At 64.1% G+C, this 40,521-nt stretch carries 38 protein-coding genes and 1 tRNA gene (1 of these 39 running past the window's edge); 22 read left to right on the top strand and 17 right to left on the bottom strand.

Features of this window, described 5'->3' with window-relative positions; translation table 11 throughout:
* The 3 genes from JQ573_RS28970 to JQ573_RS28960 form a co-directional block, all read left to right on the top strand.
* The coding region (locus JQ573_RS28970; RefSeq protein ID WP_212408764.1) for a response regulator at positions 1-3,989 on the top strand (3,989 nt) is incomplete at its 5' end.
* Between the two features lie 16 nt (positions 3,990-4,005).
* Entirely contained in the window at positions 4,006-5,499 is a 1,494-nt protein-coding gene (locus JQ573_RS28965) for a sensor histidine kinase (protein ID WP_212315433.1), read from the top strand.
* Positions 5,500-5,637: 138 nt separating this feature from the next.
* Positions 5,638-6,981 (top strand): sorbosone dehydrogenase family protein, encoded by a 1,344-nt coding sequence (locus JQ573_RS28960; protein ID WP_212314453.1) that lies wholly within the window; start codon positions 5,638-5,640, stop codon positions 6,979-6,981.
* Positions 6,982-6,999: 18 nt separating this feature from the next.
* On the opposite strand, the gene JQ573_RS28955 is transcribed toward JQ573_RS28960, so the two are convergent.
* Entirely contained in the window at positions 7,000-7,257 is a 258-nt protein-coding gene (locus tag JQ573_RS28955) for a hypothetical protein (protein WP_092114459.1), read from the bottom strand.
* A 191-nt stretch (positions 7,258-7,448) separates the two neighbouring features.
* On the opposite strand from JQ573_RS28955, the gene JQ573_RS28950 reads away from it, so the two are divergent.
* Positions 7,449-8,267: an aminoglycoside phosphotransferase family protein gene (locus JQ573_RS28950; protein ID WP_212314457.1), complete on the top strand. Its 819-nt coding sequence runs from the start codon at positions 7,449-7,451 to the stop codon at positions 8,265-8,267.
* Positions 8,268-8,279: 12 nt separating this feature from the next.
* On the opposite strand, the gene JQ573_RS28945 is transcribed toward JQ573_RS28950, so the two are convergent.
* A complete protein-coding gene (locus JQ573_RS28945) occupies positions 8,280-8,447 on the bottom strand; it encodes a hypothetical protein (RefSeq protein WP_176531327.1) in 168 nt (55 codons plus the stop codon).
* 85 nt (positions 8,448-8,532) lie between these two features.
* A complete protein-coding gene (locus JQ573_RS28940) occupies positions 8,533-9,003 on the bottom strand; it encodes a helix-turn-helix domain-containing protein (protein WP_249132424.1) in 471 nt (156 codons plus the stop codon).
* A 148-nt stretch (positions 9,004-9,151) separates the two neighbouring features.
* Between JQ573_RS28940 and JQ573_RS28935 the strand changes: the two genes are divergently transcribed.
* Positions 9,152-10,072 carry an alpha/beta fold hydrolase gene (locus JQ573_RS28935; RefSeq protein WP_212314458.1) on the top strand — a complete coding sequence of 307 codons (921 nt, stop codon included), beginning with the start codon at positions 9,152-9,154 and terminating at the stop codon, positions 10,070-10,072.
* A 141-nt stretch (positions 10,073-10,213) separates the two neighbouring features.
* On the opposite strand, the gene JQ573_RS28930 is transcribed toward JQ573_RS28935, so the two are convergent.
* Together JQ573_RS28930 and JQ573_RS28925 are read right to left on the bottom strand one after the other, a co-directional pair.
* Entirely contained in the window at positions 10,214-10,501 is a 288-nt protein-coding gene (locus JQ573_RS28930) for a DUF5658 family protein (protein WP_249132423.1), read from the bottom strand.
* Between the two features lie 526 nt (positions 10,502-11,027).
* Positions 11,028-11,117 (bottom strand) — tRNA-Ser (locus JQ573_RS28925).
* A gap of 247 nt (positions 11,118-11,364) precedes the next feature.
* Between JQ573_RS28925 and JQ573_RS28920 the strand changes: the two genes are divergently transcribed.
* The gene (locus tag JQ573_RS28920) at positions 11,365-11,796 is read left to right on the top strand and encodes a low molecular weight phosphatase family protein (protein WP_249132420.1); all 432 of its coding nucleotides are present in this window, start codon (positions 11,365-11,367) and stop codon (positions 11,794-11,796) included.
* Here JQ573_RS28920 and JQ573_RS28915 read toward each other — a convergent pair.
* Entirely contained in the window at positions 11,789-12,223 is a 435-nt protein-coding gene (locus JQ573_RS28915) for an NUDIX domain-containing protein (protein ID WP_212314461.1), read from the bottom strand. The genes JQ573_RS28920 and JQ573_RS28915 overlap by 8 nt on opposite strands.
* 846 nt (positions 12,224-13,069) lie before the next feature.
* Here JQ573_RS28915 and JQ573_RS28910 point away from each other — a divergent pair.
* On the top strand, positions 13,070-14,002 hold the full coding sequence (locus JQ573_RS28910; protein ID WP_212314464.1) for a septal ring lytic transglycosylase RlpA family protein: 933 nt from the start codon (positions 13,070-13,072) through the stop codon (positions 14,000-14,002).
* 50 nt (positions 14,003-14,052) lie between these two features.
* Here JQ573_RS28910 and JQ573_RS28905 read toward each other — a convergent pair whose 3' ends face one another.
* Entirely contained in the window at positions 14,053-14,988 is a 936-nt protein-coding gene (locus JQ573_RS28905; protein ID WP_212314465.1) for an alpha/beta fold hydrolase, read from the bottom strand.
* Positions 14,989-15,255: 267 nt separating this feature from the next.
* On the opposite strand from JQ573_RS28905, the gene JQ573_RS28900 reads away from it, so the two are divergent.
* The 9 genes from JQ573_RS28900 (at position 15,256) to JQ573_RS28860 (ending at position 24,232) form a co-directional block, all read left to right on the top strand.
* On the top strand, positions 15,256-16,410 hold the full coding sequence (locus tag JQ573_RS28900) for a D-alanyl-D-alanine carboxypeptidase family protein (protein ID WP_409334705.1): 1,155 nt from the start codon (positions 15,256-15,258) through the stop codon (positions 16,408-16,410).
* 1 nt (position 16,411) lies between these two features.
* Entirely contained in the window at positions 16,412-17,098 is a 687-nt protein-coding gene (gene tmk / locus JQ573_RS28895; RefSeq protein WP_212314467.1) for a dTMP kinase, read from the top strand.
* Positions 17,095-18,135 (top strand): DNA polymerase III subunit delta', encoded by a 1,041-nt coding sequence (locus JQ573_RS28890; protein ID WP_212314468.1) that lies wholly within the window; start codon positions 17,095-17,097, stop codon positions 18,133-18,135. The genes tmk and JQ573_RS28890 overlap by 4 nt, the downstream gene beginning before the upstream one ends.
* An 89-nt stretch (positions 18,136-18,224) precedes the next feature.
* A complete protein-coding gene (gene metG / locus JQ573_RS28885; RefSeq protein WP_212314469.1) occupies positions 18,225-20,198 on the top strand; it encodes a methionine--tRNA ligase in 1,974 nt (657 codons plus the stop codon).
* Between the two features lie 14 nt (positions 20,199-20,212).
* Positions 20,213-21,004: a TatD family hydrolase gene (locus JQ573_RS28880; protein WP_212315440.1), complete on the top strand. Its 792-nt coding sequence runs from the start codon at positions 20,213-20,215 to the stop codon at positions 21,002-21,004.
* The gene (locus JQ573_RS28875; protein ID WP_212314470.1) at positions 21,001-21,807 is read left to right on the top strand and encodes an MBL fold metallo-hydrolase; all 807 of its coding nucleotides are present in this window, start codon (positions 21,001-21,003) and stop codon (positions 21,805-21,807) included. Before JQ573_RS28880 ends, JQ573_RS28875 begins: the two co-directional genes overlap by 4 nt.
* Positions 21,808-21,936: 129 nt before the next feature.
* A complete protein-coding gene (gene lpxA, locus JQ573_RS28870; RefSeq protein ID WP_212314471.1) occupies positions 21,937-22,773 on the top strand; it encodes an acyl-ACP--UDP-N-acetylglucosamine O-acyltransferase in 837 nt (278 codons plus the stop codon).
* A 252-nt stretch (positions 22,774-23,025) separates the two neighbouring features.
* Positions 23,026-23,784, top strand: a complete 759-nt coding sequence (locus JQ573_RS28865) for a nitroreductase family protein (protein ID WP_212314473.1) — start codon at positions 23,026-23,028, stop codon at positions 23,782-23,784.
* Positions 23,765-24,232 (top strand): MarR family winged helix-turn-helix transcriptional regulator, encoded by a 468-nt coding sequence (locus JQ573_RS28860; RefSeq protein ID WP_212314474.1) that lies wholly within the window; start codon positions 23,765-23,767, stop codon positions 24,230-24,232. The genes JQ573_RS28865 and JQ573_RS28860 overlap by 20 nt, the downstream gene beginning before the upstream one ends.
* Before the next feature lie 180 nt (positions 24,233-24,412).
* Here the strand turns inward: JQ573_RS28860 and JQ573_RS28855 are convergent, their stop codons facing one another.
* The 5 genes from JQ573_RS28855 to JQ573_RS28835 all read right to left on the bottom strand — a co-directional run bounded on the left by JQ573_RS28855 (position 24,413) and on the right by JQ573_RS28835 (position 30,306).
* Positions 24,413-26,062, bottom strand: coding sequence for an acyl-CoA synthetase (locus tag JQ573_RS28855; protein ID WP_212314475.1), 1,650 nt, complete (start codon positions 26,060-26,062; stop codon positions 24,413-24,415).
* Positions 26,063-26,087: 25 nt separating this feature from the next.
* Positions 26,088-27,974, bottom strand: coding sequence for a TRAP transporter large permease subunit (locus JQ573_RS28850; RefSeq protein WP_212314476.1), 1,887 nt, complete (start codon positions 27,972-27,974; stop codon positions 26,088-26,090).
* A gap of 34 nt (positions 27,975-28,008) precedes the next feature.
* Positions 28,009-29,028: a TRAP transporter substrate-binding protein gene (locus JQ573_RS28845; RefSeq protein WP_097671909.1), complete on the bottom strand. Its 1,020-nt coding sequence runs from the start codon at positions 29,026-29,028 to the stop codon at positions 28,009-28,011.
* Between the two features lie 398 nt (positions 29,029-29,426).
* Positions 29,427-29,987, bottom strand: coding sequence for a phosphatase PAP2 family protein (locus JQ573_RS28840; protein WP_212314477.1), 561 nt, complete (start codon positions 29,985-29,987; stop codon positions 29,427-29,429).
* A gap of 115 nt (positions 29,988-30,102) precedes the next feature.
* Positions 30,103-30,306, bottom strand: coding sequence for a CsbD family protein (locus JQ573_RS28835; RefSeq protein WP_212314479.1), 204 nt, complete (start codon positions 30,304-30,306; stop codon positions 30,103-30,105).
* A 174-nt stretch (positions 30,307-30,480) separates the two neighbouring features.
* On the opposite strand from JQ573_RS28835, the gene JQ573_RS28830 reads away from it, so the two are divergent.
* Complete coding sequence (locus tag JQ573_RS28830) at positions 30,481-30,969, top strand: ferritin-like domain-containing protein (RefSeq protein WP_050404515.1); 489 nt, start codon at positions 30,481-30,483, stop codon at positions 30,967-30,969.
* A gap of 87 nt (positions 30,970-31,056) precedes the next feature.
* On the opposite strand, the gene JQ573_RS28825 is transcribed toward JQ573_RS28830, so the two are convergent.
* Positions 31,057-31,758 carry a L,D-transpeptidase gene (locus tag JQ573_RS28825; protein ID WP_212315442.1) on the bottom strand — a complete coding sequence of 234 codons (702 nt, stop codon included), beginning with the start codon at positions 31,756-31,758 and terminating at the stop codon, positions 31,057-31,059.
* 235 nt (positions 31,759-31,993) lie between these two features.
* On the opposite strand from JQ573_RS28825, the gene JQ573_RS28820 reads away from it, so the two are divergent.
* Positions 31,994-33,241 (top strand): DUF763 domain-containing protein, encoded by a 1,248-nt coding sequence (locus JQ573_RS28820; protein ID WP_212314480.1) that lies wholly within the window; start codon positions 31,994-31,996, stop codon positions 33,239-33,241.
* A gap of 14 nt (positions 33,242-33,255) precedes the next feature.
* Here the strand turns inward: JQ573_RS28820 and JQ573_RS28815 are convergent, their stop codons facing one another.
* Positions 33,256-34,062, bottom strand: coding sequence for an enoyl-CoA hydratase/isomerase family protein (locus tag JQ573_RS28815; protein WP_212314482.1), 807 nt, complete (start codon positions 34,060-34,062; stop codon positions 33,256-33,258).
* Positions 34,063-34,136: 74 nt separating this feature from the next.
* On the opposite strand from JQ573_RS28815, the gene nthA reads away from it, so the two are divergent.
* The 3 genes from nthA to JQ573_RS28800 are packed head-to-tail and all read left to right on the top strand — an operon-like array spanning position 34,137 to position 35,799.
* A complete protein-coding gene (gene nthA / locus JQ573_RS28810; RefSeq protein ID WP_050626492.1) occupies positions 34,137-34,766 on the top strand; it encodes a nitrile hydratase subunit alpha in 630 nt (209 codons plus the stop codon).
* Complete coding sequence (gene nthB, locus JQ573_RS28805; RefSeq protein ID WP_212314484.1) at positions 34,763-35,422, top strand: nitrile hydratase subunit beta; 660 nt, start codon at positions 34,763-34,765, stop codon at positions 35,420-35,422. The genes nthA and nthB overlap by 4 nt, the downstream gene beginning before the upstream one ends.
* Positions 35,422-35,799: a nitrile hydratase accessory protein gene (locus JQ573_RS28800; RefSeq protein WP_212314486.1), complete on the top strand. Its 378-nt coding sequence runs from the start codon at positions 35,422-35,424 to the stop codon at positions 35,797-35,799. The genes nthB and JQ573_RS28800 overlap by 1 nt, the downstream gene beginning before the upstream one ends.
* Before the next feature lie 342 nt (positions 35,800-36,141).
* Here JQ573_RS28800 and queC read toward each other — a convergent pair whose 3' ends face one another.
* Positions 36,142-36,861: a 7-cyano-7-deazaguanine synthase QueC gene (queC, locus tag JQ573_RS28795; protein ID WP_212314491.1), complete on the bottom strand. Its 720-nt coding sequence runs from the start codon at positions 36,859-36,861 to the stop codon at positions 36,142-36,144.
* A gap of 186 nt (positions 36,862-37,047) precedes the next feature.
* On the opposite strand from queC, the gene mazG reads away from it, so the two are divergent.
* Entirely contained in the window at positions 37,048-37,863 is an 816-nt protein-coding gene (mazG, locus tag JQ573_RS28790; protein ID WP_212314492.1) for a nucleoside triphosphate pyrophosphohydrolase, read from the top strand.
* 32 nt (positions 37,864-37,895) lie between these two features.
* Here mazG and JQ573_RS28785 read toward each other — a convergent pair whose 3' ends face one another.
* Positions 37,896-38,933 carry an MBL fold metallo-hydrolase gene (locus tag JQ573_RS28785; RefSeq protein WP_212314493.1) on the bottom strand — a complete coding sequence of 346 codons (1,038 nt, stop codon included), beginning with the start codon at positions 38,931-38,933 and terminating at the stop codon, positions 37,896-37,898.
* Positions 38,934-39,267: 334 nt separating this feature from the next.
* Positions 39,268-40,521, bottom strand: partial view of a magnesium transporter gene (gene mgtE, locus JQ573_RS28780; RefSeq protein WP_212314494.1) — the 3' portion only. It continues 117 nt past the right edge of the window; 1,254 of the gene's 1,371 nt are visible here — the last part of the coding sequence; its start codon lies beyond the right edge, outside the window; the stop codon is at positions 39,268-39,270.

Here is a 40,521-nt window from a genome sequence, read left to right as displayed (position 1 = left end):
CGCAGGTCCGCAACATCGCCGAAGTGACGACCGCCGTGGCGCGCGGCGACCTGTCGCGCAAGATCACGGTCGACGTGAAGGGCGAAATCCTCGAGCTGAAGAACACCATCAACACGATGGTGGACCAGCTCAACGGCTTCGCCGGCGAAGTCACGCGCGTGGCGCGCGAGGTTGGTACCGAAGGCAAGCTCGGCGGCCAGGCCGAAGTGCCCGGCGTCGCCGGCACGTGGAAGGACCTCACCGACAACGTCAACTTCATGGCGTCGAACCTGACTGCGCAGGTCCGCAACATCGCCGAAGTCGCGACCGCGATCGCCGGCGGCGATTTGTCGAAGAAGATCACGGTGGACGTGCGCGGCGAGATCCTGCTGCTCAAGGACACCCTGAACACGATGGTCGAGCAGCTGCGCTCGTTCGCCGCCGAAGTGACGCGCGTGGCGCGCGAGGTCGGCACCGAGGGACGGCTGGGCGGCCAGGCCGTGGTGCCCGGCGTCGGCGGCACCTGGAAGGACCTCACCGACAACGTCAACCTCCTGGCCGCGAACCTGACCACGCAGGTCCGCAACATCGCCGAAGTGACGACCGCCGTGGCGCGCGGCGACCTGTCGCGCAAGATCACGGTCGACGTGAAGGGCGAAATCCTCGAGCTGAAGAACACCATCAACACGATGGTCGACCAGCTCAACGCCTTCGCGGGCGAGGTGACGCGCGTCGCGCGCGAGGTCGGCACCGAGGGCAAGCTGGGCGGTCAGGCTGAGGTGCGCGGCGTCGCCGGTACCTGGAAGGACCTGACCGACACCGTCAACGTCATGGCGGCGAACCTGACCGAGCAGGTGCGCGGCATCGTCAAGGTGGTGACCGCGGTCGCCAATGGCGACCTGAAGCAGAACCTGACGGTGAAGTCGAAGGGCGAGGTGGCCGCGCTCGCCGACACCATCAACAACATGACCGAGACGCTTGCGACCTTCGCCGAACAGGTGACCAGCGTGGCGCGCGAAGTCGGCGTCGAGGGCCGGCTCGGCGGTCAGGCCAACGTGCCCGGCACCGAAGGCACCTGGAAGGACTTGACCGGCAACGTCAACCTGCTCGCAGCCAACCTGACCTCCCAGGTGCGCGCGATCGCGGAAGTGGCGACCGCCGTGACCAAGGGCGACCTGACGCGCTCGATCCAGGTCGACGTGCGCGGCGAAGTCGCGGAGCTCAAGGACAACATCAACACGATGATCGGCAACCTCCGTCTCACCACGGAGCGCAACACCGAGCAGGACTGGCTGAAGACCAATCTGGCGCGCTTCACCAACATGCTGCAGGGCCAGCGCGATCTTGCGACCGTTGGCCGCCTGCTGCTGACTGAGCTGGCGCCGCTGATCAACGCGCATATGGGCGTGATCTACCAGGTCGACAATCCCGAGAATGCGCAGCTGCGCTTGCTGTCGGCCTATGCCAGCGACAGCAGCAATCCGCATCCGCAAATCGTCCAGTTCGGCGAGGGACTGATCGGCCAGTGCGCACTCGACAAGCGCCAGCGCCTCGTCTCGGATATCCCCGGCGACGCGGTGCCGATCAATTCGGCGCTGATGCGGATCATGCCGAAGAACCTCGTTGTGTTCCCGGTGCAGTTCGAAAACCAGGTCAAGGCGGTGATCGAGCTATCGTCGATCTCGTCATTCACGACATCGCAGATCACCTTCCTCGAACAGCTGACCGACAGCATCGGCATCGTGCTCAACAGCATCGAGGCGACGATGCAGACCGAGGCGCTGCTCAAGCAGTCGCAGCAGCTCGCCGGCGAATTGCAGACCCAGCAGAAGGAATTGCAGCAGACCAACGACCAGCTCGAACAGAAGGCCCAGCAGCTTGCCGAACGCAACGTCGACGTCGAGCGCAAGAACCAGGAAATCGAGCAGGCCCGCCGCGCGCTGGAAGAGAAGGCGACCGAGCTGTCGCTGACCTCGAAGTACAAGTCCGAATTCCTCGCCAACATGTCGCACGAGCTGCGTACGCCGCTGAACTCGATCCTGATCCTGGGCCAGCAGCTCACCGAGAACCCGGACGGCAATCTGACCGGCAAGCAGGTCGAGTTCGCCCGCACCATTCATGGCGCCGGCACCGACCTGCTGAACCTGATCAGCGACATTCTCGATCTGTCCAAGATCGAGTCCGGCACGGTGACGGTCGATGCCGAGGAAATCCTCACCTCGAGCCTGCTCGAGACCGTCGGGCGGCCGTTCCGGCACGAGGCGGAGAACCGGCATCTCTCCTTCAGCATCGATGTCGACGCCAATCTTGCGCGCAGCATGGTGACCGACTCCAAGCGGCTGCAGCAGGTGCTGAAGAATCTGTTGTCGAATGCGTTCAAGTTCACCGCGGACGGCGGCGTCAGCCTGACCGTGTCGGCCGCACTCGGCGGCTGGAGCGCCGAGCATCCGATCCTGAACGCGGCACCGGCCGTCGTCGCATTCGAAGTGTCGGATACCGGCATCGGCATTCCCCAGGACAAGCAGAAGCTGATCTTCGAGGCGTTCCAGCAGGCCGATGCCGGCACCAGCCGCAAATATGGCGGTACGGGCCTTGGCCTTGCCATCAGCCGCGAGCTGGCCGGCCTGCTCGGAGGCGAGATTCATCTGCGAAGCGCGCCGGGTAAAGGCTCGACCTTTGTGCTCTATCTGCCGCTGAAATATGCCGGACCGTCGGTGGCCTTGCGCCCGCAGGCGCTGGCAATGCCGCACACGGCCGCGCCGGCGCTGCAGTCGTCCGGCACACAGGAGCGTGTGATCGAGCAGCTGCCGGACGACCGGCTCGATCTCGAGCCCGGCGACACGATCCTCTTGATCGTCGAGGACGACCCGCATTACGCGCGGGTGCTGATCGATCTGGCGCGCGACAAGGGCTTCAAGGTGCTGGTCGCAAGCCGCGGCGCCGAGGCGCTGGATCTCGCCAAGCAGTTCCAGCCGAGCGCGGTTTCGCTCGACGTCTTCCTGCCCGACATGCTGGGCTGGACGGTGCTGAGCCAGCTCAAGCACAATCCGCTGACCCGTCACATTCCAGTCCAGATCATTACGCTCGACGAGGACCGGCAACATGCGCTGGCACGCGGCGCCTTCTCCTTCGTCAACAAGCCGACCACGACCGAGGGGGTCAGCGCGGCGCTGTCGCAGATCAAGGAATACGCCAGACCGCGGCGCAAGCGTCTGCTGATTGTGGAGGACAATGCGGCGGAGCAGCTCAGCATCACCGAGTTGCTCGGCCACGAGGATATCGAGATCGTGACCAGCGGAACCGGGGCAGGGGCGCTGTCAACGTTGCGCGAGCATCCGTGCGACTGTGTCGTGCTCGATCTGCGCCTGCCCGACATGAGCGGCTTCGAGGTGCTGGATCAGATCCGCAAGGACGAAACGCTCTCCAATATACCCGTTGTGGTGTTTACCGGCCGGGAACTTTCGGCCGAAGAGGACGCGGAACTGCACACGATGGCGCGTAGCATCGTCGTCAAAGGCGTGGAGTCGCCGGAACGCCTGCTCGACGAAACGTCACTGTTCCTGCACCGTGTGATCACGGAATTGCCCGTCGAAAAACAGAGGATGCTGGAGAAGCTCAATAGTTCCGATGAGGATCTTATTGGCAAGACCGCGCTCCTGGTCGACGACGACGCCCGCAACATCTTCGCGCTGTCGAGCGTGCTGGAGCGGCGAGGTATGAAGGTGTTGACTGCGACAACCGGTCACGAGGCGATCTCGCTGGTCGAGTCCAATCCGAAGATCGCGATCGTGCTGATGGACATCATGATGCCGCAGATGGACGGTTACCAGACCATCGGCGCCATCCGGCAAAATCCCGCCTTTGCGCGGCTGCCGATCATCGCGCTGACCGCGAAGGCGATGAAAGGTGACCGGGAGAAATGCCTGGAAGCAGGCGCAACCGATTATCTGGCGAAACCCGTGAACACCGAGCAACTGCTGCTGGCGATCCGCATGTGGCTGCACCGCTGATCGGCGATCGAACATGATGGACCATGAAAAGGTGAACATCCTTCTGGTCGATGACCAGCCGGCCAAGCTGCTGGCTTATGAGGTCATCCTGAAGGAGCTCGGCGAGACGCTCGTGGCCGCTTCGTCGGGCCGCGAGGCGCTGGAGTTCCTGCTCAAGAATGAAGTCGCGGTCATTCTGGTCGACGTCTGCATGCCCGAGCTGGACGGCTTCGAGCTCGCAGCGATGATCCGCGAGCATCCGCGCTTTCAAAAGACCGCGATGATCTTCATCTCGGCAATCCAGGTCAGCGACATCGACCGGCTGCGCGGCTACGAGATGGGCGCGGTCGATTACGTGCCGGTGCCGGTTGTGCCGGAAGTGCTGCGCGCAAAGATCCGCGTGTTCGCCGAGCTCTACCGCAAGACGCGGCAACTCGAACGCCTCAATGCCGAGCTCGAAGACCGGGTGCGCGCCCGCACCGCCGAGCTCGAGCAATCGACCACCCGGCTGGTCGAAAGCGAGGCGCGTCGCAGCATGGCGATTGCCGCGGGCAAGATGGGCTCGTGGGACTGGGACTGGGTCAACGGCGACTGGATGTGGGACGAGGGGCAATACAAGATCTTCGGCGTCGATCCGAATTCCTTCGCACTGAACTCCGACAATATCCAACGGCTGTTTCATCCCGACGATGTCGAACAACTCCGCCAGGGCTGGACCGGCTTCGGCAACGGCCACACATCCTATGAGGCCGAATTCCGCGTCGTGCGGCCGGACGGCGAGATCCGCTGGTGCGTCGGCACGGCTGCGGCGACCAGCGACAGGAGCGGCAGGGTGGTGCGGGTCAGCGGCGTCACCGTCGACATCACCGATCGCAAGAAGGCCGAGGAACGGCAGAGCCTCTTGACCCGCGAGGTCGACCATCGCGCCAAGAACGCGCTCGCGCTGGCGCAGTCGATCGTGCGCCTGACGCGCGCGCAGAACGTGACCGCCTATGTGCGGGCGGTCGAGGGCCGCATCACGGCGCTGGCGCGGGTTCACACCGTGCTGTCGCTGTCGAGCTGGCAGGGCGCCGAGATCCGGCGGCTGGTGACCGAGGAGATCGCGCCTTATTCCGAGGCCGGGCAGATCCGGATCGCCGGCGGAGAGGTGCAGTTGCAGCCCGCGACCGCGCAGACGCTTGCGCTGGCGCTGCACGAGCTCGTCACCAACTCCGCCAAATATGGCAGCCTGTCGGTGTTGCCGGGCAGGCTCGCGATCACCTGGGAAGTGGCGGACGACACGCTGATCCTGGCCTGGGTGGAATCCGGCGGGCCTCCGGTGACCAAGCCGAAGCAGAAAGGCTTCGGCACACGAAGTGTCATCGCCAGCATCGAGACCCAGCTCGGCGGACGGGCCGATTTCGATTGGCGCGCCGAGGGCCTGATCTGCCGGCTCACGGTTCCCCTCAAGCCGCTTGTTGGAGACACGCCGGCGTTCCGCGAACCGACGACGGCCGAGCGCAAGCCCATGGTCCGTTCCAGGGCCGTGTAGTGCATCCTGTGGAGCACTCGCCTGTTGATGCGACGGCGCTCCCCAACGGACATTGATGCAGACGACATTGTGAACGCATCCTGCGCGCGAACTGCGCTATGAGCTGCGCGTCTGACAGGGACCTCGCGCGAGGAGCAAATGCGTAAGACAAATCTTGCCGGCGTGAGCATTTCCGTCGTCATCCTCGCAGCGACCAGCATCGCGCGGTCGGGCGCTGAACCTGTGCTGAAAGGCGCGGAGGCGTTCGGCGACTGGCAGCGCGACAGGCCGGGCACAGTGCGTCTGATCACGCCGCAGGACTTGCCCAAGCCGGGCGCAACGGCCTCCAGCAGCAATTCGTCCCGCGTCGTGTCGCGCCCCGCATCGGCGGTGCCGCAGGTGCCGGCGGGCTTCAAGGTCGAGTTGTTTGCGAGCGGGCTGAGTGGTCCGCGCATTATCCGGACCGCGCCCAACGGCGATATCTTCGTCGTCGAAACCAGCCCCGGCCGCATCCGTGTCCTGCGCAGCGCCGACGGCGCCACCAAGCCGGCGACCAATGAGGTCTACGCAGCCGGACTGAACCGGCCGTTCGGCATCGCGTTCTTTCCAAACGGCGACAATCCGCAATGGCTCTATGTCGCCAACACCGACAGCGTCGTGCGCTTTGCCTACCGCAACGGCGATCTCAGGGCGTTGGAAAAGCCTGAGATCATTGTCGCAAACCTTCCTCACGGCTACGGCCATTCCACGCGTGACATCGTGTTCACGCCTGACGACAAGCGCATGCTGGTGTCGGTCGGCTCCGCCGGCAACGCAGGCGAGGGCCTTGGCCGGCCGCCGGAAGGTATCGAAAGCTGGAGCCGCGACCACGCGCTTGGCGCGGCTTGGGGGTCGGAAACCGACCGTGCGGCTGTGCTGGCCTTCGATCCCGACGGCAAGAACCAGAAACTGTTCGCCACCGGTATCCGCAACTGCGTCGGACTTGCGATCCAGCCTGGAAGCGGCACGCCCTGGTGTTCGACCAACGAGCGCGACGGCCGCGGCGACAACCTCGTGCCCGACTATGTGACGCGTATCCGCGAGGGCGCGTTCTACGGCTGGCCCTGGTACTATATCGGCGCCAACGAAGACCCGGCGCATGCCGGCGTGCGGCCCGACCTCAAGGACAAGGTGACTACTCCCGACGTGTTGTTGCAGGCGCACTCGGCCTCACTCGGCCTGACCTTCTACACCGGCAGTAGTTTCCCGGCCGAATATCGCGGCGATGCGTTTGCAGCCGAACACGGCTCGTGGAATCGCGCGAAGCGGACCGGCTACAAGATCATTCGCATCAGGTTGAAGGACGGGGTGCCGACCGGCGAGTACGAGGATTTCGTCACCGGCTTTGTCATCGGCGACAATGAGGTCTGGGGCCGTCCGGTGGGTGTCACCGTGGCGCGGGACGGCGCGCTGCTGGTCTCCGAAGACGGCAACGGCACGATCTGGCGCGTCAGCCACGACTAGCCGTTCGGTCGACGGTCGCTACCCCAGCCCATCCTTGAGGCCGTATTCCTCATAGATGGTCAGGGGATCGGTATCGGGAAACAACCGGCACTTGGCTTGCGCAAGATGCAGCGTGACGGCTCCGGCCTCACATCTCGCGGTCAGGAGCTTCCGGACGTCCTCCATATGCGCGCGCGGCTGATGCTTCGACGGCAACTGCTCGAGCGCGACCAGCGCGGTGGCCAGAGCTTCCGTGACCACCCAATCGTCGTGTCCGGTAATTCCCTTTCGCGGCATCACCACACCCTCCGTCGCACCGGCTGCGACATTGTAGCGCGAGATGGGTGGGGGCTGTCATCAGCCAACATGAGCGGGGCGGCCAGGAACCGGTTGGCGCGCCCTGCCACGATGCGCCGCAGGGAACCAGCGTGGCGGCGCGCGCAGGCAATGCTTAGAACGACGGCTGCGTCACCCGGTCAGCCCGCCCGATGTTCGAACCCTATCTCTCGGCCTGGAGCCTCGTCCCCGACAGCGACCCGATCGTGACGCGCGCCGCACGGTTGCTGCCGGTGCGGCGGCACGGCGAGCCGGCAATGCTCAAGCTCTCGAACGAGCCGGGCGAACGCCTCGGCGCGATCGTCATGGAGTGGTGGGATGGCGACGGTGCGGCGCGCGTCCTTGCCCGTGACGGCGAGGCGCTCCTGCTCGAGAGGGCGATGGGCCCGGCTTCGCTCGGCGACATGGCGCGAACCGGCCGGGACGATGAGGCCTGCAGAATTCTTTGTGCAACGGCCGATCGGCTTCACGCCCGGCGGGCGAAACCGCGGCCGGACTTGACGCCACTGAAAGACTGGTTTCGCGAGCTGTGGCCGGCGGCGAGGGCGCACGGCGGCATCCTGAACCGATCGGCCGGCATCGCCGAAGCGCTGCTCGGCGATCAGCGCGAGATCGTGGTGCTGCACGGCGATCTGCACCATGACAATGTGCTCGACTTCGGTGCGCGCGGCTGGCTTGCGATCGATCCCAAGCATCTCGTCGGCGAGCGCGGCTTCGATTTCGCCAACATCTTCACCAATCCGGATCTTGCCGATCCGGCACGGCCGGTTGCGACCGAACCCGGACGTTTTGCCCGGCGTCTCGACATCGTCGCGGAAGCAGCAAAGCTGGATCGCCGTCGCTTGCTGTCATGGATCGTCGCCTGGACCGGCTTGTCGGCAGCGTGGTTCCTCGGCGATGACGATTCGCTCGCCGAAATCGACCTGCAGATTGCAAACCTTGCCGCGGCTGAACTCGACCGGACGGCGTAGGGTGCGCAGCGACTACGCTGCGGCGGCGCTGGCTCCGCTCAGCGACACACTCAAGATCCGCCATTTCGATATGTCGAAGAAGTAGGCGGCCTTGATACGCGCGGACGCGGGATCCGGCGCCTGAATCGCCGTGTGGAATTTCCGCTCCCCATCGCTCAGCGAAATCCGGAATGTCTGCATTGGTCGAACCTCCACGCGCGGATGCTGCGGCAAGGACGGTTAAGATCCGGTTGCTGGCAGCAATCCTGCAGGGCGCACGCGCGTCTCACGCGTTGCCGTTCTCATGTGAAGCCCGCGGCAGCCGCACCATGGTGTCTTCTGCACCAACGACGCGTCCGTCCTGCGCTCTCAGTTCAAGGCGGCGCACCGGCAGTCCATTCTTTCGATCGACCAGCAGCACATGCGCTTCGTCGGGCTCGAAGAAGAAATCCTCACCCCACTGCCGGAGCGCGACAAGGAGCGGGAACAGCCCGCGTCCCTTTTCGGTCAGCACATATTCCTGATACGGGCTGCCGTCCGCTGCAAGCACGGTCTCCATGATTCCGTGCGCCAGCAGATTGCGGAGCCGGGCGGAGAGGATGTTCTTGGCAAGCCCAAGGCTCTTCTGAAATTCGCCGAACCGGCGCAGCCCGTCGAATGCATCGCGGACGATCAACAGCGACCACCAGTCTCCGATCGCATCCAGCGGCCGGGCCACGCCGCACATCGAGTCCCTGTGGCTCACTCGCTTCGCCATCGTGGTCCGCCTGACGCTCCTCAATCCATATTCTGATCGGTGCACGGCCCGAAAGACCCGCTCCGTCGCGGTCTCGATATATCGGTTGCAAAGTAAAACCACAAGCGATACACGATGGTTTCAATCTAAAACCATCCGAGGCCAAGCCATGATCCAGCCCGACGCCAGCTTCGCCGGCACCTTTCCGTTCACGCCGCATTTCACCGCGGCTCCAGGTTTCCGGATGCATTATGTCGACGAAGGCCCGCGAGACGGCGAGGTGGCGCTCTGCCTGCATGGCGAACCGACCTGGGGCTATCTGTTTCGCCATCTGGTGCCGGCCCTCAGCGCGACGCAGCGCGTGGTCGTTCCGGATCACATGGGGTTCGGCAAGAGCGCGACCCCGGCGCAGCGCAGCTATTGGCTGCAGGACCATGTCGACAATCTCGAAGCGCTGGTCCTTGCGCTCGATCTCACCGACATCACGCTGGTCATGCATGACTTTGGCGGCCCCGTCGGCATGGGGTTTGCGGTCAGGCATCCGGATCGTATCCGCCGCATCATCTCGGCCAACGGGCCGACGCCGTTCGGGCAGAGCGATCTGTTCGAGCGCGTCACCGCCAATGCGCTGGCTTCGCCGTGGTTTCAATGGATCGCAAAAGCCGAGGCGAACGGCGAGCTCGAGCCGGTGCTCGGACAGCTCGGCTTCAACATCCTGAGCACGCTCAAGCTCAATGGTTTCGAGAACAACGCCGTCATCACCGACGCCTGGCTCGCCGCCTACGGCGCACCCTTTGCACGTCCGGCCGACTGCCTCGGCGCGATCGGATGGGCCAGGGGCTTTGCGACCGGTGCGCACAGGTTCGACGCGCCGGATCACACAGCCGACCGCGCGATCCGCAGCAGGCCGGCGCTCGCCATCTGGGGCGAGGCGGACCGCACGCTGCACGCAGAGCATTTCCTGCCGCTGTTTTCCGCGATCTTCCCGGCGGCACCGGTCAGGCGTCTTGCCGGCGTCGGGCATTACTGTCTTGAGGATGCCCCGGAGGAAATCAGCGGCCTGATCGCGGAGTTCATCCGGCAGACCTGACTGCGTGCCCGATCGCATGCGCGGGGGCAGGGCAGCAATGGCGCTGGTTAGGTTGCAGAGGGTTCGGGCGTTGATCGGGTTATGCCTGCTCGCAGCAAACGAGCAGGACGCTCACGTCGCCATATCTGGACTAGTGTGGGTTCAGCTCGCGCCCGCGATAATGACGAGGTTGTTGATGACAGGCGTTGAGCAAAACGCCACCACAAGGGCAATCCTGGAAAGACTTTGGCTGCGCCAAAGCAACGCGATGACAAGGAACGTCAAACCTAATTTCGGGATCAGCCACCAGGCGCCGAACCAAGTCTGGGCCATCTCCATGAACGGGTTTGCCTCGCCGAACCCGAGCTCCAAGATCCTGTTGGTGGTCGCGAGGTCCGCGCATCCAAGGAGCAGCACGGAGAGCAGCAGCAGTGCCTTGACCCAGTTCATTTCAGCCTCTTGGTGCCGAGCGCCAGACTGGCAACGACCCCATCATTCATGCTGATTCGTTAATTGTTGGTTTGGGCAGGGGATTCAACCGCGGCACCTGGATGGGCTCCCAGCCAGTCAGCATACCGCTGCTCCGGTTACCCCCCTTGCATTTGCTCTAAACGACACCAGCGCCCCTGGTCGCCGCTGGCCCGGCTCTCGCAAATCGCCTCCTTGCGTAGCCGATCAGCGGGGACTCGATCGTGCGCCAGGGGATCTCCGCCAAGACGCAGACAACCGGAAGTGCAAGGCAACCTGCAAGCGGACGGCCGAAGCCAATGAACACGTCGTAGACAACCATGTGGAATAGATAGAGCGAATAGCATCTGCGTCCCGGCCATATGAACGGACGGAGCAGTTCTGTCCGTTCCATGTTGGCGCCCAACCACATATTCGCGCAGCATGCCAACGCTGCGATTGAAAGAAAGCCGAAGGGTTCAACCATGACGGCATACGCCACATCGCAAAGCGGCGGCACGCAGTGCATTGGCGGAAGGGGTGGGATTCGAACCCACGGTACCCTTGCGGGCACGCCGGTTTTCAAGACCGGTGCCTTAAACCACTCGGCCACCCTTCCGGATCATTCGGATCAGGCCCTTAGCGTAGGGCGACGCCGAACGCAACGCGAACTTGGTGAGAACACCGGAGCGAAATGGGCCGCTTGCCCGGTCCACCGGCAGCGAACCGACTGAATTTGAGCGAGAGGACAACCTGGCCTTCGGCCGATGCTACGGCGCCGAGGCCGCAGCAATAGGCTGCGGGTCATCGTCGCATGCACGCACCACGGTTGACCGCGACCACCGCCGCTGGCCATCATGATGTCCATGAAGCGTGTCCTGTTCCTTTGCACCGGCAACTACTACCGCAGTCGATACGCAGAGGAACTGTTCAACCACCTTGCCCGCAGCGAAAGCCTGCCGTGGCGCGCCTCCTCGCGAGGCGCCGCCGAACGGGGCTCGCCCGACAATGTCGGCGCCATGTCGGTGTTTGCCGACGACCGGCTTCGCGCCAACGGCATCGTTCCGGAGGGCGCTGCGCGCTATCCGCAGTCATGTTCATTGGCTGACTTCGACGGCGTGGACCTGGTGATTGCGCTCAAGGAGGCTGAGCATCGCCCGCTGATCGAGCGGCGGTTCCCCGAGGTCGCCGACAACGTGACTTACTGGCATGTGCACGATATCGACGTTGCCCATCCCGCGGTTGCGCTGCCGATGATCGACGAGCTCGTCCGCGAGCTGGTTTCATCGCTCAGGTAACCGGTTCGCGCTTCAGGAAGATCGCGAGCGCATATTCCGCCGGGCGTGCGAGCCTGCCGCTGATGCATTCGAGATCATCGACGGCGACGATCTCGAGGCGGCCTTCAGTGACCTTCAACCGGTCGATCGGCACGTCCCACGCGAGGAACACCTCGCCGCGAAGGGTGCCGCCTGGCGTCGAATGATCCGGCCCGAGATAACGACCGATCAGCTCAAAGCGCTCGGGCGGCAGGTAATAGCCAATCTCCTCGTGGATTTCGCGCACCACGCATTCCAGGAACGTCTCGCTGCCTTCCTTCCGCCCGCCGAACAGGCTGACCTTGCCGGGGTCGGAGACGTGAGGCAGGTCGTCGCGCAATTGCATCAGCAACCGGCCATCCGTGCTGACCAGCAGGGCGGACGTTCCTTCTCGTAACCCGCCGGTCATGCGCGAATCCTCTCGCGGGAAAGGTGGAGGGGTGCGTCAAGACCGGGGCTGGGAGAAGACGGCGGATCTGCTGCGCGGATCATCTCAGCGGGGTAGACGTCTGGCTGGTATCGCCAGCACTCTGACGCTGAAGCCGGAGGTCGAGCGGCGAGGGTCGCCGCGGTCTTTCGCGTGGACGCAGATGGCGCCCAAGACATCATGTGTTCAGCCGAAAGCGAAGGCCAGCAGGCTGGAGCACAGCAGCACGAGGCTTGCTGCGGTCAGGGTAAGAAATCCGTCGGAGACCAAATCGTGATTACGCATGATACACCTGCTTTCTACCGATGCTCATCCGAATTGATTAAAGCTTTCCGAACATTCGCTCCTGGAAAGAGGTGACGCGTCTTTCCGCCTTCAACGGACTGTCAGGCCCTGTGCCGATAGCCTTCCACGGCATGCGCCAAGAAGATCGCCGCACTCACCAGGCCCATCACCGCTGTAACCGTCTCGATCATCGCAAACTTCCTTTGCGCCCCACGTCCGAGAGAAAACGATTGCAGCCTTGCACAGTCAAAAAGATTCAATTGTTGGAATTGAAGATGCCCCCCGACTGATGATTTGCTGCAACAGTGTGTCTGATCGCGGGACACGCGAGGGCGTTTTGCGCGCACGGAAGGTCCGTAGAAGGACGGAGGAGGCGCAACAGACCATTCACCAAGACGCCACCGCCCGATGGCTCTCCCCATTTCCGCCGTGTTCCGGTTGCGATATCTTCACCATCTGCTGCGGAGGTGGGCCGCACAGCGACAGAATCGATCCCGACGCCTCGAAGTAGGCGCGGGTCCTGCAGAATGGTACTTGGGGCAGATGGGGATTAGACGGCCAGATTCGATGATCCGGACGGCACGTGGCGCCGTTGCGGTGGCCTCGTGCCTCGTCCTCGCCAATTGCGCCTCCTCGAACCAGCTCACCAGCCGGATCGATCCCAAGTACGGCGTGTCCTCGAGCCCGCGGGTCGTGGCGCTCGGTGACCCCGTGCCGAAGGGCGGCGGCACCTACCGGATCGGCAAGCCCTATGTCGTCGCCGGCCGCACCTATGTGCCGGAAGAGAACGAGAACTATCGCGCCGAGGGCATGGCGTCCTGGTACGGCGATGATTTCCACGGCCGCCTGACCGCCAATGGCGAGGTGTTCGACATGGGCTCGCTCACGGCCGCCCATCCGACCCTGCCGATGCCGAGCTACGCGCGCGTCACCAATCTGAGCAACGGCAAATCGCTCGTCGTTCGCGTCAACGACCGCGGCCCGTACCACGGCAACCGCCTCATAGACGTCTCGAACAAGGCCGCCGAACTGCTTGATTTTAAAGGCAATGGTGTCGCGCGCGTCCGCGTCGAATACGTCGGGCGAGCGCCGCTCGAAGGCTCCGACGACCGCCAGCTGATGGCAACCCTGCGCACCGGAACACCGGCGCCGTCGCCGTCGATGGTCCGGGTCGCCTCCGCGCGGCCGTTCGTGCCGGAAATGTCGTCTTCGTCGGGCCGGGTCCGCGGCGATGTCCCGCTGCCTGAAGGGCGGCCCTACAGCCTCGGCAACACCCAGTCCGACTATGCCTCGGTCAGCGCCACCTCGGAAATGTCGGCCTCGAGCCGGTCACACCGCCGCGTGCCGAACAATCCGCGCGAGGTGTCCTACGAGGGTGACGCGCGCTACGCCGCGGCCCCGAGCCCGGCGGCGGCCTATGTGCCGATCGACGCGCGTGGACCGGCCGAGGTGCTGAGCGGGCGCGGGCTCTACTGAAGCAAGCCACTTACTGAATCAAGTCGTGGCGAATCAAGCCTTTGGCCTGATCATTTCAGAAATGCGATCAGCGCCGCGTTGACCTCGGCCGGGCGCTCCTGCTGGATCCAGTGACCGGCGCCCTCGATGATCAGCTTCTGCCGCAGGTTCGGCAGCACGCGCTCCATGTCCGCGACCCGCTTGGCACCGATCAGCCCGGTAATCACCGAATCGTTCGAGCCGGCGATGAACAGCGACGGCTGATGAATCTGCGCATCCTGCCAGGGCGCGGTCAGCTCCCAATTGCGATCGAGATTGCGGTACCAGTTGAGACCGCCGCGGAAGCCGGACTGCCGGTAGCCCTCGGCGAATTCGGCGATGTCGGCCTCGGTCAGCCAGGCCGGCAGCGGCATTCCGGTCGGCAGCTTGCCGAGGAAGCCCTTGGCTTCGTCGACGAACATCGAGCTCGGATCGGAAACGCCGCGCCCGAGCACCAGCCGCATGGTGTGGACGATGTCGCGCTCGAACTCGGCCTCCGCCACGCCGGGCGGCTGGAAGTACTGCCAATAGAAATTGGTGATGCCGCCCTCGCGCAAGGTTTCCAGCGGACGGCCGCGGCCACGGAACGGCGGCGGCACGCTGAGGCCGGCGACCTTGGTGAAGATATCAGGACGGAACAGGGCCGCGTGCCAGGCGACCGGCGCGCCCCAATCGTGACCGACGATCATCGCCTTCCGCTCGCCGAGCGCGGCCACCAGCGCGACCATGTCGCCCACCGTATCGAATATCGTGTAGGCGCCGAGATCGGCCGGCGCGGTGGTCCGGCCGAAGCCGCGCATGTCAGGGGCTGCGACCCGGAAGCCTGCCGCGGCGAGGGCTGCGATCTGGTGCCGCCATGAGTAAGACAGCTCCGGCCAGCCATGGCAGAGCACGACCAGTGGGCCTTGCCCGGCCTCACGCACGAACATGTCGATGCCGTTGGCGGAAATGGTGCGGGAGGATGACATTCGCGTTTCCGCCTTGTTTGCCGGTTCTGCTGTCGTTAGCTGGTTCCAAGGATACGGGCGTTCAGCGCAGCCGGCAATCCAGCCGGCCGTGTACAAGCGGCGAAACCTCAGTTGTTTGCGATACTTCCAGCTGTTAGAACGCAGTCTTTCAGGACATCGCCGATGGCAGCCCAGATCGCAATTCCCCGCACGTTGTTCGCTCGCGCCGGGCGTTCTTGGCGTGGCCTGGTCGCGGCCGCGGTCGTGCTGGCGATCGGCTGCGGCGGGATGGTCTATGCCGCCAACAACAGCGTCCAGGGTGCCAAGAAGGAAGATGGCGGGTTCGACGGCGATGCGCCGACCGCGATCCTGGTCGAGGCCTCCTCGGGCAGCGTGCTGTTCGAGAAGAATGCCGATGAGCTGCGCGCGCCCTCCAGCATGATGAAGCTGATGACGGCCGAGGTGGTGTTCGACGCCATCAAGAAGGGCGACATCAAGCTGACCGACGAGTACCGGATCAGCGAGAACGCCTGGCGGCGGGGCGGGGCGCCGTCCGGGACCTCCACGATGTTCGCGGCGATCAACAGCAAGGTCTCCGTCGACGACCTCCTGCACGGTGCGATCATCCCGAGCGGCAACGACGCCTGCATCGCGCTCGCCGAAGGCATCGCCGGCAACGAGCATACTTTTGCGACCGACTTCATGACCAAGCGCGCCCGCGAGCTCGGTATGACCAAGTCGACCTTCGGCAATTCCAACGGGCTGCCCGACCCGACCAACAAGATGACGGTGCGGGAACTCGCGGTGCTGGCGCGCCACATCATCCTGACTTACCCGGACCGCTACAAGCTTTTCGGCGAGAAGGAATTCACCTGGAACAAGATCCGCCAGCAGAACCGCAACCCGCTGCTGAACGCTTTGCCCGGCGCCGACGGCCTGAAGACCGGCTACACCAAGGAAGGCGGCTACGGCATGGTCGGCTCGGCCGTGCAGAACGACACGCGGCTGATCGTCGTGGTCAACGGCCTCGAGGATTCCGAAGATCGCGCCACCGAAGCCAAGAAGATGCTGGAATGGGGGTTCCGCAGCTTCGAGACCCGGGTCCTGATCGCGGCTAACCAGCCGGTCGGCTACGCCCGGGTGTTCGGCGGCGAGAGCCGCTCGGTCAAGCTGGTCAGCCCCGATCCGATCAAGGTGATGGTGTCGAAGAACGGCAACGACAAGCTGCTCGCGCGTGTCATCTATAGCGGCCCGGTCAAGGCGCCGATCACCGCCGGCCAGCAGATCGGCGTCGTCCGGGTCTGGCGCGGCGGCAATGTCGCGATGGAGACTCCGGTGTTCGCGGCGGATGCCGTCGGCACGGGATCGACGATGCGCCGCGCGCTCGACGGCGCCCAGGAGCTTGTGATCGGAATGTTCCGCGCAGGGGTCGAGAAGCTCTGACATGGCGGAAGCAGCAGTCCAACGGCCGAGCTTGCGCGGTCGCTTCATCACCTTTGAGGGTGGCGAGGGATCGGGGAAATCGACCCAGATCCGCAAGCTCGCCGAACGGCTCGATGTCGCCAAGCTGCGCGCGATCGTGACCCGTGAGCCCGGCGGCTCGCCAGGGGCCGAGATCATCCGTCACCTCGTGTTGTCGGGGATGGGCAAGCTGCTCGGGCCGGAAGCCGAGACGCTGCTGTTTGCCGCCGCGCGCGACGATCATGTCCGCACTGTGATCCTGCCGGCGCTCAACCAGGGCATCTGGGTGCTGTGCGATCGCTTCTTCGATTCCACGCGCGCCTATCAAGGCCAGCTCGGGCAGGTGTCGCCCGGCCTCGTCAATGCCATGCAGCGCGTCACCATCGGCGATCTGAAGCCCGACCTCACCTTCATCCTCGATGTGCCGGTCGAGGTCGGACTGCAACGCGCGGCTCTGCGCCGCGGCAATGCCACGGCGGATCGCTTCGAGGCCGAGGGCATCAAGTTCCATCAGGATTTGCGCGACGCCTACCGCCGGATCGCGGCTGACGATCCGCAGCGCTGTGTGCTGATCGACGCGACGGCCGATCCGGACACGGTTGCGGCACGGATCTGGGCCGCGCTGCGCGAGCATCTGCGCGCAACGCTCACCGCAGACACTCCCGCATGAGCGCACGCAAGGTCGAACAGGAGAACCCCGCTCGCCACCCGCGCGAAACCCCCGATCTGTTCGGGCATCGCGAGGCGGAGACCGCCTTGCTCGATGCCTATCGCAGCGGACGAATTCCGCATGCCTGGCTGATCGGCGGCGCGCAGGGCATCGGCAAGGCCACGCTGGCCTATCGCATGGCGCGGTTTGTGCTCGCATTCCGCAATCCGAAGTCATCCCAGGTTCAGGCGGCGCCGACGCTGCGGGTCGATCCGTCCGATCCGGTGGCGCGCCAGATCACGGCGGGCGCCCATGGCGGGCTCTTGGTGCTAGAGCGCGGCCTCAACGACCGCGGCGTGATGCGCACCGTGATCACGGTCGACGAGACGCGCGAGACGATCTCGTTCTTCGGCTCGACCGCCGCGGTCGACGGCTGGCGCGTCTGCATCGTCGACACGGTCGATGAGCTCAATCCCAATGCCGCCAACGCGCTGCTGAAAATCCTCGAGGAGCCGCCGCAGCAGTCGCTGTTCCTGCTGGTCAGCCACGCGCCGTCACGGGTGCTGCCGACCATCCTGTCCCGCTGCCGCAAATTGTTGCTGCGGCCACTGGAGACCGGCGATGTGGTGCGCGCGGCCACGGCCGCAACCGACATCGAGGCCGACGATCCTGCGCTGGCGGAAGCCGCGGCAGCGTCCGAGGGCAGCGTCGGGCGGGCGCTGACGCTGCTCGGCGGCGATGCGCTCAAGCTGCAGCAACGCACCGCCGCGCTGCTGGCAACGCTTCCGAGCGTCGATCCGCGCGAGCTGCACGCGCTGGGCGATGCGCTCGGCACCAGCGACCGCGTCGCGCTTGCCGCTTTCATCGATGGCATCGATCGCTGGATGAGCGAGCGCATGCGAACCGGCGACGCCAATGCCAATCTGCCGCGCCTTGCACGGCTGGCGGAGGTATGGGAAAAGATCGTCCGCGCCGCGCGCGATACCGAAGCCTACAATCTGGAGCGCAAGCCGCTGGTTTTCTCGGTGTTTTCGATGCTCGCGGACGCGACCCGATAGACGTCTCGTCTAACAACGCACCCGTCCGAAAACACATCCGTCTGACAACACTCCCGATAATCTCGTTTCGATCTGCAAAGGATTCCGTGGTGGCGACCGCTAAGAAGAAATCGTCGAAGAAGGCCAAGAAGACGAAGAAGGCATCGCCCGCTCGCGTGACCAGCAAAGCCACGGCGAAGTCGCGCGCGGCCAAGGCCAAGAAGGGTGGGCGCGTCACCAAAAAGGCGAAGAAAGCCACCAAGGCCAAGACGGGTGCCAAGAAGCCGGCGGCAAAGAAGGTCGCCAAAAAGGCCGTCAAGAAGGCTGCGAAGAAGACCGCCAAGAAGGTTGCCACGAAGCCCACCAAGGCTCCGCCGAAGAAGGCAGCGGCGGCCGCCATGGCTCCGGCTGCAAGGAAGCCCGCAGTGCCGAAAGCTCCGGCTGCCGAGAAGGCACCGAAGGCGGCAACGGTCCACGCGCCCAGGCAACCCAAACCCGCAGCGACGGCTGCTGCGCGCGCGTCCGTCCCGGCACCTGCCGCGGACCGCGGCAACGCCTACTACATCACGACCGCGATCGCGTATCCGAACGGTCAGCCGCATATCGGCCACGCCTATGAGGCGATCGCGACCGATGCGCTGGCGCGCTTCCAGCGGCTCGACGGCAAGGACGTGTTCTTCCTGACCGGCACCGACGAGCACGGACAGAAGATGATCCAGACCGCGGCAGGCGAGGGGATGACGCCGTACGATCTCGCCACCCGCAACGCCGCGCGCTTCAAGGAGATGGACGAACGGCTCAATGTCTCGTTCGACCGTTTCATCCGCACCTCGGAGCCCGCGCACCACAAATCGGTGCAGGAAATCTGGCGCCGCATGCAGGACAATGGCGACATCTATATCGACGCCTATGCCGGCTGGTACTCGGTGCGCGACGAGGCTTATTACGCCGAGGACGAGACCACGGTCGGCGAGGACAATGTTCGCCGCGGCCCGCAGGGCACGCCGGTCGAATGGGTCGAGGAGAAGAGCTATTTCTTCAAGCTGTCGGCCTACCAGGACAAGCTCTTGCATCTCTACGAGAGCCAGCCCGATTTCATCGGCCCGGATTCGCGCCGCAACGAGGTAATGAGCTTCGTGCGGGGCGGGCTGAAGGATCTCTCGATCTCGCGCACCACCTTCGACTGGGGCGTCAAGGTCCCGGGCGATCCCGAGCACGTGATGTATGTCTGGGTCGACGCCCTGACCAACTACATCACCGGCGTCGGCTATCCCGACGAGAGCGATAAGCACTGGCGCTACTGGCCGGCCGACGTGCACATCATCGGCAAGGACATCATCCGCTTCCATGCCGTGTACTGGCCGGCCTTCCTGATGTCGGCCGGCATCCCGTTGCAAAGGCGCGTCTATGCGCACGGCTTCCTGTTCAACAGGGGCGAGAAGATGTCGAAGTCGGTCGGCAACGTGGTCGATCCCTTCAATCTGGCCAACCAGTACGGCGTCGATCAGGTGCGCTACTTCTTCCTGCGCGAAGTGCCGTTCGGCCAGGACGGCAACTACAACCACGAGGCCATCGTCGCGCGCATCAATGCCGATCTCGCCAATGATTTCGGCAATCTCGCGCAGCGTTCGCTGTCGATGATCGCCAAACAACTCGGCGGCGTGCTGCCGGAGCCCGGCGAATTCAGCGACAGCGACAAGGCGATCCTGGCGCAGGCCGACGCCATGCTGGAGACGTCGCGGACCGCGATGGCGACGCAGCAGATCCATCAATGGCTCAACACGGTCTGGGCCGTGGTCGCCGAAGCCAACCGCTACTTTGCCGGCGAGGCGCCATGGGCCTTGGCGAAGACCGATCCGGCACGCCAGAAGACGGTGCTCTATGTCACCGCAGAGGTGGTGCGCCAGATCGCGATCATGGCGCAGGCGGTGATGCCGGAATCCTGCGGCAAGATGCTCGACACCCTCGGCATAACAGCGGATGCGCGCAGCTTCGCGGCGATCGCCGAGCGCATCAGGCCGGGTACGGCTCTGCCGGCGCCCGTCGGCGTGTTTCCGCGCTATGTGGAACCGAAGACCGAGTGAGTGGTTCGAAATTCATGCTGGTCGACAGTCACTGCCATCTGGACTTTCCTGATTTCGCCGACGATCTCGACGGGATCGTCGGGCGCGCCGAAGCGGCCGGCATCGGTCGCATCGTCACGATCTCGACCCGGGTGAGGCGGCTCGGCGGCCTGCTTGCGATCACGGAGCGCTTTCCGGACATCTACTGTTCGGTCGGCACTCATCCGCATCATGCCGATGAAGAGGACGGCATCCCGGCCAGCGAACTGATCGAGCTGACGAAGCATCCGAAGGTCGTGGCGCTCGGCGAGGCCGGGCTCGATTACTTCTATGAGCATGGTTCGCGCGAGGCCCAGGAGCGCGGCTTTCGCGCGCATATCGCCGCGGCCCGCGAAACCGAGCTGCCGCTCGTGATCCACACCCGGGAGGCCGACGAGGATTGCGGCCGCATCCTGGAGGACGAAATCGCGAAGGGGCCGTTCAAGGCCGTCCTGCACTGCTACACCGGCGGCCGCGAGCTGGCGATGAAGGCAATCGCGCTCGGGCTGTCGATCTCGTTCACGGGCATCCTGACCTTCAAGAAGTCGGACACCCTGCGTGCGCTGGCCGCCGAGCTACCGGCCGACCGCATCATGGTCGAGACCGATGCGCCGTATCTTGCGCCCGGAAAATTCCGCGGCAAGCGCAACGAGCCGTCCTATGTTGTCGAGGTCGCCAAGGTGCTCGCCGAGACCCGCGGCGTCTCGCTCGAGGAGATCTCGCGGCAGACCACCGAAAACTTCTTCCGGCTGTTCTCCAAGGTGCCGGCGCCGAAGGTTGCTGCATGACGCTGACACTGACCATTCTGGGCTGCGGCTCATCCGCCGGCGTGCCGCGTCCGGCGCTCGGCTGGGGCGCCTGCGATCCCAACAATCCCAAGAATCGCCGCCGCCGCTGCTCAATCATGGCCGAGCGCACCATGGAGCACGGCACCACGCGGGTCGTCATCGATACGTCGCCCGACCTGCGTGAGCAGCTGATCGACGCCAATGTCGAGCACATCGACGCGGTGTTCCTGACGCATGAGCATGCCGACCAGACCCACGGCATCGACGATCTGCGCTCGGTGGTGCTGCACCAGCGCCGCCGCATCCCGGTCTACTTCAACCAGTCGACCGCCAAGGACATCATGGCGCGGTTCTCCTATTGCTTCATCTCGCCGGAAGGCAGCGACTATCCGCCGATCCTAACCCGGCATTCGATCGAGGCCGGCGAGAGCCACACGGTGCAGGGGAAGGGCGGTCCGCTGAAGCTCGAGGCCTTCCTGGTGCAGCATGGCCAGATTCCCGCGCTCGGCTACCGCATCGGCGACGCCGCCTACACGCCCGATCTGCACGACATTCCCGAAGAGAGCTGGCCGACGCTTGAAGGTCTCGATCTCTGGATCGTCGACGGCCTGCGCTATGCGCCGCATCCCAGCCATTTCAGCGTCGCCGACGCATTGTCATGGATCGAGCGCTTCAAGCCGAAGCGCGCGGTCATCACCAACATGCATTCCGACCTCGACTACGAGGTGCTGCGGCAGAGCCTGCCGGCCGGCGTGATCCCGGCCTATGACGGCATGCGGCTGACGCTCGATCGGGCAGGCTGAAGCAACCGGTCGCGTCGCGCGGCAAATTAATCCGACCGGTCACACCCGGCGGACGGCATTTGAGCTTGCACTCTGCTTGAGCTTGCACTCTGCTGGAGGTCGCGAATAATCCATTTTTGAGGGAACTAGATGCTCATCGATCCCACTGCGCGGATTGAGGATGGGGCGGTGATCGGCGCCGGCACGTCGATTGGTCCTTATTGCGTTATTGGTTCCCGTGTCGTTATCGGCGCAAACTGCAAGCTGATCGCCCACGTACACATGACCGCGGAGACCACGATCGGTGGCGGCTGCACGATCTATCCGTTCGTCTCGCTCGGCACGCCTCCGCAAGCCCTGAGCTATCGCGGCGAACTGACCAAACTTCAGATCGGACAGGACTGCACGATCCGCGAGCACGTCACCATGAATGCCGGAACCGTCGCGGGTGGCGGTGTTACCCGCGTCGGCGATCGCGGCTATTTCATGAACTGCAGCCATGTCGGTCACGACTGCGTCATAGGGAACGACGTCATCTTCGCCACGTCCGCGACGCTGGGCGGCCATTGCGAAATCGGCAATTTTGTCTTTATGGGAGGCCTCTCATCCGCCCATCAATTCGTTCGAATTGGGGCGCAGGCGATGATCGGGGCTACGAGTTGCGTACGTGGCGACGTCATCCCGTTTGGCCTTGCAAGCGGTCAGTACGCGGGTCTCGCCGGGCTCAACCTGGTTGGCATGCGACGCCGCGAATTTACCCGCGAACGCCTCGCGGTGATCCGCGCGTTCTATCAGAAGCTATTTCGCGGCCCTGGCGTGTTTGCCGCGCGTCTGCACGAGGTAAGGCAATTGGCCGACGCGGATCCCGCGATTGCAGAAATCCTGGCCTTCATCGACGCGGTAAGGCATCGCTCGCTGTGTCTGCCGGCGAACGACGATCATGTGATTGCCTCACCCCGAAGCCGTTTCGCTGAATCGAGCCGATAGCACCGCGGAAATTTCCGGATCTTTCGGCCGATGTCGTCGGGATCGTGCGGGCTCCGTCACCCGCGCGCCTTGCCTCTGCTCGACCGCGGCGCAGAGGACTTCCCCATTTCAGATCGGGTTTCCCGCGACCACCGCCATGAACCCGCCGCCCGGCGGGCGGCGTCGGTTGCACAAGATCGCCAACGGTCCTGTCTTGACCTTTCACGCAAAGGGCATATCGTTATGATCATAACGATATGCCGGGAGGAGCAGATGACGGAAGCTGTGGCAACGCGCGATTACACTGATCGCACGCGATATGACGCGCTGATGGATGTCGTGAAGAACCGCCTGACGACCCGGGCGTTCGATTCCAGCTACGCGATGCCGGCCGAGCATTACGACATGATCCTGGAGGCCGCGCGGCACGCGCCGTCGGGCGCCAATGCGCAACCCTGGCATTTCATTGCGGTCACCGATCAGGATCTGAAGAACAGGATCACGGAATATTTCCGCGAGGAGCAGGTCGCGCGCGCCCGGCTCAAGATGAAGTTTCCAACGCCCGATTATCGCGGCCTCGCGTCGGCTCCCGGCTTCATCGTCGTCGCCAGCGACTTCCGTTGGGTCAAGGCGTTTCCGGTGCTCAACGACGGCTCCGAGCTCGACAAGATGTACAAGGAGAATGCCGAGCGGATCCTGCTGCAGAGCGTGGCGGCGGCGACGATGTCGGCGCATCTGGCGGCGGCCGCGCTCGGCTATAACGTCTGGTGGGTGACCGCGATCGGGCAGGAGAAGGCGCAGCAGGCGATGAAGCCGCTGCTCGGCATCCCCGATGAATTATCCGTGCTCGACATCATGTGCTTCGGTCCGCCGGCCAAGCCGCCGTACAAGCGCTGGAAGAAGAGCCTGGCCGATATCAGCAACTGGAACAGGTTCGATGATCAGCACTTCATGACCGAAGCCCAGATCGACGAATGGGTTTCGACCACGCGCCACAAGGTGATGTACCGCGATGCCGAGAACGTCGACTAAGGCAGCGGCGCCGGTCAGGCGCGTTGCGTCGGACTACAGGCTGGAGGACCAGGTCGGCTTCCTGCTGCGCCGGGCCTATCAACGCGCCTCGTCGAACCTGGTAGACCGGATCGGATCCTACGACCTGACGGCCCCGCAATATGCGACCTTGGCCCGGCTCTACGAGCGCGGGGCGCTGTCGCAGAACCTGCTCGGGCGGCTGGTCGCAATGGAGCCGGCCAATATCCGCGACGTCGTGCTGCGGCTGAAGAAGCGCCGCCTGGTCGCGACCCGGCGCGATGCGACCGACAAACGGCTGATCCTGATTGATCTGACCACAGCCGGCGTGGCGCTGGTCGAGCAGTTGATCCCGATCGAGATCGAATGCACCGTGACGACGCTGGCACCGCTCGATGTCGCCGAGAGGAAGCAGCTCTATGATCTGCTCGGCCGTCTGGCCGATGGCTGAGCCAGCGCCACATACTCGCCGTCGTCCCTGCCTAGTGCGCATTTGCGCACGGGAGCAGGGACCCATAACCACAGGGCATCGTGGTTGAAGTAAGCTGTCGCTCCAGCTTTGCAACACAATCGGCATTCGTCGTTATGGGTCCCGGGTAAAGCCCGGGACGACAGCGGGTATGTGGCGCGCTCAGGCCGAAATCGCCTTGGCCGATCCGACCTGGTTGCGCAGCAGGAATTTCTGGATCTTGCCGGTGGATGTCTTGGGGATCACGCCGAACACCACCGACTTCGGCGTCTTGAAGCCCGACATATGCTCGCGACAATAGGCGATGATCTCGGCCTCGGTCGCCTTGGCACCGTCCTTCAGCTCGAGGAAGGCGCAGGGCACTTCGCCCCATTTCGGGTCGGGCTTGGCGACCACAGCGGCAAACAGCACGGCCGGGTGCTTGTAGAGGATATCCTCGACCTCCACCGACGAGACATTCTCGCCACCGGAGATGATGATGTCCTTCGAGCGGTCCTTGATGATGACGTAGCCGTGCTGGTCGAGCACGCCGAGATCGCCGGTGTGAAACCAGCCGCCGGCAAACGCTTCCTGCGTCGCCTTCTCGTTCTTCAGATAGCCCTTCATCACGATGTTGCCGCGGAACATGACCTCGCCGATGGTCTCGCCGTCGTGCGGCACCTCGCGCATGGTCTCGGGATCGAGCACGGTGACGTCTTCCTGCAGCGGATAGGCCACGCCCTGGCGCCGCTTCAGCTGCGCGCGCTGATCGGCCGACAGCTCGTCCCAGCCCGGCTGCTCGGCGCAAACGGAGGCGGGGCCGTAGACTTCGGTCAGCCCGTAGACATGGGTCAGCTTGATGCCGATGCGCTCGGCACCTTCGAGCACCGCAACCGGAGGCGCGGCGCCAGCGATCAAGCCAACGACGGGCTTGGCCTTGCCGCCCTTCGGCGCATCAGGCGCGTTGATCAACGTGTTGTAGACGATCGGCGCGCCGCACATGTGGGTGACGCCGTGCTTCGGGATCAGCTCGAAGATCTTGGCGGGATCGACCTTGCGCAGGCAGACGTTGACGCCGGCGGTCGCCGCGATCGTCCAGGGAAAGCACCAGCCGTTGCAGTGAAACATCGGCAGCGTCCAGAGATAGACCGGGTGCTGGCCGAGATTGCCTGCGAGGATGTTGCTGACGGCGTTGAGATAGGCGCCGCGGTGATGGGTCACCACGCCCTTCGGATTGCCCGTCGTGCCCGACGTATAGCTCAGCGCGATTGCATCCCATTCGTCGGCCGGCGGCCGCTCGGCGAATGCGGGATCGCCTGAGGCGACCGCCGCCTCATATTCGATCTCGCCGATCCGCTTGCCGGCGGCGAAGGCCGCATCATCGACGTCGATCACGAACGGCTTTGCGCCCTTCATCAGGGTCAGGGATTCCGCGATCACGCCGGAGAATTCGGGATCGACGAGAATAATCTTCGCGCCGCCGTGATCGAGCTGGAACGCAATCGATTCCGCATCGAGGCGGATGTTGAGCGTGTTCAGCACCGCGCCGGTCATCGGCACCGCGAAGTGCAATTCGTTCATCGCCGGGATGTTCGGCAGCATCGCGGCCACCGTGTCGCCATGGCCGATGCCGCTGCCTGCGAGATAGGATGCGAAGCGCTTGCAGCGTTCGTAGGTCTGTTTCCAGGTGAAGCTGCGGCCCTCATAGACCGTGCTGACGTGGTCGGGATAGACCGCGGCCGAGCGCGCCAGGAAGCTCAGCGGCGTCAGCGGCACGTAGTTGGCGGGCGTCTTGTCCAACCCCATCGTGTACTGGTTCTGAGCTGCACTCATGGCTCTATCCCATCCGCAAGGTGCTTTAAAGGAAACCGATCGATATCCAGGGGAAGATGGCGACGATGATCAGGCCGATCAACAGCGCCAGCATGTAACCCCAGATCGGCCGGATACCCTCGGCCGGATCGACGCGCCCGATGGCGCAGGCGGCATAATAGCCGACACCGAACGGCGGCGCGAACAGTCCGATGCCCATCGCCAGGATGATGATCATGGCGTAGTGCACCTCGTGGACGCCGACCTGGCGCGCGATCGGAAACAGCAGCGGCCCGAACAGCACAATGGCCGGAATGCCTTCCAGCACGCTGCCGAGGATCACGAAGGCCAGGATCGAGACCGCGATGAAGGTCGCCGAACCGCCGGGCAGCCCGGTCATCGACGCTGCCAGCGCCCGCGAGAAGCCGGACTGGGTCAGGCCCCAGGCCATGCCGGTCGCGGTGCCGATGATGAAGAGGATTGCGCCCGACAGGCACGCCGTGTCGATCAGCATCGGCACCAGCCGCCGCCAGTTAAACTTGCGGTAGATCAACAGGCCGATGACGAAGGCGTAGACGATGCCGATGGTTGAGACTTCGGTCGCAGTCGCGATACCCTCGACCACGGCGTAGCGGATCACGAAGGGCAGGGCCAATGCGGGCAGGGCGAACACCAGCGCCTTGCCGATCTCGCTGCCGGTGGCGCGCTGCACGTGGCTCAAGTTCTCGCCGCGGTAGCGCCACCACACCAGCCCCGACAGCGTGATTGCCAGCACGACACCCGGCAGCAATCCGCCGGTGAACAGCGCCGAGATCGACACGCCGGTGACCGAGCCGATCGTGATCAGCACGAGGCTCGGCGGAATCGTTTCGGTCTGCGCGCCGGTGGCGGCGAGCAGGGCGACCAGATCGCCCGGCTTGGCGCCGCGCTCCTTCATTTCCGGGAACAGCACGGGCGCGACGGCGGCCATGTCGGCGGCCTTGGATCCGGAGATACCGGAGACCAGGTACATGGCGCCGACCAGCACATAATGCAGGCCGCCGCGGACATGCCCGAGCAGGCTCGCCAGGAACGCGACCATCGCACGCGCCATGCCGGTCATCTCGATCAGCAGGCCGAGAAAGACGAACAGCGGCACCGACAGCAGGATGAGGTGGCTCATGCCCTCGTCCATCCGGCCGACCAGCACCATCAGCGGCGTCCGCGTGGTCAGCGCCAGATAGCCGAAGATCGCCATGCCGAAGGCAAAGCCGATCGGCACGCCGGCGAACACGCAGAAGCCGACCACGCCGACGAAGAAGATGATCAGATTGAGGTTGCCGAGCGGCCGCAGCATCGGCTGCGCCAGCCAGAACACGCCGATCAGCGCGACCACCGTCAGCGCCGCCAGCAGGAAGGTCTTGAAATCGCCGACCCGCGCCAGCCGCAGCAGCGCAAACAGCCCCATCAGGCAGATACCGACCGGCAGCGCCGCCGCGCGCCAGGTGTTGGAAATCTGCAGCGCCGGCGTCGTGATGAAGCTTTCCTCGTAGGCGTATTCATAGGCCGGCCGCACAATCAGGATCAGGAACGCCAGCGCGGCGCAGGTCGCGACCACGTCCAGATAGCCCCACAGCCTCGGCCCGGCGCTCGCGACGAGCGCCGTCATCCGCATGTGCTCGCCGCGGCGGAACGCCACCGCCGACCCGAGCATCGCAAGCCACAGGAACAGGATCGACGCCAGCTCGTCGGACCAGATCAGCGGCGCATGCAGCACGTAACGCGACACCACGCCGGCGAACAGGATCACGACCTCAGCGACGACAAGGATTGCCGCCGGAATTTCGACCAGCCATCCGAGCGCAGCGTCGATGGAACCGAGACCGGAGCGGCGGCGAGGGGGCTGTGACGCCGCCTCGCCGGCCACGGCCGGCGTCATCTCGACATGAGCCATGGCAATCCTCCTGGCACGCCTCCCGCTGGATCGATCAGGACAGTTTGCCGACGGACTTCTCGAGCAGATCCCAGGCCTTCTCGCCGTACTTGCCCTTCCACTCGGCGTAGAAGCCGGCGGCGCGCAGCTTGTCGCGGAACGGCCCGACCTCGGGCTGGTTGAACACGAGGCCCTTGCCCGTGAGCTCCTGCTTCACGGTGGCGTTGAGCTTCTCGGTGTCCTCGCGCTCCTTGACGGCGGCCGCGTTGACGTTCTTGGCGACGATGGTCTTGATATCGTCCGGCAGCGCCGCCCAGGCTCTGCGGTTCATCAGGAACCAGAAGCCGTCCCACATGTGGTTGGTCAGCGAGCAGTATTTCTGCACCTCGTACAGCTTCGCCGCCGAGATCAGCGCCAGCGGATTTTCCTGGCCTTCGACGATCTTGGTCTGCAGCGCCGAATAGACCTCGCTGAAATTGATCGAGGCGGGCGATGCATCGAACGCCTTGAACATCGAGGTCCACAGCGGCGACACCGGCACGCGGATCTTGAAGCCTTTGAGATCGTCGGGACCGGTGATCGGCTTGGTCGACGACGTGGTCTGGCGGAAGCCGTTGTCCCAGATCTTGTCCATGACCTCGAGGCCGGCCTTGTTGATCTCGCCGCGCACATAGGCGCCGAGCTCGCCATCCATGGCCTTCCAGACCGTGGGATAGTCCGGGAATGCGAAACCGATGCCGTTGATCGAGGCTGCCGGCACCAGGGTCGCCAGGATCAGGCCGGACAGCGTGAAGAACTCGACGCCGCCGGAGCGCACCTGGCTCAGCATGTCCGTGTCGGAACCGAGCTGGCTGTTCGGAAACACCTGCAGGTCGAACCGGCCGTTGGTCTCGGTCTTGATCGCCGCAGCCATCTCCCGGGCGCGCGCCACGAACGGATGCGACTCCGGCAGGTTGTTGGCGAACTTGTACGAGAACTCGGCCGACTGGGCGCGCGCAACATACGGCGCGCCAATTCCGCCCAGGACGGCGGAAGCGGCGGAGACCTTCAGCAGCGTGCGTCGTGAAAAGCTCATTGGGTTTGCTCCCTCGAGAGGCTTGTTGTTGTTCTGAGATGCCATCCTATACGGACCTGATGCCGCGGGGTCACCAGCGATCTCTGCACAGCTGGCGCTTATTGCAGCGTCCGTACGCCGCGGCAATATCGGCTTTCTGACGAGACGCGTGGGCGTGTATCACTGTCGTATCTGGACGAGCCGGACCAACGATCGGGACAAGCCCGGACAGGCGCCAAGCTGCGGCTTGGTGCGAAGATTTCTAGCTAAATATCTGATCTAATTGTAGATATAAATATTCCATAATATACCTTATGCGAATTATGTATATGGGAATGGCCACGATCGCCCGGTCCCATTGCTTCGCTCTGGCTCGGACTGATGGATTTTGTGACTCGGACCTGAGCTAATCGATCGTCTCAGACCTGCTCCCGCCGCCCGTACCCCGTGACGCATCGGATCAACCGCTCGAGCAGAACCCCGATCGCCGATCCCACGACGACGTCACTGGCCCAATGCGCCAGCAACAGCACGCGCGTCGAAATCAGACAAGCGCCGAGCGCCCGGACGATCCCACGCTCGCCCTCGGGAAGCTGGCTCGCCGCCGAACTGATGGCGCCGACCTGAATTGCATGTCCTGACGGAAACGAGTCCTCGGCCCTGCCGGAGATTGGAATGCCGTGCAGATGACCAACGACGGTGAGCCGGTCCGGCCGCTTCTGGTTGAAGACCAATTTGAGCAGGTGCGGAACTAGGGATGCGGTCAACGCCGTGACCAGAAGATGGTCACTCGCCAGGCGTCGCGGCTCTGGCTTGCTTCGACACCATAACCACCATCCAAGTGCTAGGGCGCAGACGACATGCTCGTCCGCCGCCCATGTCAGGATTGAGGCGGCGCGTTCTGTTGGCGGGGTTGTGTTGCGCGAGATAACGCGCGCAATGGCAATATCCGGCTGGGTCGGTCGGACCGTGATCGGCATAGATACCCTTGCTTAAGGCGACGACGGCATCTTTCAAACGTTTCGCATTCGCACCTGTTCCAAACGGCGCAAAGCAAAGGGCCCCGCTCAAGTGGGGCCCCGAATGCCGTAGCGCTCACCATTTCTGACGGCCGTACCAGTCATTCACTTCCTTCGTGGCTTGATCCTTGGCATAGCCGTAGCGCTGCTGCAGACGGCCTTCGAGTTGATCCTGCTTGCCGGCAATGACATCGAGGTCGTCATCGGTCAGCTTGCCCCACTGCTCCTTGATCTTGCCCTTGACCTGCTTCCAGTTGCCTTCGACACGATTCCAATCCATCGCGGTTCTCCGTTGAAAGATGAGACCGTCCAACAGACGCGCCGACGCTTCGTTCCTCGAAAGGCTTGCGGCAAAGCTACGCAATCGCGATCCGCGGGTGAACCGTCGCAGATAGGAACGAGATTGCAGAGTGCCTGTTGTGGGTACGGATCACCCAAACTCACGGAGCTGCCAATGTCGGAGAAAGACCTCAGCGCCCTCTTCCTCGATACCCTCAAGGACATCTACTACGCCGAAAAGCAGATCCTCAAGGCGCTGCCACGCATGGCCAAAGCCGCCGGGTCGGACCAGCTGCGTGCCGCCTTCGAGAAGCATCATGACGAGACCGAAGGACAGATCGATCGGCTGGAGCAGATCTTCGATCTGATGGGCAAGCCGGCGCGTGGCAAGAAGTGCGACGCCATCGAGGGTATCCTCGACGAAGGCAAGGAGATCATGGAGGAGTACGCCGACACTCCGGCGCTCGATCCGGGCCTGGTCTCCGCGGCGCAGGCGGTCGAGCATTACGAGATCGCACGCTACGGCACACTGAAGGCATGGGCCACCAAACTCAGCATGAAGGATGCCGTCAAGCTCATCGACCAGACGTTGGCCGAAGAAAAGAAGACGGATGAAGCGCTCACCAAGCTCGCCGTCAGCGCCATCAACGCCGAAGCGGCCTGAGGAGATTCGCAATGAAGCGAACCATTCTGGCAGCTGGCCCCGACTGTGCGCTGGCCAAGCCAGCGCTGGGCCGCCGACGGCGTTGGCCTAGGCCGGGAGCACGATCACCTTCGTTTTGAGAGGCGTTCGCGAATAGAGGTCGATCATGTCCTGACTGAGGAGGCCGGTGCAGCCACTCGTAATGCCGTTCCCGATGGTTTCGGGGTCGCTGGTGCTATAGATCGTGTAAAGCGTGTAGGCCCCGTTCTGATAGAGGTAGAGCACGCGGGCACCGAGTGGATTGTCGAGACCTCCCGGCATGCCGCGAGCATATTTGCCTGCCTCCGGCTGGCGCGCGATCATCTCCTTGGGGGGCGTCCAGGTAGGCCATTCGGCTTTGCGCCCGACATAGGCCTCGCCGCTCCACCGGAAGCCATCGCGGCCGACATTGGCGCCATAGCGGGTCGCGTTGCCCTCGCCTTCGATGCGGTAAACATAGTACTTCCCGGGATCGATGATGATCGTACCGGGCGCCTCGTCGCTGTCGTAGCGTACTGTCTTGCGAAAATATTGCGGTTTGACCTTGCTGACGTCGACCCCAGGGATCGGGAATTTCTCGTCAGGCACGGGCCCGTAGACTTTCTCAGCCTCGGCCAGGCTCATGTAGTCGGATGCACAACCGGTCAGGCCCAGTGCGGCAAGACCGGCAGCGGAGCCGAATAGAAACGCCCGGCGGTTGAGACGCGGCGAACGAGGCCCAGACAGATCGCCCTTGCCCATTGCGCCGGCAATTCCACGGTCCATGATCATGATTTCGGGTTTTCCGAGCTTTTCCAGAAGGCGCGACAATCCTATGTCGGGGAACCACCCCGTTACGACACTCTTATGGAGGATTTCGCGCTTTTTTATGGAGGGAAACTTTCAAGAAAAAGCTAAGGAATTCCGTTCTGTGGGTCGGTCTTATGCGGGGATTCAACACCCCCCGAAGGCTTTGCCTGATAGTCTGCCCCCGACTCAACGACACCAGTTCGAGACCTGGAGACTAATGGCCCGACGTACCGGCAGCGCTGATCTTCCCCTGCATGGTGGACGCGTGCCGCCGTGGCTGGCGGAGCGCATGGCGACGCTGGGCGCGGTCATCACGCAGGCGGTGGTCCATCATTACGGCCGCGATGCGTTTCTGCAGCGGCTCTCGCATCCGTTCTGGTTCCAGTCGTTCGGCGCCGTGATGGGCATGGACTGGCACTCGTCTGGTATCACCACAAGCGTCATCGGCGCACTCAAGCGCGGGCTCGCGCCGCTGCAGGACGAGCTCGGCATCTACGTCTGCGGTGGTCGCGGCAGGCATTCGCGGCGCACGCCGGACGAATTGTCGGCGCTGGGTGAGCGGACCGGCTTCGACGGCGTCGCCCTCACCCGCGCCAGCCGTCTGGTCGCCAAGGTCGACAGCGCCGCGGTCCAGGACGGTTTCGAGCTCTATCTGCACGGCTTCTTCGTCACCACGGACGGCAAATGGACCGTGGTCCAGCAAGGCATGAACGACCACAAGCGTCAGGCGCGACGCTACCATTGGCATTCCGAGGGGCTGCGTAGCTTCGTCGACGAGCCGCACAGCGCGATCGACGGTCCGTCGCAGGGCGAGATCGTCAATCTCACCGATCACCGTGCCGACGCCTCGCGCCAGGCACAGCTCGATCTGCTCGCCGCGCTTGGTCCCGATGGCATCGCGCATGAATATGCCGAGCTGACCGAGAAGGTGGCGGCGCAGGGCGATCTCCTGCACCTGATCATGCCCGCACATCATGATGTACGCTCGAGCGATGTCTTCATCCGCCGCCTGCACGGCACCCTCGCCGCCGCCGCGGAACGCGGGCCGCTGGATTTCCCCGACCTGCTGCTCACGCCCGGCGTCGGCGCCCGCACCGTGGAGTCGCTTGCCATGGTCGCCGAGGTCGTTCACGGGACGCCGTATCGTTTCCGCGATCCGGCGCGCTTCTCGCTCGCGCATGGCGGCAAGGACCGTCATCCGTTTCCGGTGCCGATCAAGGTCTACGATGAGACGATCGGCGTGCTGAAATCGGCGGTACAGCAGGCGAAGCTCGGCCGCGACGAGGAGTTGCAGGCGCTGAAGCGGCTGGACGACCAGGCCCGCAGGCTCGAGCTCACCGCAACCGGCCCGTCCTTCGATGCTTACGTCGCCAACGAGCGCGCGCGTTCGCCGGCGCTTGACGGCCGCTCGGTGTTCGGTTGGGAGGCCGACCTCGCCGCTCGCGACCGCATCACCAAACGCTAGGCTAGGCACGCCCGTCAGCGTCCCCTGAAGCGCGGCTTGCGCCGTCCGAGGAAGGCCGCGACGCCTTCCTTGTGATCGTCGGTCAGGCTCGCCAGCGCGAACTGGTCGAGATCCATGTGGCTGGCGAGGTCGTCGAGCGCATGCGCCAGCCGGTTGACCGTCAGCTTGGTCATCGCCACCGAAATCGGCGGCTGGGCGGCGACCTTGGCCGCGAGCGCCATCGCAGCGTCATACGATTTGCCCGGATCAGTCACCTGCTCCACCAGGCCCCATTCGTAAGCCTCGTCGGCCGAGATCCGGTCGTCGGCCAGGATCACCGCCTGCTTGGTGCGCGCCGGTCCCATCAAATGCAACATGCGTGGCACGCTCTGCCAGCTCATGTTCATGCCGAGCGCGATCTCCGGCACGCGCAGATGCGCATCGCGCGCCATCACCCGGAAATCCAACGCGACCGCGAGCGCCACGCCACCGCCGACGCAGAACCCCTCGATCGCGCCGATCGTGACCTGCTCCATGTCCTGCCAGACGCGCGTCAGCCGCGGCCCGAGCTTCAGGTGACGGCGCAGCGCGCCCATATCCATGGTCTGGCGCGAACGCCCTTCGGCATCCTTGAGGTCGAAGCCGGCGCTGAACGATTTGGCGCCGCCCGTCAGCACCACCACCGAGGTTTCGCCATCGTCCTCAAAGCTGCGCGCCGCATCGGTCAATTGCCGCAGCGCCTCCGGCGACAGCGCGTTGATACCGTCGCCACGGTCGAACCGCACCACTGCGATGCGCCCCTCCGGTCCGAGGCCCTTCTCGATCGTCACATCGTCAACCACGCATACCTCCCAGCTCGCATTGTTGTGTACTGCTTGCCTCGACATAGCACGACGATTTCGCCTATTCTGTAGGCATGAGCGAACATGATCATCACCACCACGATCACGACCATTCCGAACTGTCGGAGACCGAACTGCGCGTCCGCGCGCTGGAATCGATCCTGACCGAAAAGGGCTATGTCGAGGCTGCCGCGCTCGACGCCATCGTGCAGGCCTATGAGACGAAGATCGGCCCGCATAACGGCGCCCGGGTCGTCGCCAAGGCCTGGACCGATCCCGCCTTCAAGAAGGCGCTGCTCGAGGACGCCAGCAAGGCGGTCGGCACCCTCGGCCATGTCAGCCGGGTCGGCGACCATCTGGTCGCGATCGAGAACACGCCCGGCCGTCACAACATGGTCGTCTGCACATTGTGCTCTTGTTACCCTTGGGAAATGCTCGGCCTGCCGCCGGTCTGGTACAAGGCCTCGCCGTATCGCTCGCGCGCGGTCAAGGATCCGCGCGGCGTGCTCGCCGATTTCGGGGTCAGCCTGCCGAAGGAGACCGAAATCCGGGTCTGGGACTCTACGGCCGAAACACGCTTCCTGGTGCTGCCGATGCGGCCCGCAGGCACCGAGGGCTGGAGCGAAGAACAGCTCGCCGAGCTCGTGACGCGCGATTCCATGATCGGCACCGGCTTCCCGAAAACACCGGGAGCGCCGTCGTGAACGGCGTCCACGACATGGGCGGCATGGACGGGTTCGGCAAGGTCGAGCCCGAGCCGAACGAGCCGATGTTCCATCAGGAATGGGAGTCGCGGGTGCTCGCCATGGTCCGTGCGATGGGCGCGGCCGGCGCCTTCAACATCGATGCATCGCGCTTCTATCGCGAGACCCTGCCCCCGCAGGTCTATCTGTCGAGTTCCTACTACAGGAAATGGCTGCTTGGGCTGGAGGCCCTGCTGCTCGACAAGGGCTATATCTCCAAGGACGACGTCGCGGCCGGACATGCCGTCGCGCCGGCAAAATCGCTCAAGCACGGCAAATTCTCGATCCCCGATGTCGAGCGCATCATGGTGCGCGGCAAGTTCGGCCGCGCCGCACCGGCAGCCGCGAAATTCAAGGCCGGCGATCGGGTACGGGCAAAGAACATCCATCCCGCCACGCACACGCGGCTGCCGCGCTACGTGCGCGGTCATGTCGGGGTGATCGAGCGCGATCACGGCTGTCACGTGTTTCCCGATACGGCGGCCAACGACGCCGGCGAGCATCCGCAATGGCTGTACACCGTCGTGTTCGATGGACACGAATTGTGGGGACCGGACTCCGATCCGACCATCAAGGTCTCGATCGACGCGTTCGAGCCGTATCTGGAGGCGGTCTGATGGATGCCGGCGCCGCCGCGCGCGCGACCAGCGCCGTGTCCAGCATTCCCCGCGATCAGGACGGTCCGGTGTTCCGCGCGCCATGGGAGGCGCAGGCGTTCGCCATGGCGTTGACGCTGCATGATCGTGGCGTGTTCACCTGGCCCGAATGGGCCGCGGCGCTTGCCGATCAGATCAAGCGCGCGCAGGCGGCCGGCGATCCCGACACCGGCGAGACCTATTACCAGCATTGGCTCGCAACGCTCGAACACCTCGTGGCCGCCAAAGGCGTCACGACGCCCGAGACGCTGCACCGCTACCGCGACGCCTGGGACCACGCCGCCGACCGCACCCCGCACGGCCAGCCGATCGTGCTGACGGCTAAGGATTTCGAGTAGCGACACGCTCCTCGCATCGACGCTCGCTCAGCAGCTTGTTCGGTGTCGTCGCCCGGCTCGACCGGGCGATCCAGTATTCCAGAGACGTCAGTGTTTGAACTGAGAAGCCGCGGCGTACTGGATCGCCCGGTCGAGCCGGGCGATGACGGTGCGGGTGCCTTGCACACCATCGTCGTCCTGGCGAAGGCCAGCCTGCACGATTTCTGAATAATGGAAAAATACCGCTGAGTTGCCCGACGTGTCAAGCTGCCGTGTCGAACGCCGGCAGCCGCCGACTCCTTTGCATGGGGTTGTTTTCGAAATTTTGGCAGTGCGCCCCTGCGGACGGCTATCCGCCCACGGTTACGGGCCATCCTGCGCGACATATTCCCGCCAGCCCTTGGCCCGCAGGCTGCAAGCCGGGCATTCGCCGCAGCCGTAACCCCATTCGTGCTGCGCGCCGCGTTCGCCGAGATAGCAGGTGTGCGAGTGCTCGCGGATCAGGTCGACCAGCCCTGCCCCGCCGAGTGCGTGAGCAAGCCGCCAGGTCGCCGCCTTGTCGAGCCACATCAGCGGCGTGTGCAGCTCGAAGTCCCTGGCCATGCCGAGGCTGAGCGCGGACTGCAGCGCCTTGATGGTTTCGTCGCGGCAATCCGGATAGCCGGAATAGTCGGTCTCGCACATGCCGCCGATGATGTGGCGGATGCCGCGCCGATAGGCCAGTGCGCCCGCGAAGGTGAGGAACACCAAATTGCGGCCGGGCACGAAGGTGTTCGGCAACCCGTCCGTGCCCATTTCGATGGCGACGTCGCGGGTCAGCGCGGTATCGGAAATCTCCGACAACGTCGGGATCGCGAGTGTGTGGTTGTCGCCGAGCTTGGCTGCCCAATCCGGCCGCAGAGCCCTGATGCCGTCCAGCAGGCGGTCGCGGCAATCGAGCTCGATCGCGTGACGCTGGCCGTAGGTGAAGCCGAGCATCTCGACGCGCGCGAAGCGGTCCAACGCCCAGGCCAGACAGGTGGTGGAATCCTGGCCGCCGGAAAACAGCACCAGCGCGGTGTCGGAATTGTTCTGATCGGTCATGAGACGCGCTTATAGCGTTTTCGAGCGAAGTGGACACCGGTTCGCGTCAAGAAAACGCGTCAAACAAGAAAGCACCTGACGGCGCCGCGGCCAATCCGTGGACAGTGCCGTGTTTCCGGCGTGTTTTGCTGGGATCGGGAGGGGTGTTTTGGCATAAAGCCAATACCCCTCTGAAGCCGGTGTCCCATGACCCCCTCCCGCGACATTTCCCGCCTGATCGAGATCATGGCCGCGCTGCGCACGCCGGTGACCGGCTGCCCATGGGACCTCGTGCAGAATTTCGAGACCATCGCGCCCTACACGATCGAAGAGGCCTATGAGGTCGCGGATGCGATCGCACGCGGCGATTTCGAGGATTTGCGCGAGGAACTCGGCGACCTCCTGCTGCAGGTGGTCTATCACGCAAGGATGGCCGAGGAGCAGAACGCGTTTGCGTTCGGCGACGTGGTCGAGGCGATCACGAAGAAGATGATCCGCCGTCATCCGCACGTCTTTGCCGACAAGGACGGCAACATCCAGCCCGCCGGCGTCAAGAGTGCCTGGGAGCGCATCAAGGCCGAGGAGAAGGCCGAGCGCGCCGCTCGGCGGCCCCCGGAAGAGACCGCGCACAAATCCTTGCTCTCAAGCGTGAAGGCCGGGCTCCCTGCCCTGACGCGGGCGATGGAATTGCAGCGCAAGGCATCCACCGTCGGCTTCGACTGGAACGACCCGCGCGCCGTGCTCGCCAAGATCCGCGAGGAGGCCGACGAGATCGAGGCCGCGCTCGACCGCAACGACAAGCAGGAAATTGCGGAAGAAACCGGCGACCTGATGTTCGCACTGGTCAACCTCGCCCGCCACGTCGACGCCGATCCGGAAACCGCACTGCGCGCGACCAACGCAAAGTTCGAGCGGCGGTTTGCCTATATCGAGAAGGCGCTGGCCGCGAAGGGCCGCTCGCTCGACGGCGCGACGCTGGAGGAGATGGATGCGTTGTGGAATGAGGCGAAGCGCGCGACGTAGATTTTCTCTCCTCGCGCGCCTCGAAACTCCGCCTAGAGATCTGCTCCAGCTCGTCGGGCTTGCGCGCGCATGACACCGAACGGATCATTCCGGACCGCCAGCTTGCGATAGACCCTGAGGTCGTCGGGGGTCATTCCCTCACCGCGCTTCTTGCTCGAACCTGCCTCGGCCCCGATGGCAATCGAAGTGCCGGCGCCGGCGTAAATGTACTTGTCGCCAAACGCCTTCTTCAGGGCGGCAAATGTTGGCTCGCCGGTGCAATGCCCGGGGGCGATGCTTTCGACCTTGAAACGGTCTTGCAGCGCGGCCGTCACTTTGGTGATCACCTCGTCAGGGGCAGCGACTAGGTGGAAGCCTCCAGCGATCAGCCGAATCCTCGGGTTGATTGCTGCCGCAGCCTCGACGATACGCTCGATTCCAGGATGCGAGCAGCCAACAACGAGCACGATTCCATCTGCAGTATTCACCGCCAGGGACAGTTCCTTGAGCTCCTTCGTTCCCGGCAGATCAGAAATCAGAGCTATGAGTGTAATGCCAGGTGCGATTTCGGTCGTTTGGTCGATCAACTCGAAGTTGGCATCCGCCCAGGCAGCACCGAATTTCATGATCTCGGGCGGCTTGCCGTCATAGTACCGCATCTCCGGCGGCAGCGACTCGTCCTTGCGGTAGAAGCTCGACGGCAGCGACGAGCCGTAGATGCCAAATCCCTCCTTGGGAGCATAAATCTTGATCTTCGGATTGACGCTTAAGACATAGCTCAGGCCCGCCATGTGATCGGAGTGCCGGTGAGACAACACGACGAAATCGAGGTTACTAAGGTCCACATCCTTCGCCTTGACATTGGCAGCGAAGATCTTCGCGTTGTCCCCGGTATCGAACAGGATGCGCTTTCCTCCGACTTCAACGAGGGCGGAGAAGCCCCAATCCTTTGTCATCGCGGTATCGGTACCGAACGCATCGTACAGGATCGTGATCCGGGCCGCCGGCTCGGCCGCACGTGTTGCAGTGCCTATTGCGGCAGCGAGCGCAGCGAGAACGACCGCGAAAAGAAAATTTGATTTGAGATACATGGAAGTTCCTCCTGTTCAAACGCAACGATTGAGGAATTCCTGACAGGCGACCAGTCGCTATAGGGCCGGATCGGACCTGCCTAGTTCAGAGACCAGCCTTCCAACGATCCATGCTCTCGACTTTGCGCGATCTCGTGGACGGCGCGGTCATGCAAATCCTCCCGCTGCGCGCCGCAAGCTGCAAGGCAATTATTTTCGTCATGGGCCGTGAACCTTTTCCTTGGTTCACGAGACTACCGCCTTCCACGAACAATTCGGACGTCGTCAGGTTTTGGAGACGTTTCGGCTCCATCGCTGCCGTTTCGCGGCGGCGACTCGTGGCGGTGGACACGCCCTATAACAGCGTCCCGTGCAGGATCACGGCAGCAACGCCGAAATAGATCACGAGGCCGGTGACATCGACCAGCGTCGCGACGAACGGCGCGGACGCGCTGGCCGGATCGAAGCCGATGCGCTTGAGGATGAACGGCAGCATCGATCCGGACAGCGAGCCGAAGGTGACGATGCCGACCAGCGCGGCGCCGACGGTGATGGCCACCAGCATCCAATGCGGGCCGTAGTCGAACAGGCCAAGCGTCTGCCAGAGCGTGATCCTGACGATGCCGATCAAGCCCAGGATGGCGCCGAGCACGATACCGGTCGGCAGTTCGCGCATGGCGACACGCCACCAGTCGCGCAGCCGCACCTCGTGCAACGCCAGCGAGCGGATCAGGAGCGAGGTGGCCTGGGAGCCGGAATTGCCGCCGGAGCTCATGATCAGCGGGATGAACAGCGTCAGGACGATCGCCTTCTCGAGTTCGCTCTGGTACGACTGCATCGCGGTTGCGGTCAGCATTTCCGAGAGGAACAGCGCGCACAGCCAGCCGCCGCGCTTCTTGATCATTTCGAGGAAGCCGATCCGCAGATAAGGCTCGTCGATCGCTTCCATGCCGCCGAACTTCTGGGCGTCCTCGGTCGATTCCTCGACGATGGCGTCGATGACGTCGTCGACCGTGACGATGCCGAGGATATGGCCGGGGCCGTCGACGACGGCGACCGCGAGCAGATCGTAGCGCGAGATCAGCCGCGCCGCCTCCATGCGGTCGGCCTCCGGCGAAATCATCAGCGGCTTCCGCGCCGGTGCTGCGGTGAGCACATTGGCATGCGGATCGGCCGAGATCAGGCGGCGCAGCGGCACCGCCTGGATCAGGGTCTTCTTGACCGGGTCGATCACGAAGATCGAATAGACGGTCTCGCGGGTGCGCTCGACCATCCGGATGTGATGCAGGACCTCGGCGATGGTCCAGTTCGAGGGCACGCTGACGAATTCGGTCGTCATGATGCTGCCGGCGCTGCGCTCGGGATAGGCCAGCAGCCCCGAGATGACGTTACGGGTATCCGGATTGAGGCCGTTCAGCAGCGTGGTGCGCAGCGGCTCGACCAGTTCCTTGAAGATGTCGGCGGCGCGGTCGTCGGAGACGCCCGACAGCAGCGACACTGCCGCGTCCTTCGGCAGCTCGGCCAGGATCTCGCAGGTATTGTCGAGCCCGGGCAGGTCGAGCACCTCGATCGCCTTCTCGGCCGGCAGCGATTGCAGCAGCTTCGCCGC

It is taken from the genome of Bradyrhizobium sp. AUGA SZCCT0105, from assembly GCF_018129565.1.
Taxonomy (GTDB): Bacteria; Pseudomonadota; Alphaproteobacteria; order Rhizobiales; family Xanthobacteraceae; genus Bradyrhizobium.
This window is presented reverse-complemented; position numbering and strand designations above follow the sequence as displayed.

Coding starts and splice junctions, on each gene's coding strand:
- JQ573_RS28965 (WP_212315433.1), top strand. CDS start 4,006: ATGGACCATGAAAAGGTGAACATCCTTCTGGTCGATGACCAGCCGGCC.
- JQ573_RS28960 (WP_212314453.1), top strand. CDS start 5,638: ATGCGTAAGACAAATCTTGCCGGCGTGAGCATTTCCGTCGTCATCCTC.
- JQ573_RS28955 (WP_092114459.1), bottom strand. CDS start 7,257: ATGCCGCGAAAGGGAATTACCGGACACGACGATTGGGTGGTCACGGAA.
- JQ573_RS28950 (WP_212314457.1), top strand. CDS start 7,449: ATGTTCGAACCCTATCTCTCGGCCTGGAGCCTCGTCCCCGACAGCGAC.
- JQ573_RS28945 (WP_176531327.1), bottom strand. CDS start 8,447: ATGCAGACATTCCGGATTTCGCTGAGCGATGGGGAGCGGAAATTCCAC.
- JQ573_RS28940 (WP_249132424.1), bottom strand. CDS start 9,003: ATGGCGAAGCGAGTGAGCCACAGGGACTCGATGTGCGGCGTGGCCCGG.
- JQ573_RS28935 (WP_212314458.1), top strand. CDS start 9,152: ATGATCCAGCCCGACGCCAGCTTCGCCGGCACCTTTCCGTTCACGCCG.
- JQ573_RS28930 (WP_249132423.1), bottom strand. CDS start 10,501: ATGAACTGGGTCAAGGCACTGCTGCTGCTCTCCGTGCTGCTCCTTGGA.
- JQ573_RS28920 (WP_249132420.1), top strand. CDS start 11,365: ATGAAGCGTGTCCTGTTCCTTTGCACCGGCAACTACTACCGCAGTCGA.
- JQ573_RS28915 (WP_212314461.1), bottom strand. CDS start 12,223: ATGACCGGCGGGTTACGAGAAGGAACGTCCGCCCTGCTGGTCAGCACG.
- JQ573_RS28910 (WP_212314464.1), top strand. CDS start 13,070: ATGGGGATTAGACGGCCAGATTCGATGATCCGGACGGCACGTGGCGCC.
- JQ573_RS28905 (WP_212314465.1), bottom strand. CDS start 14,988: ATGTCATCCTCCCGCACCATTTCCGCCAACGGCATCGACATGTTCGTG.
- JQ573_RS28900 (WP_409334705.1), top strand. CDS start 15,256: ATGGTCTATGCCGCCAACAACAGCGTCCAGGGTGCCAAGAAGGAAGAT.
- tmk (WP_212314467.1), top strand. CDS start 16,412: ATGGCGGAAGCAGCAGTCCAACGGCCGAGCTTGCGCGGTCGCTTCATC.
- JQ573_RS28890 (WP_212314468.1), top strand. CDS start 17,095: ATGAGCGCACGCAAGGTCGAACAGGAGAACCCCGCTCGCCACCCGCGC.
- JQ573_RS28880 (WP_212315440.1), top strand. CDS start 20,213: ATGCTGGTCGACAGTCACTGCCATCTGGACTTTCCTGATTTCGCCGAC.
- JQ573_RS28875 (WP_212314470.1), top strand. CDS start 21,001: ATGACGCTGACACTGACCATTCTGGGCTGCGGCTCATCCGCCGGCGTG.
- lpxA (WP_212314471.1), top strand. CDS start 21,937: ATGCTCATCGATCCCACTGCGCGGATTGAGGATGGGGCGGTGATCGGC.
- JQ573_RS28865 (WP_212314473.1), top strand. CDS start 23,026: ATGACGGAAGCTGTGGCAACGCGCGATTACACTGATCGCACGCGATAT.
- JQ573_RS28860 (WP_212314474.1), top strand. CDS start 23,765: ATGCCGAGAACGTCGACTAAGGCAGCGGCGCCGGTCAGGCGCGTTGCG.
- JQ573_RS28855 (WP_212314475.1), bottom strand. CDS start 26,062: ATGAGTGCAGCTCAGAACCAGTACACGATGGGGTTGGACAAGACGCCC.
- JQ573_RS28850 (WP_212314476.1), bottom strand. CDS start 27,974: ATGGCTCATGTCGAGATGACGCCGGCCGTGGCCGGCGAGGCGGCGTCA.
- JQ573_RS28845 (WP_097671909.1), bottom strand. CDS start 29,028: ATGAGCTTTTCACGACGCACGCTGCTGAAGGTCTCCGCCGCTTCCGCC.
- JQ573_RS28840 (WP_212314477.1), bottom strand. CDS start 29,987: ATGCCGATCACGGTCCGACCGACCCAGCCGGATATTGCCATTGCGCGC.
- JQ573_RS28835 (WP_212314479.1), bottom strand. CDS start 30,306: ATGGATTGGAATCGTGTCGAAGGCAACTGGAAGCAGGTCAAGGGCAAG.
- JQ573_RS28830 (WP_050404515.1), top strand. CDS start 30,481: ATGTCGGAGAAAGACCTCAGCGCCCTCTTCCTCGATACCCTCAAGGAC.
- JQ573_RS28825 (WP_212315442.1), bottom strand. CDS start 31,758: ATGATCATGGACCGTGGAATTGCCGGCGCAATGGGCAAGGGCGATCTG.
- JQ573_RS28820 (WP_212314480.1), top strand. CDS start 31,994: ATGGCCCGACGTACCGGCAGCGCTGATCTTCCCCTGCATGGTGGACGC.
- nthA (WP_050626492.1), top strand. CDS start 34,137: ATGAGCGAACATGATCATCACCACCACGATCACGACCATTCCGAACTG.
- JQ573_RS28800 (WP_212314486.1), top strand. CDS start 35,422: ATGGATGCCGGCGCCGCCGCGCGCGCGACCAGCGCCGTGTCCAGCATT.
- queC (WP_212314491.1), bottom strand. CDS start 36,861: ATGACCGATCAGAACAATTCCGACACCGCGCTGGTGCTGTTTTCCGGC.
- mazG (WP_212314492.1), top strand. CDS start 37,048: ATGACCCCCTCCCGCGACATTTCCCGCCTGATCGAGATCATGGCCGCG.
- JQ573_RS28785 (WP_212314493.1), bottom strand. CDS start 38,933: ATGTATCTCAAATCAAATTTTCTTTTCGCGGTCGTTCTCGCTGCGCTC.